Annotated in this window: 58 protein-coding genes (1 of these 58 cut by a window edge); 30 read left to right on the top strand and 28 right to left on the bottom strand. The window is 71.2% G+C overall.

What is annotated here, in order from left to right:
* Positions 1–84: 84 nt before the first annotated feature.
* Positions 85–906, bottom strand: coding sequence for a thioredoxin domain-containing protein (locus AC0IY1_RS21555; protein WP_471772282.1), 822 nt, complete (start codon positions 904–906; stop codon positions 85–87).
* A 424-nt stretch (positions 907–1,330) separates the two neighbouring features.
* Between AC0IY1_RS21555 and AC0IY1_RS21560 the strand changes: the two genes are divergently transcribed.
* From AC0IY1_RS21560 to AC0IY1_RS21605, 10 genes are all read left to right on the top strand, one after another.
* Complete coding sequence (locus AC0IY1_RS21560) at positions 1,331–1,990, top strand: cytochrome c3 family protein (protein ID WP_055951607.1); 660 nt, start codon at positions 1,331–1,333, stop codon at positions 1,988–1,990.
* Entirely contained in the window at positions 1,990–5,025 is a 3,036-nt protein-coding gene (locus tag AC0IY1_RS21565; RefSeq protein WP_471772284.1) for a TAT-variant-translocated molybdopterin oxidoreductase, read from the top strand. Before AC0IY1_RS21560 ends, AC0IY1_RS21565 begins: the two co-directional genes overlap by 1 nt.
* Before the next feature lie 6 nt (positions 5,026–5,031).
* Positions 5,032–7,038: a quinol:electron acceptor oxidoreductase subunit ActD gene (locus AC0IY1_RS21570; RefSeq protein ID WP_471772285.1), complete on the top strand. Its 2,007-nt coding sequence runs from the start codon at positions 5,032–5,034 to the stop codon at positions 7,036–7,038.
* Entirely contained in the window at positions 7,035–7,601 is a 567-nt protein-coding gene (locus AC0IY1_RS21575; protein WP_471772287.1) for a c-type cytochrome, read from the top strand. Before AC0IY1_RS21570 ends, AC0IY1_RS21575 begins: the two co-directional genes overlap by 4 nt.
* Positions 7,598–8,590 (top strand): hypothetical protein, encoded by a 993-nt coding sequence (locus tag AC0IY1_RS21580; RefSeq protein WP_471772289.1) that lies wholly within the window; start codon positions 7,598–7,600, stop codon positions 8,588–8,590. Before AC0IY1_RS21575 ends, AC0IY1_RS21580 begins: the two co-directional genes overlap by 4 nt.
* A complete protein-coding gene (locus tag AC0IY1_RS21585) occupies positions 8,587–9,129 on the top strand; it encodes a hypothetical protein (RefSeq protein ID WP_471772291.1) in 543 nt (180 codons plus the stop codon). The genes AC0IY1_RS21580 and AC0IY1_RS21585 overlap by 4 nt, the downstream gene beginning before the upstream one ends.
* Positions 9,126–10,154: a cytochrome c oxidase subunit II gene (gene coxB, locus AC0IY1_RS21590; RefSeq protein WP_471772293.1), complete on the top strand. Its 1,029-nt coding sequence runs from the start codon at positions 9,126–9,128 to the stop codon at positions 10,152–10,154. The genes AC0IY1_RS21585 and coxB overlap by 4 nt, the downstream gene beginning before the upstream one ends.
* Complete coding sequence (locus AC0IY1_RS21595) at positions 10,151–11,830, top strand: cytochrome c oxidase subunit I (protein ID WP_055951626.1); 1,680 nt, start codon at positions 10,151–10,153, stop codon at positions 11,828–11,830. The genes coxB and AC0IY1_RS21595 overlap by 4 nt, the downstream gene beginning before the upstream one ends.
* Positions 11,827–12,504 carry a cytochrome c oxidase subunit 3 gene (locus tag AC0IY1_RS21600; protein WP_245436483.1) on the top strand — a complete coding sequence of 226 codons (678 nt, stop codon included), beginning with the start codon at positions 11,827–11,829 and terminating at the stop codon, positions 12,502–12,504. Before AC0IY1_RS21595 ends, AC0IY1_RS21600 begins: the two co-directional genes overlap by 4 nt.
* Before the next feature lie 93 nt (positions 12,505–12,597).
* Positions 12,598–12,840: a cytochrome C oxidase subunit IV family protein gene (locus tag AC0IY1_RS21605; protein WP_245436481.1), complete on the top strand. Its 243-nt coding sequence runs from the start codon at positions 12,598–12,600 to the stop codon at positions 12,838–12,840.
* Positions 12,841–12,972: 132 nt separating this feature from the next.
* On the opposite strand, the gene AC0IY1_RS21610 is transcribed toward AC0IY1_RS21605, so the two are convergent.
* The 4 genes from AC0IY1_RS21610 to madL all read right to left on the bottom strand — a co-directional run bounded on the left by AC0IY1_RS21610 (position 12,973) and on the right by madL (position 15,408).
* The gene (locus AC0IY1_RS21610; protein ID WP_055951634.1) at positions 12,973–13,239 is read right to left on the bottom strand and encodes a hypothetical protein; all 267 of its coding nucleotides are present in this window, start codon (positions 13,237–13,239) and stop codon (positions 12,973–12,975) included.
* Positions 13,240–13,437: 198 nt separating this feature from the next.
* Entirely contained in the window at positions 13,438–14,121 is a 684-nt protein-coding gene (locus AC0IY1_RS21615) for a GntR family transcriptional regulator (RefSeq protein WP_055951752.1), read from the bottom strand.
* A gap of 53 nt (positions 14,122–14,174) precedes the next feature.
* Positions 14,175–14,939 (bottom strand): malonate transporter subunit MadM, encoded by a 765-nt coding sequence (gene madM, locus AC0IY1_RS21620; RefSeq protein ID WP_055951637.1) that lies wholly within the window; start codon positions 14,937–14,939, stop codon positions 14,175–14,177.
* A gap of 4 nt (positions 14,940–14,943) precedes the next feature.
* Positions 14,944–15,408, bottom strand: coding sequence for a malonate transporter subunit MadL (gene madL, locus AC0IY1_RS21625; RefSeq protein WP_471772296.1), 465 nt, complete (start codon positions 15,406–15,408; stop codon positions 14,944–14,946).
* Between the two features lie 222 nt (positions 15,409–15,630).
* On the opposite strand from madL, the gene mdcA reads away from it, so the two are divergent.
* From mdcA to AC0IY1_RS21665, 8 genes are read left to right on the top strand one after another with little or no spacing between them, the layout of a single operon-like run.
* Complete coding sequence (gene mdcA / locus AC0IY1_RS21630) at positions 15,631–17,277, top strand: malonate decarboxylase subunit alpha (protein WP_471772297.1); 1,647 nt, start codon at positions 15,631–15,633, stop codon at positions 17,275–17,277.
* A gap of 13 nt (positions 17,278–17,290) precedes the next feature.
* Entirely contained in the window at positions 17,291–17,602 is a 312-nt protein-coding gene (gene mdcC / locus AC0IY1_RS21635; RefSeq protein WP_055951647.1) for a malonate decarboxylase acyl carrier protein, read from the top strand.
* Positions 17,602–18,534: a biotin-independent malonate decarboxylase subunit beta gene (locus AC0IY1_RS21640; protein ID WP_103711840.1), complete on the top strand. Its 933-nt coding sequence runs from the start codon at positions 17,602–17,604 to the stop codon at positions 18,532–18,534. Before mdcC ends, AC0IY1_RS21640 begins: the two co-directional genes overlap by 1 nt.
* Position 18,535: 1 nt before the next feature.
* Positions 18,536–19,294: a biotin-independent malonate decarboxylase subunit gamma gene (gene mdcE, locus AC0IY1_RS21645; RefSeq protein WP_471772381.1), complete on the top strand. Its 759-nt coding sequence runs from the start codon at positions 18,536–18,538 to the stop codon at positions 19,292–19,294.
* On the top strand, positions 19,287–19,946 hold the full coding sequence (gene mdcG / locus AC0IY1_RS21650; protein ID WP_471772300.1) for a malonate decarboxylase holo-[acyl-carrier-protein] synthase: 660 nt from the start codon (positions 19,287–19,289) through the stop codon (positions 19,944–19,946). The genes mdcE and mdcG overlap by 8 nt, the downstream gene beginning before the upstream one ends.
* Before the next feature lie 9 nt (positions 19,947–19,955).
* A complete protein-coding gene (gene mdcB, locus AC0IY1_RS21655; RefSeq protein WP_471772302.1) occupies positions 19,956–20,828 on the top strand; it encodes a triphosphoribosyl-dephospho-CoA synthase MdcB in 873 nt (290 codons plus the stop codon).
* 13 nt (positions 20,829–20,841) lie between these two features.
* Positions 20,842–21,765 (top strand): acyltransferase domain-containing protein, encoded by a 924-nt coding sequence (locus tag AC0IY1_RS21660; RefSeq protein WP_471772304.1) that lies wholly within the window; start codon positions 20,842–20,844, stop codon positions 21,763–21,765.
* A gap of 25 nt (positions 21,766–21,790) precedes the next feature.
* Positions 21,791–22,795: an aldo/keto reductase gene (locus AC0IY1_RS21665; protein WP_471772306.1), complete on the top strand. Its 1,005-nt coding sequence runs from the start codon at positions 21,791–21,793 to the stop codon at positions 22,793–22,795.
* Positions 22,796–22,882: 87 nt separating this feature from the next.
* Here AC0IY1_RS21665 and denD read toward each other — a convergent pair whose 3' ends face one another.
* The 5 genes from denD to AC0IY1_RS21690 form a co-directional block, all read right to left on the bottom strand.
* Positions 22,883–23,842 (bottom strand): D-erythronate dehydrogenase, encoded by a 960-nt coding sequence (denD, locus tag AC0IY1_RS21670; protein WP_103711835.1) that lies wholly within the window; start codon positions 23,840–23,842, stop codon positions 22,883–22,885.
* A gap of 25 nt (positions 23,843–23,867) precedes the next feature.
* Complete coding sequence (otnK, locus tag AC0IY1_RS21675) at positions 23,868–25,157, bottom strand: 3-oxo-tetronate kinase (protein WP_471772308.1); 1,290 nt, start codon at positions 25,155–25,157, stop codon at positions 23,868–23,870.
* Positions 25,154–25,951 (bottom strand): 2-oxo-tetronate isomerase, encoded by a 798-nt coding sequence (gene otnI / locus AC0IY1_RS21680; protein WP_471772310.1) that lies wholly within the window; start codon positions 25,949–25,951, stop codon positions 25,154–25,156. The genes otnK and otnI overlap by 4 nt, the downstream gene beginning before the upstream one ends.
* A gap of 15 nt (positions 25,952–25,966) precedes the next feature.
* A complete protein-coding gene (gene ltnD, locus AC0IY1_RS21685) occupies positions 25,967–26,884 on the bottom strand; it encodes an L-threonate dehydrogenase (RefSeq protein ID WP_471772312.1) in 918 nt (305 codons plus the stop codon).
* Positions 26,885–26,948: 64 nt separating this feature from the next.
* Positions 26,949–28,265 carry an MFS transporter gene (locus tag AC0IY1_RS21690; protein ID WP_055951677.1) on the bottom strand — a complete coding sequence of 439 codons (1,317 nt, stop codon included), beginning with the start codon at positions 28,263–28,265 and terminating at the stop codon, positions 26,949–26,951.
* A gap of 205 nt (positions 28,266–28,470) precedes the next feature.
* On the opposite strand from AC0IY1_RS21690, the gene AC0IY1_RS21695 reads away from it, so the two are divergent.
* Positions 28,471–29,481: a LacI family DNA-binding transcriptional regulator gene (locus AC0IY1_RS21695; protein WP_055951757.1), complete on the top strand. Its 1,011-nt coding sequence runs from the start codon at positions 28,471–28,473 to the stop codon at positions 29,479–29,481.
* A gap of 35 nt (positions 29,482–29,516) precedes the next feature.
* Entirely contained in the window at positions 29,517–30,194 is a 678-nt protein-coding gene (gene otnC, locus AC0IY1_RS21700; RefSeq protein WP_055951680.1) for a 3-oxo-tetronate 4-phosphate decarboxylase, read from the top strand.
* A 101-nt stretch (positions 30,195–30,295) separates the two neighbouring features.
* Here otnC and AC0IY1_RS21705 read toward each other — a convergent pair whose 3' ends face one another.
* Positions 30,296–31,405 carry a UV damage endonuclease UvsE gene (locus AC0IY1_RS21705; RefSeq protein ID WP_055951683.1) on the bottom strand — a complete coding sequence of 370 codons (1,110 nt, stop codon included), beginning with the start codon at positions 31,403–31,405 and terminating at the stop codon, positions 30,296–30,298.
* A gap of 105 nt (positions 31,406–31,510) precedes the next feature.
* On the opposite strand from AC0IY1_RS21705, the gene AC0IY1_RS21710 reads away from it, so the two are divergent.
* From AC0IY1_RS21710 to AC0IY1_RS21725, 4 genes are all read left to right on the top strand, one after another.
* Positions 31,511–31,915 (top strand): hypothetical protein, encoded by a 405-nt coding sequence (locus AC0IY1_RS21710; protein ID WP_103711830.1) that lies wholly within the window; start codon positions 31,511–31,513, stop codon positions 31,913–31,915.
* A gap of 116 nt (positions 31,916–32,031) precedes the next feature.
* Positions 32,032–32,163, top strand: coding sequence for a hypothetical protein (locus AC0IY1_RS21715; protein ID WP_471772313.1), 132 nt, complete (start codon positions 32,032–32,034; stop codon positions 32,161–32,163).
* Positions 32,163–32,375, top strand: a complete 213-nt coding sequence (locus AC0IY1_RS21720) for a hypothetical protein (protein ID WP_471772316.1) — start codon at positions 32,163–32,165, stop codon at positions 32,373–32,375. Before AC0IY1_RS21715 ends, AC0IY1_RS21720 begins: the two co-directional genes overlap by 1 nt.
* Before the next feature lie 69 nt (positions 32,376–32,444).
* Positions 32,445–33,638, top strand: coding sequence for an MFS transporter (locus tag AC0IY1_RS21725; RefSeq protein ID WP_471772318.1), 1,194 nt, complete (start codon positions 32,445–32,447; stop codon positions 33,636–33,638).
* A gap of 7 nt (positions 33,639–33,645) precedes the next feature.
* Here the strand turns inward: AC0IY1_RS21725 and AC0IY1_RS21730 are convergent, their stop codons facing one another.
* Positions 33,646–34,299, bottom strand: coding sequence for a TetR/AcrR family transcriptional regulator (locus AC0IY1_RS21730; protein ID WP_471772319.1), 654 nt, complete (start codon positions 34,297–34,299; stop codon positions 33,646–33,648).
* Positions 34,300–34,401: 102 nt separating this feature from the next.
* Positions 34,402–35,631 carry an acyl-CoA dehydrogenase gene (locus tag AC0IY1_RS21735; RefSeq protein WP_055951698.1) on the bottom strand — a complete coding sequence of 410 codons (1,230 nt, stop codon included), beginning with the start codon at positions 35,629–35,631 and terminating at the stop codon, positions 34,402–34,404.
* 175 nt (positions 35,632–35,806) lie between these two features.
* Between AC0IY1_RS21735 and AC0IY1_RS21740 the strand changes: the two genes are divergently transcribed.
* The gene (locus tag AC0IY1_RS21740) at positions 35,807–37,102 is read left to right on the top strand and encodes a CaiB/BaiF CoA transferase family protein (RefSeq protein ID WP_471772321.1); all 1,296 of its coding nucleotides are present in this window, start codon (positions 35,807–35,809) and stop codon (positions 37,100–37,102) included.
* Here the strand turns inward: AC0IY1_RS21740 and AC0IY1_RS21745 are convergent.
* Positions 37,083–37,901 (bottom strand): fumarylacetoacetate hydrolase family protein, encoded by an 819-nt coding sequence (locus AC0IY1_RS21745; RefSeq protein WP_471772324.1) that lies wholly within the window; start codon positions 37,899–37,901, stop codon positions 37,083–37,085. The genes AC0IY1_RS21740 and AC0IY1_RS21745 overlap by 20 nt on opposite strands.
* A 499-nt stretch (positions 37,902–38,400) precedes the next feature.
* Between AC0IY1_RS21745 and AC0IY1_RS21750 the strand changes: the two genes are divergently transcribed.
* Positions 38,401–38,793 (top strand): exopolysaccharide production protein YjbE, encoded by a 393-nt coding sequence (locus AC0IY1_RS21750; RefSeq protein ID WP_471772383.1) that lies wholly within the window; start codon positions 38,401–38,403, stop codon positions 38,791–38,793.
* Positions 38,794–38,904: 111 nt separating this feature from the next.
* Here AC0IY1_RS21750 and AC0IY1_RS21755 read toward each other — a convergent pair whose 3' ends face one another.
* Positions 38,905–39,660, bottom strand: a complete 756-nt coding sequence (locus AC0IY1_RS21755; protein WP_471772326.1) for a helix-turn-helix domain-containing protein — start codon at positions 39,658–39,660, stop codon at positions 38,905–38,907.
* A gap of 150 nt (positions 39,661–39,810) precedes the next feature.
* Here AC0IY1_RS21755 and AC0IY1_RS21760 point away from each other — a divergent pair, with 150 nt between their 5' ends.
* Positions 39,811–41,007 (top strand): MFS transporter, encoded by a 1,197-nt coding sequence (locus tag AC0IY1_RS21760; RefSeq protein WP_471772328.1) that lies wholly within the window; start codon positions 39,811–39,813, stop codon positions 41,005–41,007.
* An 11-nt stretch (positions 41,008–41,018) separates the two neighbouring features.
* Here the strand turns inward: AC0IY1_RS21760 and AC0IY1_RS21765 are convergent, their stop codons facing one another.
* The 6 genes from AC0IY1_RS21765 to AC0IY1_RS21790 form a co-directional block, all read right to left on the bottom strand.
* Positions 41,019–42,737 (bottom strand): IlvD/Edd family dehydratase, encoded by a 1,719-nt coding sequence (locus AC0IY1_RS21765; RefSeq protein WP_471772330.1) that lies wholly within the window; start codon positions 42,735–42,737, stop codon positions 41,019–41,021.
* A gap of 22 nt (positions 42,738–42,759) precedes the next feature.
* Positions 42,760–43,695, bottom strand: coding sequence for a dihydrodipicolinate synthase family protein (locus AC0IY1_RS21770; RefSeq protein ID WP_471772332.1), 936 nt, complete (start codon positions 43,693–43,695; stop codon positions 42,760–42,762).
* A 59-nt stretch (positions 43,696–43,754) separates the two neighbouring features.
* Positions 43,755–44,540, bottom strand: a complete 786-nt coding sequence (locus AC0IY1_RS21775) for an SDR family oxidoreductase (protein ID WP_471772334.1) — start codon at positions 44,538–44,540, stop codon at positions 43,755–43,757.
* Positions 44,541–44,734: 194 nt separating this feature from the next.
* Positions 44,735–44,869, bottom strand: coding sequence for a hypothetical protein (locus AC0IY1_RS21780; protein WP_280137539.1), 135 nt, complete (start codon positions 44,867–44,869; stop codon positions 44,735–44,737).
* A 177-nt stretch (positions 44,870–45,046) separates the two neighbouring features.
* Positions 45,047–45,997, bottom strand: coding sequence for an NAD(P)-dependent oxidoreductase (locus AC0IY1_RS21785; protein WP_471772336.1), 951 nt, complete (start codon positions 45,995–45,997; stop codon positions 45,047–45,049).
* Between the two features lie 106 nt (positions 45,998–46,103).
* Entirely contained in the window at positions 46,104–47,027 is a 924-nt protein-coding gene (locus AC0IY1_RS21790) for a 3-hydroxyacyl-CoA dehydrogenase NAD-binding domain-containing protein (RefSeq protein ID WP_471772338.1), read from the bottom strand.
* Between the two features lie 129 nt (positions 47,028–47,156).
* On the opposite strand from AC0IY1_RS21790, the gene AC0IY1_RS21795 reads away from it, so the two are divergent.
* From AC0IY1_RS21795 to AC0IY1_RS21805, 3 genes are read left to right on the top strand one after another with little or no spacing between them, the layout of a single operon-like run.
* Positions 47,157–48,149 carry an ABC transporter substrate-binding protein gene (locus AC0IY1_RS21795; RefSeq protein ID WP_082513001.1) on the top strand — a complete coding sequence of 331 codons (993 nt, stop codon included), beginning with the start codon at positions 47,157–47,159 and terminating at the stop codon, positions 48,147–48,149.
* An 8-nt stretch (positions 48,150–48,157) separates the two neighbouring features.
* Positions 48,158–48,961, top strand: coding sequence for an ABC transporter permease (locus AC0IY1_RS21800; RefSeq protein ID WP_055951730.1), 804 nt, complete (start codon positions 48,158–48,160; stop codon positions 48,959–48,961).
* A 16-nt stretch (positions 48,962–48,977) separates the two neighbouring features.
* Positions 48,978–49,772 carry an ABC transporter ATP-binding protein gene (locus tag AC0IY1_RS21805; RefSeq protein WP_055951733.1) on the top strand — a complete coding sequence of 265 codons (795 nt, stop codon included), beginning with the start codon at positions 48,978–48,980 and terminating at the stop codon, positions 49,770–49,772.
* 212 nt (positions 49,773–49,984) lie between these two features.
* Here AC0IY1_RS21805 and AC0IY1_RS21810 read toward each other — a convergent pair whose 3' ends face one another.
* The 7 genes from AC0IY1_RS21810 to AC0IY1_RS21840 all read right to left on the bottom strand — a co-directional run.
* Entirely contained in the window at positions 49,985–50,269 is a 285-nt protein-coding gene (locus tag AC0IY1_RS21810) for a hypothetical protein (RefSeq protein WP_471772341.1), read from the bottom strand.
* A 78-nt stretch (positions 50,270–50,347) separates the two neighbouring features.
* Positions 50,348–50,581, bottom strand: a complete 234-nt coding sequence (locus AC0IY1_RS21815; protein ID WP_055951739.1) for a DUF2171 domain-containing protein — start codon at positions 50,579–50,581, stop codon at positions 50,348–50,350.
* Between the two features lie 55 nt (positions 50,582–50,636).
* Positions 50,637–50,921, bottom strand: coding sequence for a hypothetical protein (locus tag AC0IY1_RS21820; protein WP_471772344.1), 285 nt, complete (start codon positions 50,919–50,921; stop codon positions 50,637–50,639).
* Positions 50,922–51,002: 81 nt separating this feature from the next.
* The gene (locus tag AC0IY1_RS21825) at positions 51,003–51,140 is read right to left on the bottom strand and encodes a hypothetical protein (RefSeq protein ID WP_471772348.1); all 138 of its coding nucleotides are present in this window, start codon (positions 51,138–51,140) and stop codon (positions 51,003–51,005) included.
* A gap of 909 nt (positions 51,141–52,049) precedes the next feature.
* Positions 52,050–52,346, bottom strand: a complete 297-nt coding sequence (locus tag AC0IY1_RS21830; protein ID WP_471772349.1) for a hypothetical protein — start codon at positions 52,344–52,346, stop codon at positions 52,050–52,052.
* A 180-nt stretch (positions 52,347–52,526) separates the two neighbouring features.
* On the bottom strand, positions 52,527–53,174 hold the full coding sequence (locus AC0IY1_RS21835; RefSeq protein ID WP_471772351.1) for an exopolysaccharide biosynthesis polyprenyl glycosylphosphotransferase: 648 nt from the start codon (positions 53,172–53,174) through the stop codon (positions 52,527–52,529).
* 720 nt (positions 53,175–53,894) lie between these two features.
* Positions 53,895–54,166, bottom strand: the 3' end of a protein-coding gene (locus tag AC0IY1_RS21840) for a DUF3320 domain-containing protein (RefSeq protein ID WP_471772353.1). The gene runs 5,614 nt beyond the window's last position; only the last 272 of its 5,886 coding nucleotides appear in the window; the start codon falls outside the window, past its right edge — the gene reads right to left on this strand; it ends in the stop codon at positions 53,895–53,897.

Genomic DNA, 54,166 nt, shown 5'->3' on the forward strand with positions numbered 1-54,166 from the left:
CACAGGTTCAAATCCTGTCCCCGCAACCAAACCCAAACGCCGAGAGGCCCGTCGCGCAACACACGCGACGGGCCTCTTCGCGTTCTAGGATCCGGCCGCGCCCCGGCCGCGTCGATGCAGCAGGAACACGCCCAAGGCGATCGCCAGCACCGTTGTGGCTGCGGCGAGGCTGAGGATTCGTTCGATCAAGGGCGTGTAGATCCCCCGGACGGCGTCGTACCCGTAGCAGAGCAGGGTGAGCCGATCGGCCAGCGTGCTGCCCCGCCCCTCCCCCGCCTCGATCAGGGCGAGGCGCAGGTCGCGGCCGTTCAGCGCCAGGGGCGACAGGATGCGGGCGACGCGCCCCTCGGGCGTCAGCAGGATCGCGGCGGCCGGATGGGCGATGCTGTCGGTATCCCGGTCGACCACGAAGCGGTAGCCGAGCGCCGCCGTGAGGGCGGCGACGGCCGGTGCCGCGCCGACGAGCGCCCGGGCCGCCGAGACGCTGGCTTCCGAGACGCCCGCCTTTGAACGTCCGCCTCCGTCGTCGTGCAGCATCCGCCGGGCTGCCGCGACGTCGTCCCGTGGATCGAGACCCACCAGGACGAAACTGACGTCGCGGCCGGGGGCGAGGCCGGTCGCCGCGAGGGCCGCGCCGGTCATCGCCAGCATCGGGTCGCAGACATTGGCGCAGGTGTAGTCGACCGGCAGGAGCAGGGCCGCCCGTTCCCCCAGGGCCGTACCCAGGGTGGTCGGTCCGCTCTCCGCATCGGTGAAGGCAAGCCCGAGCGGCACCCGGGCGTCGGAGGCCGGCGTGACGCCGACGCGCGCGAGGTCGTTCTGCGCCAGACGCGCCAGCCCGGCTCCGGGCAGCGTTGCGAGTCCCGCGAGGCCGAGCAGGAGGGCCGCCGGCCAGCTTTGCCTCATCCGGATCGCGCGCCTGCGGCTGCCCTGTCGCATGGGTCCTCTCATGCCCGATTCCGGGCCGGGGCGCAGCCCGCAATGGCGCCGCACGGGACCGGAATCACGCGGCTCGCGAACATCCCGGCTCGCGAACTCTTGGATCGTGAACTGTTGGATCGCGAACTCTTGGATCGCGAACTCTTGGATCGCGAAGTTTTGGGTCGCGCCGATCCGTCTCCTGGGGCAACGCTGTCCGGCGCGGCGGGTGTTCCGTTCGGCCGGTGCGGCGCCGGCCCGGGCTGGATTCGCATCCCGCGGGATGAGAGGCCGGACTGAACCGTAGCCGTCAGATCGCGGTTATCGAGACGGACCGGGAGAAGCGAGTGCGGATGAGACGACCCCGTGACATCCCGAGCCTGATGCTGCGTACCGGCGGGCGCCGCGCCTGATGGCGCAACTCTTCGCGCCCGGCGCCGACGCGCTCCTGCGCCTGGCCCTCCTCTCCGGGGCCGCCCTGATCGCCGGCGGGGCCGTGCTGGTGGCCGGGATCGCGCGTTCGGACTACGTCACCGGCGTGGGGATCGCCCCGGCCCAGCCGGTCCCCTTCAGCCACAAGCACCATTCGGGCGAACTCGGCATCGATTGCCGCTACTGCCACACCACGGTGGAGACGCAGGCCACGGCCGGGCTGCCGCCGACCCAGACCTGCATGACCTGCCATTCGCAGATCTGGACCGGCTCCGACATGTTGAAGCCCGTGCGCGACAGCTACGCCAGCGGCGAGCCCCTGCGCTGGGTTCGCCTGAACAAGCTGCCGCAATACGTCTACTACAATCACTCCGTTCACGTGACGAAGGGGATCGGCTGCTCCACCTGCCACGGGGACGTCACCACCATGCAGATGACCTACCGGGCCAACGCCTTCGAGATGCAGTTCTGCCTCGACTGCCACCAGGCGCCCGAACGCTGGGTGCGCACGCCGGACCAGGTCTGGAACATGAACTGGAGCCCGCCGGCCAACCAAGCGACCCTCGGGCCGCAACTCGTGGCGAAGAACCACATCCACGGGGGCGACCGGCTCCTCGAATGCGGGATCTGTCACCGCTGATGGCTCAGGACCTCGATCTCCCGCAGCTGCGCCGGCGCCTCGCCTCCGGCGACGGCCCCGCCTTCTGGCGCAGCCTCGATGCGCTGGCCGGGACGGAGGCGTTCCAGGCCTATCTGCGAACCGAATTCCCCGGGGCCGTGCCCCTGGCGCAGGGGCCGGAGCGACGCGGCTTCCTCAAGCTGATGGCGGCCTCCTTCGCCCTTGCCGGGCTCTCGGCCTGCGATGCCTTCGACGGGCGAGGGCGCGAGGTGCCCTACGTGGTGCAGCCCGAGCGGATCGTCGCCGGTGCTCCCCTGGTCTACGCCACCTCGGCCCTGTTCGACGGCTTCGCGAACGGCATCCAGGTCACCACGCGCAACGGCCGTCCCCTGAAGGTCGAGGGCAACCCGGACCATCCCTGGAGCCGGGGCGGTACCGACGTGCTGGGCCAGGCCTCGGTGCTCGGGCTCTACGACCCCTTCCGCAGCCAGGCGGTGCAGCATCTCGGGCGGCCCGCCGCCTGGTCGGCCTTCCGCGGCGCCCTGCTGGCGCGCCTCGCGGCCCTGCGCGAGACGGGCGGTGCGGGCTTCCATCTCCTCACCGGGCCGGTCACGTCGCCCGCGCTGGCCGCCGAGATCGATCGGCTGCGGTCGGCCTATCCGGGCCTGCGCTGGCACGTCTCGCAGACGGTGCCGCGGGACGGGCTCTATGACGGCGCGCGGCAGGCCTATGGCCGGCCCCTGGAAACCCAGTTCCGGTTCGAGGCCGCCCGCACTCTGGTCAGCCTCGACGGCGACTTCCTCGACGTCGGGCCGGGCCAGGTCGGGCTGTCCCGCCGCTGGATCGACGCGCGCCGGGCCGCGCAGGCCGAGGGCCGCTTCCTCACCCTGCACGCGGCGGCGCCGACCCCGGGGCTGACCAGCGTCAAGGCCGACCACACCCTGGCGGCCGGCTCGGACGACCTGGCGCGCCTGGCCGCGGATCTCCTGCGGATCGCCGAGGGCGCACCCCCCCAGCCGGTGGCCGAGACCGCGGACGGGCCGAGGGCGGCGTGGCTCCGGCGGGCCGGCGCGGCGCTGCTGGCCGCGCGGGGCCGGGGTCTCGTCACCGCCGGCATCGGCCAGCCGGCTGCGGTGCACGCCCTGGTTCACCGCATCAACGGCGCCCTGGGCAACACCGGCACCACGGTGGTGCACACCGTGCCCGTTCCGGTGAGCGGGGCCGAGGACGTGTCCGCCCTGACCGAGGCGATGGTCGGAGGGCGCGTCGGCACCCTGCTGATGCTCGGGGTCAACCCGGTTTACGAGGGCTCGGGCGAGCTCGCCTTCGCCGAGCACCTGGCCCGGGTACCGTTCAAGATCCATGCGGGGACGTATTTCGACGAGACCGCCGCCCATGCCGACTGGCACCTGCCGCTCGCGCACCCGCTGGAGAGCTGGGGCGATGCCCGCTCCCTCGACGGCACCGTGGGGCTGATCCAGCCGACCGTCGCCCCGCTCTATGGCGGACGCTCGGCCCACGAGATCCTGACCCTGTTCGGCTCCGAAAGTCCCGAGCCGGAGACCCCCGCACAGGAAGGACCCGAGCGGGGGCTCGGATTGCTGAAGCGCCAGTGGCGCCGTCCCGGCGAGGACGCCGCCGCCTTCGAGGCCCGGTTCGCCGAAGCCCTGCACCTCGGCTTCCTGCCGGACACCGCCCTGCCCATGGAGAGCGTGGCGCTGACCGGGCGGGTCGCGGACCCCGTGCCGGCCTCCGCCGCGGAGGATCGGGCCGCCGCGGACCGCATCGAGGCGGTCTTCCGGCCCGACCCCTGCGTCTGGGACGGGGCCTCGGCCGATCTCGGCTGGCTGCAGGAACTGCCCAAGCCCCTGACCAAGGTGGTCTGGGAGAACGTCGTCGCGGTGAGCCCGCGCCTCGCCGAGCGCCTGCACCTCGTCACCGGCGACGTCGTGGCGGTGGAGGCGAACGGCCGGCGCCTCGAGGGCGCGGCCTGGATCCTGCCGGGCCAGGCCGCGCACACCGTGACCCTCACCCTCGGCTACGGCCGCCGGGTGCCGGACCACCTCGCGCAGGGGCTCGGCTACGACGCCCAGGCCCTGCGGCCCGCCGCCACGCCCTATCGCCTGCCCGACGTCACCCTGACGAAGACCGGCCGCCGCGCCAGGCCCGTGACCACGCAGGATCTCGGCACCATGCAGGGACACGACTTCGTGCGCGTCCAGGCCCTGGGGGCTCCGAGCGTCGGCGACCCGCCGGGCGCGGTGGTGCCGTCGTTCTATGCCGCGCCGCCCTCGGCGGGGCGGGGCGCGGCGTCCGCGGACGAGGGCGCACGCGCCGGCCGGGCCTGGGGCATGGTCATCGACCTCGATGCCTGCATCGGCTGCAATGCCTGCCTCACGGCCTGCCAGTCCGAGAACAACATCCCGGTGGTGGGGCGCGAGGAGGTCGCGCGCGGGCGCTGGATGAACTGGCTGCGGGTGGACCGCTACTATGCCGGCGACCTCGACGCGCCCGACACGCATTTCCAGCCGGTGCCCTGCATGCATTGCGAGGCGGCGCCCTGCGAGCTCGGATGCCCGGTGGAGGCGACGGTGCACGACAGCGAGGGCCTGAACCTGCAGGTCTACAACCGCTGCATCGGCACCCGCACCTGCCAGAGCTACTGCCCCTACAAGGTCCGGCGCTTCAACTACCTCGACTACACCGGCGGCATGGCGCCCGTGGCGCAGCAGCAGCGCAACCCCGACGTCACCGTGCGGGCGCGCGGCGTGATGGAGAAGTGTACCTACTGCCTCCAGCGCATCGCCGGGGCGCGCATCGACGCGGCCAAGGACGCCCACGCGCCGATCCCGGACGGGACGGTGGAGACCGCCTGCCAGGGAGCCTGCCCGACTCGCGCCATCGTGTTCGGCGACCTCTCGGATTCCAGCAGCAAGGTCGCGGCGGCGCGCCGGGACCCGCGCAACTACGCGCTGCTCGGCGAGCTCAACACCCGGCCGCGCACCACCTACCTCGCGAGCCTGGCGCCCGGCGCCGAGCCGGGCCGGGAGGGCTGAGGCGCCATGGCCGGAGCCGTGCTCACCCCCGACACCCCGACCCGCCCCGGCGGAATCGGACGCGCCGTCTCCGATGCGGCCCTGCACGACCCCCTCGGCCGGCGCTGGTGGATCGCCTTCGCGGCGGCCTCCGGGCTCTTGGCCCTGTTCTTCGGGGTGATCCTGTACCTGCTCTTCACCGGCGTCGGCATCTGGAACAACAACAACGCCGTCGTCTGGGCCCTCGACATCGCCTCCTACGACTGGTGGATCGGCATCGCCTGCGGCAGCCTCGCCCTGGCCGGTACCCTGCGCCTGACGGGGACGTCACGGGAGGCCGCGTTCGGGCGCGGGGCGATCAGCCGCCTGGCCGAGGCCAATGCCCTGCTGTGCACGATCGCGGCCGGGCTCTACCCGATCATCCATCTCGGGCGGCCGTGGTTCTTCTACTGGAACCTGCCCTACCCCAACACCCTCGGCCTGTGGCCGCAATTCCGCTCGCCCCTGGTCTGGGACGCCATCGACATCGTCAGCTTCCTCGTGGTCACGGTGAGCCTCTGGTACGTCGGGCTCCTGCCGGACCTCGCGACCCTGCGCGACCGGGCCTTCGCGGAGGCGCAGGCGACGTCCGAGCGCGCCGGGCGGCCGCGGCGCTGGCCGATGCTGCGGGCGCAGGCCTACGGGATCGCCGCCGCCGGCTGGCGCGGCTCCGCCTCCCACTGGCAGCTCTGGGCGCAGGCCTATCGCATCATCGCCCTGCTCGGCATCCTGCTCGTGGTCTCGCTCCAGACCGGAGCCTCGGTGATGCTGGCGGGCTCCGTTCTGCCGGGCTGGCACGACACCATCCTGCCCGTCACCTTCCTGGTGAACGCCGTCTTCTCCGGGGTCGCCGTCATCGCCGCCCTGGCGATGCTGGTCCGCTCGGTCTACCGCCTCGAGGCCGTCGTCACCCTGCGCCATGCCGAGATCCTGGCCCGGCTCCTGCTCGGCCTCGGGCTCGCCAGCCTCTACGGCTACGCGGCCGAGCTCCTCTCGGGCTTCCTGCACGGCGACGCCTACGCACGCGCCACCCTGGTGCGCCGGTTCACCGGCCCCCATGCCTGGGCGGCCTGGGCGGTGCTGACCTGTGCCCTGCTGCCGGTCCAGCTGTTCTGGTGGGCGCGGTTCCGGCGCTCGCCCCTGGCCCTGGCCCTCGTCGGCGGCCTCGTGGCGGTGGGTGCCTATGCCGACCACGTCATGGTGCTGGTGGTGACGCTGTCGCACGACTTCCTGCCCTCCTCCGCCCTCGACTACCGGGTCGGGCTCTGGGGCCTCGCCACCTTCGCCGGGTCCGTGGGGATGTTCCTCGTCCTGCTGCTCCTGTTCCTGCGCGCCCTGCCGGTGGCCTCGCTCAGCGACCTGCGCCGTCAGGCGGACCCGGGCGACGGCCCGGCTCAGGCACAGGCCAGGGCGGACGCCCCCGCGCCCGATGCCGGCACGCCGATCTGGGCGGTCAGCGCGGAATTCGCGACGCAGGACCAGCTCGCCGCCGCGATGCGGGCGCTCGCCCGGCGCCATCCCAGCCGCGGCGGGAACGTCCGCCTCGACGCCTTCGGCCCGGTGCCGATGGCCGATGCCCTGAAGACCCTCGGCCGCCACAACCGCTCGGTCCTGCCCTACGCCCTCGGCGCGGCCCTCGCCGGCGGGGCCGCCTTCTACGGGATGTGCGTCTACGCCACCGCGTACGGCTACGTCCTCGACGTGGGCGGACGTCCGCGCTTCTCCTGGCCCTCCTTCGTGGTGCCGAGCGTCTCCTTCGCGATAATGAGCGGGACGCTCGCCGTGCATGCGGTGCTCCTGTTCGTGAACCGCCTGCCGCGCCTCAACCATCCGGCCTTCAACATCCCGGGCTTCGGGCGGGTCACCCAGGACCGCTACTTCCTGGCCGCCGAAGCGCGCGGCCCGGATTTCGATGCCGACCGCATCGTGCGCCAGCTCGCCGCCCTGCCCGAGGGGGCCGGGCGGCCGCTCGCGATCGCGCGGGTGCCGCGATGAGGCGCCGGTTCCACCGCCTCCCCGTCCAGCTGCCCGGCCTGGGGCTGCTCCTGGCGCTCGTCGGCTGCGGCGAGGCGAACATGCACGACCAGGCCAAGGCCAAGAGCTGGGACGCCAACCGCTTCTTCCCCCAGGGCATGACCATGCGCGCGCCCGTGACCGGCACCGTACCCCGCACCGACCCAGCGCGCTTCGTGCCGCGCCCCGCCGTCATCGACGCGGCCCTGCTGGACCGGGGCCGGGAGCGCTACGGCATCGCCTGCACGCCCTGCCACGGCCGCAGCGGCGACGGCCGGGGCATGATCGTGGCGCGCGGCTTTCCGGCGGCGCCGTCCTTCGCGGACGAGCGCCTGAGGTCGGCGCGGTCCGACCGGCTCTACGCCGCGATCACGGAAGGCCACGGGGCGATGTTTCCCATGGGGGCGCAGGTGGCACCGGCCGACCGCTGGGCCATCGTCGCCTATCTCCGGGTCCTGCAGCTGAGCCAGGGCGCCGACGTGGCGAGCCTGCCGGCGGAGGACCAGGCCAGGCTGCGGGACGGCGCGATGCGGGCGGCCCGATGACCGCCGCCCGCCCCCTGCTCCGCCTCGCTGCCGGTCTGGCCGCCCTCGCCTTCGCGGTCCTCCTCGGCGACTGGCAGGCCGGCTACCTGGCGGCCTGGCTCACGCTCCTGGCCCTGCCCCTCGGCGCCCTCCCCCTGGTCGCCGGGCTCGACGCCCTGGCGCCGGAGCGGTTCGCGATCCTGCGCCCCGCCCTGGTCGGCGGCCTGCGCCTGATGCCCGTGGCGGCCCTGCTGGCCCTGCCCCTGATCGCGGTGGTGCCGGTCCTCTATCCCTTCGCGACGGGAACCCCCGCCGCGACCCCGTTGGCGGCGATCTGGACGACGCCGCCGTTCCTCGCCGCCCGCCTCGTGGCGGCCCTCGCCCTCTGGCTCTGGCTCGGCCGCCGGGCCGCGGCGGGACGGGGGCCGGCCGCCCTCGTGCTCGGACTCCACGCCGTGCTGGCGACGCTGGTGAGCTTCGACCTGATCACCGCCCTCGACCCGCGCCTCGGCTCCAGCCTGATCGGGCTCCTGATGCTGGTGGCCTGGAGCGGCGCGGCCCTGGCCGCCGCCCTCCTGGTCACGCGCCGGCCCGAGGCCGGGCTGCTGCCCCTGGCCCTGCTGACGGCGACATGGGCCTTCCTGCACTTCGTGCAGTTCCTCGTGGTCTGGTCGGCCAACCTGCCCGCCGAAGTGTCGTGGTACCTCGCCCGCGGCGGCCTGCTCGGGCGGGGCTTGAGCCTCGCGGGCGGGACCGCCGCCCTGCTCGCCGCCGCCCTCACCCTGCGTCCCGGCCCGTGGACGACGCGGGCGGTGGCGGCTTTGACCCTGGCGGTCCACGCCGGCGAGATGGCCTGGCTCGTCACGCCGGCCGCGCGGGGCGCCTTCGTGGTCACGGGGCCGGACGTCCTGGCCGGGCTCGGCGTCGCCGCCGTCGCCGCCGGCCTCGCCCCGATGCTGGCGCCGCTCCTGGCGCGCCGCGCCCCGATGGACGCAAAGGTCGCCGCATGAGCCCGCCCGAGGCCCCGCGCCGCTCCAGTCTCGCCCTCGTCCCGGCGATCCTCGCCGGCCTGATCCTGCGCCGAACGGGCGCGGTGCCGCCGTCCGCCGCGGCCACGCCGCAGGATCCGCACGGGGACGACTGGGACTACGAGCGCAGCGACGCCGAGGCCGGCAAGACCGCCTGGGTGATGCTCGGGCTCGCCGGCGCGGTGATCGTCACCATCGGGGCGGTGCTCGCCCTCAACCACCTGGTGCTCGGCCGCCAGCGTGCCGCCCTGCCGCCCCTCACGGCCCAGCAGACCGCCGCGATCCGGCCGCCGCCGCCGAACCTGCAGGCGGACCCTTACGGGGATATCGACGCCAAGGAGGCCGACGAGGCCGGCCGCCTCGCCGGCTACGCCTATCTCGATGCGGACCGCACCCGGGCCCGCATTCCGGTCGACCGGGCCATGGCGCTCATGGCCGGCCGGCCGTTCGACCCGGAGCCCGCCGCACCGGCCCGGGACTCGGCGGAGTCTCCTCAACCCCGGACGGGAACGGCACCATGAAGGCCCAGTCCGCCCTCGCGCTCTGGCCGCCGGCAGCCTCCGCCACGGCGGTGGAGACCGACCACATCATCCTCGGCTTCACGGTGCTGACCCTGCTCCTCACGGTGCCGGTCTTCCTCGCGATCACCTACTTCGCCCTGCGCTACCGCCAGGGCGAGCAGGCCGACCGCAGCACCGACGAGCGCCGCAGCTTCCTCATCGAGATCAGCTGGATGCTGATCCCCTACGTGCTGACGCTGTTCTTCTTCGGCTGGGGGGCGAAGCTCTTCATCGCCTCCCGGCATCCGCCGCCGGACGCCATGGTGGTGGAGGCCGTGGGCCGGCAGTGGATGTGGAAGTTCCAGCACCCCACCGGCCAGTCCGAGATCAACGACCTGCACCTGCCCGTCGACCAGCCGGTCCGGATCCGCATCACCAGCCAGGACGTGATCCACGCGCTCTACCTGCCGGCCCTGCGCCTGCAGATCGCCGCCCTCCCCGACCGGACGACGGAGATCTGGTTCAAGGCCGACCGCACCGGAACCTACCGGCTCTACTGCTCGGAATATTGCGGCACCGACCACTCGGTCATGGACGGCAACCTCACGCTGATGACCCAGGCCGAGTACCAGGAGTGGCTGACCCATGGGGGGGCGCAGCAATCGAACCTGGCGGCGGGCCGGGTGATCTACGAAGCCTACGGCTGCGCCGGCTGCCACGACGGCGCCGTCGCGGGCGTGAAGGCGCCCAGCCTCGTCGGCCTCTACGGCCGCCCGGTCCACCTCGCCGACGGCCGCACGCTCACGGCGGACGCGGACTACATCCGCGCCAAGATCCTCAACCCCAACGAGAACCGGCTCGCCGGCGACGGTGAAGGCGAGGGTGGCGGCCAGGGTGGCGGCAAGGGCAGCGGCAAGGGCAGCGGCAAGGCCGGCTACAAGCAGGTGATGCCGAGCTTTCGCGGGGTGATCCCGGCCGACGATCTCGACCGCCTCGTCGGATACCTGAAAGCCTACGACCGCGTCGCGGAAGGAGCCCCCCGATGAGCAGCGCCGGCACCCTGCACGGCGACGCCGCCGCGCGCGATCCCCACACGCCGTTGCCGACCCTCGACCGGCCGGACGACTACCTCCATGCCCAGTCCACCCTGCGCTCGTGGTTCCTCACCACCGACCACAAGCGCATCGCGCTCCTGTACCTCGCCAGCATCACCGCCTTCTTCGTCATCGGCGCGGTGGCGGCCGGCTTCGTGCGCCTCGCCCTGGTCGTCCCCGACGGCGCGATCATGACCAACGACACCTACAACAAGGCCTTCACCATCCACGGGGTGGTGATGGTGTGGTTCTTCCTCATCCCGTCGATCCCGGCGACCTTCGGCAACTTCCTGATCCCGCTGATGATCGGGGCCAAGGATCTCGCCTTCCCGAAGCTCAACCTGACGAGCTGGTACATCTTCATGACGGGGGCGCTGTTCACCCTGGTGGCGGTGGTGCTGGGCGGCGTCGATACCGGCTGGACCTTCTACGCGCCGCTCTCCACGGCCTTCTCGAACACCTGGGTGCTGCCGGCCCTGATCGGCGTCACCATCGTGGGCTTCTCCTCGATCCTGACGGGGCTCAACTTCGTCGTCACCATCCACACGATGCGGGCGCCCGGCATGACCTGGTTCCGGCTGCCGATCTTCGTCTGGACGCACTACGCCACGAGCCTGATCTTCCTGCTCGCGACCCCCGTCATCACCCTGGCGCTGATCCTGCTCATCGCCGAGCGCGCCTTCCACGTGGGCGTGTTCGACCCGGCCTATGGCGGCGACCCGGTGCTGTTCCAGCACCTGTTCTGGTTCTACTCGCACCCGGCCGTCTACATCATGGTGCTGCCGGGCATGGGCGTGATCTCCGAGATCGTGCCGGCCTTCGCCCAGAAGAAGCTCTTCGGCTACCGCTTCGTCGCCTACGCGGCCATCGGCCTGGCCTCCGTGACGTTCTTCGTCTGGGGCCACCACATGTTCGTCAACGGGCAGAGCGACCTGGCCTCCCTCGCCTTCTCGGCCCTCTCCTTCGCGGTGGCGGTGCCCTCAGCGGTGAAGGTCTACAACTGGACCGCCACGATCCATAAGGGCAGCCTACGCCTCGACACCCCGATGCTGTACGCCATGGGGTATATCGGCCTGTTCGTGCTCGGCGGGCTGACGGGGCTCTATCTCGCGACGCTGGCCATCAACCAGCACATCCACGCCACCTACTTCGTGGTGGCGCATTTCCACTACATCATGGTCGGCGGCACGGTGCTGGCCTTCCTCGGCGGGCTGCACTTCTGGTGGCCGAAGATCACCGGGCGGATGTACAGCGAGCCCTGGGGCCGGATCTCCGCGCTGTTCATCTTCATCGGGTTCAACGTCACCTTCTTCCCGCAATTCATCCTCGGCTACCTCGGGATGCCGCGGCGCTACGCGACCTACCCGCCGGAATTCCAGCTCCTCAACGTGCTGTCCTCCGCGGGCTCGACGATCCTGGCGGCCGGCTACCTCTTCCCGATGGTCTATCTCGTCTATTCCCTCTGGTTCGGACGCCGGGCGAGCGCGAACCCCTGGGACGCCAAGGGGCTGGAATGGGAGACCGCCTCCCCGCCCCCGCCCCACAACTTCGCGGGCGTGCCGCAGGTGCCGAAGGTCCCGTACGACTACCCGATCCAGGCCCCCGAGACCGGGAGCCACCACACGTGAGCGCCGATGCCACCGGTGCGAACCCCGCCGCCGACCCCGTCGGCGTCACCCGCGCCGAGCACTTCGCCACGGTCGGTCAGCAGCGCCACGCCGCGACGCTGGGCATGTGGGCGTGGCTGCTGACGGAACTGCTGCTCTTCGCCGGGCTGTTCCTCACCGCGCTGATCCTGCGTCTGCTCCACCCGGAGGCGGTGCAGGCGGCGGCCGGCCATCTCAAGTTCTGGATCGGGGCCACCAACACCGTGGTGCTGCTCTGCTCCAGCCTGACCATGTCGGCGGCCATCGAGCTCTCGCGACTGGGCTGGCAGCGGATGATGGTCGGCTGCCTGCTCGCCACGGCGAGCCTCGGGGCGCTGTTCCTGATGCTGAAGGGCTACGAGTACTACGCCGACTACGAGGAGCACATGATGCCCTTCCTGGCCCGCCGGCCCTACGCCCTGGCCGAGCAGCCGGCGACGCGGCTCTTCGTCAACCTCTACTACGTGGCGACCGCACTCCACGCCCTGCACCTGTTCACCGGCATCGCCATCCTGCTCGGCATCACCTGGAAGGCGTCGCGTCCGGGCTTCCTGCAGCGGCACCAGAACTGGATCGAGGTCTACGGCCTGTACTGGCACTTCATCGACCTGATCTGGATCATCGCCTTTCCGGTCCTCTACGTGGTCAACCGGTAGGAGGCGGCGCTGCGCAATCCCCTGCATGCCCTCTCCCTCCATGGCCTCGGCCCCGCCGACCGCGCGCTCCTTCGGCGTCGCCTGCGCACGCCGGTGCGCACCTTCCTGGCGCTGCTGGCGCTGCTCGCCGTGAACGTGGCGCTCGGGGCGACGCGACCGTTCGAGCAGGTCTGGCTCGTCGAGCTCGCGGTGGTCGCCGTCATGGCGGCGATCATCATCCTGGTCTCGATGGAGGTCCGCCACGAGCCGCCCCTGGTGCGCCTGTTCGCGGGGGTCGGGTTCTTCTGGGTCGCGATCCTGTTCGGGATGACGCTGACCGATTACCTCGCGCGCTGAGCCGCGGGCGCCGGACCTCGCGACGCAGGACAACGGCGGGGCTCGCGCCCCGCCGTTGTCCGCTCGGGTGGGTCTCGGCCCCGGACCGGTGCGCCGTGCGCGCCGGCCCTCGGCCGTGGCCCCAGGGCCGCCTCAGTAGGCCGGGCCGCCCGAGGTGGTGCCGTAATTGGCGGTGGGCTTGTTGTTCTGCTCGGCGTTGCCGGCCTTGGCCGAATCGTCCGCGCGGCGGGTGATCGAACCGGTGGTCACGTCATCGAAGGCACCGACGACGCGGCTGCCGGGCGCGGCGGTGACGGGGATGCCGGCCGGGGCGTTGTAGCTCTGCGCGAGGGCGGACGAGACGGGAGCGCTGAGGGTCAGGACCAGGGCAGCGGCGGCGGAAGCAAGACGAGTCTTCATGGTCGTGGTATCCAGATGTACAGGTCCGGTCTCCGTCAAACATTCGAGGATCACGTCCAGGATGTCCGGGGGCCGTTCTTCTTGGTACGATCTCGATATACGACGCACGCGTTCGGGACGGTGTGCGCTGCAACACGCGATGCATGCGCTCGGCGCATTTCTTCCGGGAAATACCCTCTCCCCTATGCGTGTGCTGCATCACACATCGGAGTGGGCGTCGATGTAATGGCGCAGGGCGCTGGCCGCATTCAGCATGTGGGCGCGCATGCGCCGGGCGGCGGCCTCGCCGTCGCCCTCGGCGATCGCCGCCAGGATGGCCCCGTGCTCCGCGCGCGAGCCCTGGATGCGGTCCCCGTGGCGCAGCTGCGTCCGGCGGAAGCCCGAGAGGCGGGTGCGCAGGGCCAGCGCCTGCTCCTTGAGGAAGCCGTTATGCGTGGCGCCGTAGAGGGCCTCGTGGAAGCTGCGGTTCAGGGTGTCGTAGGCGTCGACGTCCCCGGCCGCGACCATGTCGCCGGAGCGCGCATGCAGGTCCATCAGGTGGCTGCGCTCCAGGGGCGTCATCCGGTAGGTGGCGAGCCGGACGCACATCGCCTCGAACTCGGCGGTGGTCTCGAACATGTCCATGATCCGCTCGGGCGTCATGCGTGTGACCACGACCCCCCGGCGCGGGCGCAGCTCCACCAATCCGTTGAAGGCGAGCTGGCGCAGGGCCTCGCGGACGGGCGTGCGGGAGGCGCCGAAGCGGTCGGCGAGGTCCTGCTCGTCGAGGGCGGTGCCGGCGGCGAGGCGGCCGGCCGCGATCTCGTCGGTGAGCGCGTTGCGGATCTGGTCCGACAGGAGCCCGCGCTCCGCCACCGGTTCGTCCATCGCACCCTCGTCCATCATCCGCTCTCCCCCGGCTCGCTCCCTGCCCAGGACGTGCGAGACCCCATCCGTCATCCCACGATGGCCCGAACCGTGAGGTAGAACAGCGAGGGACCGACGAGACAGCCGATTCCGGTGTGGAAGGTCGCCGTCAGGGCGCCGTAGGGCACGAGCTTCGGGTCGGTTGCGGCCAGGCCCCCGGCGACGCCGCTCACCGTGCCCATCAGGCCGCCGAACGCCATGGCCGAGCGCGGATTGTCGAGGCCGATGAGCTTGGCCACCAGGGGCGTGCCGACCATGACCATCACGGCCTTGGTGACGCCGGTGGCGATGGAGAGCGCCATCACGGCCGAGTCCGCGCCGAGCGCCGCCCCCGTCACCGGCCCGACGATGTAGGTCACGGCCCCCGCGCCGATCGTCGTGATGCTGACGGCGTCGGTGTAGCCGAAGGCCACCGCCGTCAGGGCGCCGACGATGAAGGGGATCACGGTGCCGAGGGCCAGGGCCAGGACGCCGAGGAGCCCGGCGCGGCGGGCTTCCACCACGTCGACCTCGAAGGCGGTGGCCACGATGGCGAAGTCCCGCAGCATCGCCCCGCCCATCAGGCCGATCCCGGCGAAGACCGGCAGGTCGGCGACGCCCTTCTTGCCGCCGGTGTAGAGGCCGGCGACGTAGGCGAGCCCCAGCCCGAGGACGATGGCGATGGCCGAGCCGTGAACCCGGCCGGCGGTGAGGCGGCGGCTGGCGAAATTCGAGACCAGCATCAGGGCACCGACCACCGCGAAGGCGGCCACCAGGCTCTGCTCGACGAAGACGTGTTCGATCATGTGCAGCATGGGATCACGCCTTCCCGACGGAGTGGGGCGGCGCGACGGGCGCCGCGTCGTCGTCGTCGAGGTCGCCGCCGATCACCGCGCCGCCGTGGCGGATCTGGGCGTCCTCCGCCGGCTCCGGCCGACCGAAGCGGCCGAGCAGGGCGACGCAGGCGAAGCAGAGCAGCAGCGAGACCGTGGCGGCGATGAGCACGATGGGGCCGCCGCGCACGGCCGCCACCACGTTCTGCTGCGCGGCCATCGCCACCACGATGGGGATGTACATGGTCGACCAGAACGCGACCCCGAGCTTCACCCCGTGTCCGAGCTGGCCGCGCGCGAGGAGCCAGGACCGCGCGGCGATGAGCAGAATCATGGCGAGGCCGACCCCGCCGACATTGGCCTTCACCCCGAGGGCGACGCCCAGCAGGTCCCCGAGGAAGACCCCGATCAGGGTGCAGAGCGCGAGCAGTGCGACGCCGAAGATGGTCATCGGGCAGCCTCGCGCGTTGTCGGACATGAGCTTCGGGCGGCCTGGCGCATGGGACGTCACTCCTGTGTATTCCGTGATTCGTTTTTGATTGTCGTCAGTATACAAGCGATTGACATGAACGCAATTTGGAATACTGATTACCCATGAAAACGGTAATTGGCATTCCATTGGGTGCCGATCGGGCTGGGCGGTATACACGGCCGTGACGAGGGAGCGGATCGGATGATGGATTGGCATCAGGAACGCACCGCCCGCGACGCGCGCCTCGCACGAGCGCGGCTGCACGCCGACGGAAAGGTCGTGCCGGCGGCCCGGGTCGTCCATCTCCTGGAGGCGATCCTCCAGCCCGGCGACCGCGTCTGCCTCGAAGGCGACAACCAGAAGCAGGCTGACTGCCTCGCCCGGGGCCTCAGCGGCTGCGACCCGGCCCGGGTCCACGACCTGCACATGGTGCAGTCGGGGATCGTCTTGCCTGAGCACCTCGACATCTTCGAGCAGGGCATCGCCCGGCGGCTCGACTACTCGTATTCGGGTCCCCAGGGCGGCCGCATCGCCAAGATGCTCTATGGTGGCCAGATCGAGCTCGGGGCGGTGCACACCTACCTCGAGCTCTTCGCCCGCTACTTCATCGACCTGACGCCGAACGTGGCCCTGATCGCCGGCGTCTCGGCCGACCGGGACGGTAACCTCTATACGGGGCCCAACACCGAGGACACGCCCACCGTGGTGGAGGCGACCGCCTTCAAGAACGGCGTGGTGGTGGCGCAGGTGAACGAGATCGTCGACCGGGTGCCCCGCGTCGACATTCCCGGCGACCGGGTCGACTTCGTGGTCGAGGCCGACACCCCGTTCTACGTCGAGCCGCTCTTCACCCGCGACCCCGGCGCCGTGACCGAGACGCAGATCCTGATGGCCATGATGGCGATCAAGGGCATCTACGCCGAATACGGCATCCGCCGCCTCAACCACGGCATCGGCTTCGGCACGGCGGCGATCGAACTGCTGCTCCCGACCTATGCCGAGCGCCTCGGCCTGAAGGGCCAGATTGCGACCCATTGGGCGCTCAACCCGCATCCAAGCCTGATCCCGGCCATCGAATCCGGGTGGGTGAAGCAGATCCACTGCTTCGGCTCCGAGGTGGGCATGGACAAGTACATCCGCGCCCGGCCGGACGTGTTCTTCACGGGTTCCGACGGGTCCCTGCGCTCGAACCGCGCCTTCTGCCAGACGGCGGGCCTCTATGCCTGCGACCTGTTCATCGGCTCGACCCTGCAGATCGACCTGCAGGGGCATTCCTCCACCGTGACGACGAACCGCGTCGCAGGCTTCGGCGGCGCGCCGAACATGGGCTCGGACCCGCACGGGCGGCGCCACCCCTCCGATACCTGGATGAAGGCGGGGCAGGAGGCCGGCGGCACGGGCGACCCGGCCCTGCGGCGCGGGCGCAAGCTCGTGGTGCAACTCGTCGAGACCTTCGGCGACAAGCTGGTGCCGGCCTTCGTGGAGCGGCTCGACGCCCTCGAACTCGCGCGCAAGCTCAACCTCGAACTCGCCCCCGTGATGGTCTACGCCGACGACGTCACCCACATCGTCACCGAGGAGGGCATCGCCAACCTGCTGCTGTGCCGGACCTTGGACGAGCGGGAGCAGGCGATCCGCGGGGTGGCCGGCTACACCGATGTGGGCCGGGGGCGCGACCACGCCGAGGTGGAGCGCCTACGTGCCCGCGGCATTATCCGAAGGCCGGAGGATCTCGGCATCGAGCCCCTCGACGCCGACCGGTCGCTGCTGGCCGCGCGTTCGATCAAGGACCTCGTGCACTGGTCGGGCGGCCTCTACGAGCCGCCGGCCAAGTTCCGGAACTGGTGAGGGATTTCGCGTCATGGAGAAGCTGAGCTTCCGCCACACCACCCGGACGGCGCTCCCCGGCACGCGGGCCAGCGCGATCACCGGGGTCGTCGCCTCCGGCAACCTCGAAGTGCTGCTGGAGCGCAACCTGGCGCCCGACGCCTGCCACGTGGAGATCGACACCGCCATCAAGGGCTACGCCGAGGTCTGGGCCGCGGTGGTGGCGGACTTCGTGGCCCGGCGGCAGCCCGGCGGGCTGACCATCACCATCAACGACGGGGGCGCCCGCCCCGACACCGTGTCCCTGCGCCTCGCCCAGGGCGCCCGCCTGATGGAGCTGCCGTGATGGACTGGAAGCCGGTCGCCCTCTCCGCCGAGCCCCGCGACCAGAGCTGGTACGAGGCGAGCGCCCGCGCCCGCCTCGCCGGCCTCCTCGACGTGGACACCTTCCAGGAATTCATCGGCCCCGAGCAGCGGCAGATGAGCCCGCACCTGCCGCTCTTCGCCCTGCCCCGCGCCTTCGACGACGGCATGATCGTCGGACGCGGGCGCCTCGACGGCCGGGACGTGCTGGCCGCCGCCCAGGAAGGCCGCTTCATGGGCGGGGCCTTCGGTGAGATCCACGGCGCCAAGCTCGTCGGCCTGCTGCGGGCCGCCCTCGCCGTGAAGCCCGCCGCCGTGCTGATCCTGTTCGACACCGGAGGCGTGCGCCTGCAGGAGGCCAATGCGGGCGAGACCGCCATCGCGGAGATCATGCGGGCGATCACCCAAGTCCGCGCCGCCGGCATCCCGGTCATCGGTCTCATCGGGGGCCGGGCCGGCTGCTACGGCGGCGGCGGCCTCATCGCCGGCACCTGCGCGCACCTCGTCATCTCCGAGGGGGGACGCCTCAGCGTCTCCGGTCCCGAGGTGATCGAGACCAACAAGGGCGCCGAGGAGTTCGATTCCCGTGACCGGGCCCTCGTCTGGCGCACCATGGGCGGCAAGCACCGGCGCCTCCTCGGCGCGGCGGATGCCTTCGTGGCCGACACGATCGGGGCCTTCCGCGAGGCCGCCCTGGCGGCGATCCCGGAAGCCCCATCCTTCGACCTCGCCACCCTGGAGGCCGAGCAGGCCCGCTTGGAGGCTCGCCTCGAACGCTTCGGCGACACCCGGGACGCCACCGAGATCTGGGGCCGCCTCGGCGTCAACGACCCCGCCGCCGTCCCGAGCCTGACCACCGAGGGTTTCGACGCCCTGCTCGACAGCCTGCCGGAGGGCTCGCACCATGCGCGATAAGATGCCCCTCGACACCCTTCTCGCCTCGCTCTTCCCGGCGGGGCACGCCGTCACGGTGGCGGACGGCCTGATTTCCGGCGAGGGCCCGCTGACCGACGGCCGCCTCGCGGTGATCGGCATCGATGGCGACACCGCGCTCGGACTCGAGGGCGCCTGCTTCCTGGCAGGGTGCGTCCTCGACGTGGTGCGGGCGGGCGGTGGTAGGCCCATCCTCGTCCTCATCGATTCCGACAGTCAGCGCATGAGCCGGCGCGACGAACTCCTCGGCCTCAACGAGTACCTCGCGCATCTCGCCAAGGCGCTGCTGCTGGCCGACGCGCAGGGCCACCCGACCATCGGCCTGCTCTACGGTCACAGCGCGGCCGGTGCCTTCATCGCCACGGCCCTGGCCACCCGCGTACTCGCGGCCCTGCCCGGCGCCCATCCGAGCGTGATGGACCTCCCCTCCGTGGCCCGCGTCACCAAGCTGCCCCTGGAAACGCTGCAGGACATGGCCCGCTCGACCTCGGTCTTCGCGCCCGGACTGGACAACATGGTCCAGACGGGCGCCGTGCAGGCGACCCTCGACCCCGGCGAGCCCCTCGGTCCCCAGATTGCCGCGCTGATCGCGGACAGCCCGGCGGTCGATACCCGCGATGCGCTGGGTCGTGAACGGGGCGGGCGCCCGCTCGCCCACGACATCGCCGCCCAGGTGGTGCGCGAGGCTCAGGTGGTGCGCGGGGCGCAGGACAGGGTGGTGCGCGAGGCGCCGGGTGCATGATCTGGCGCGCCACGACCTCCTCACGGTGGTGCCCGCCGCCTGGGGCCCGCTGCTGGCGCAGCGGCCGGACCTCGACGGGATTCCCCATCTGGCCGATTGGGCCGCGCGCGGCTGGCCGGTGATCGTGCGTCGCCGCGTGCCCGGCGAGGATGGCGCCCTGGTTCCGGCCGGGCTGCCGCTGCCGCCCTCCCTCGGCAAGCGACGCATCGGCTTCGCGCTCCCACCCGCGGCGGTGCGCCCGCGCTCCGGCCTGACCCTGGCCGAGGCACGCGCGGCCGCGCCCGCCACCTGGCAACCCACCCTCGACGCGCTCCTGGCGCACGGGGCCGTCCACGGTCGCGTGCCCCGGGTGTTCGGCAGCCTGCTTTGGCAGGCCCTGACGGGTTTGCCCTACCTCTCCGCCTCCTCCGACCTCGACCTGCTCTGGCCCGGGCCCGTCGGCCCGGCCTTCCTCGCCGGCCTCGCCGACCTCGCGGCGCAGGCGCCGATGGGCCTCGACGGCGAGATCGGCCTTGCCGACGGCTTCGCGGTGAACTGGCGCGAGCTGCAGGCGGCCGGCCCCGGCGACACCATCCTCGCCAAGGGCCTGGGGCGGCTGGAGCTCCGGCCCGTTTCGGCCCTTCGCGGCGCCGCCCTGACGCCGGCGGCCTGAGCCATGCCGATGCGTGCCCTCTCGTTGAGGCCGGCGGCTCTGTCGGAGCTGCGGTTCTTCGCTTCGAGCGTCGGCCGCCCGGACGGTATTGCCCGCCTCGCCACCCAATGCCTGCGTCTGGAACTCGCCACCTATCCCAAGCCTGGCCTCGTCAGCCACGTGGACAGCGGCAGCCATGCCGACATGGATGCGGGCACCTTCCGGGCGAGCGCCTCCGCCCTGGAGCCCTACTTCGTGGAACTCGCCGCGGCCGGCGCTGCGGGCGCAGCGATGGCGCATCTTCGCCGCATCGGGCTGGCGGCGGAGGCGGCGATGCGAGCCGCCACGGGCGGCGTGAACACTCATCGGGGTGCCATCTTCGGCCTCGGCCTCCTCAGCGCCGCGGCCGGCGCCGTGGGGCCTCGCGCCCCGGCCGGCAGTCTCGGCGCCCATGTCCGCGCACGCTACGCCGACGCCATCCTGGACGGGCCCGAGTTGCTGCACGCGCCGGGCGCGCGGGCGCGGCGGCGGCACGGGGTCGGGGGCGCGCCGGCCGAGGCCGCAGCCGGTTTCCCGACCCTCTACGGCACTGGTCTGCCAGCCCTGCGCCGGGCCCGAACCCGGCGCCCCGAATCGCCCGAGGCGGCGCGGGTGGAGGCCTGCCTCGCCTTGATCGCGACCCTCGAGGACACCAACCTCCTGCATCGCGGCGGCCCGGAGGGGTTCGGCTTCGCACGGGCGGAAGCCGCCCGCTTCCTCGCCGCGGGGGGCATCGCGCGGGATGACTGGTTCTCGCACGCGCAAACCCTGCACCGAGCGTTCGTCGCCCGCCGCCTCAGCCCCGGCGGGGCGGCCGACCTGCTGGCCATGACGCTGTTCGTCGACGCCTGGGAGCGACCATGATCGTCGACCGCTCATGACGCTCGCGGTCCTGCTTTCCGGCCAGGGCGGCCAGCATCCCGGGATGTTCGACCTCACCGCCGACCTTCCGGAGGCGCAGGGCCTCTTTGCGGCCGCCACTTCCCTCCTCGGACAGGACCCGCGCGATTTCGTGCGCTCCGGGGAGGACCTGCATACCAACCGCACCGGGCAGATCCTGTGCTGCGTCGCGGGCCTGACCGCCTGGACCCTGGTGCGGAGGGCGCAACCCGCGCGCTCCGTGGTGGTGGGCTACAGCATCGGCGATCTTGCGGCCTTCGGCTGTGCCGGCCTGTTCGCGCCCGAGACGGTGCTGCAGCTCGCCGCCGCCCGTGCCGAGGCGATGGATGCGGCGGCAGGTCCCGGCTACGGCCTCGCCGGCTTGCGCGGCCTGCCCGCCGCGCGGGCCTTCGCCATGGCCGAGGCGCATGGGTGCCATCCGGCGATCCGCAACGCCGCCGACAGCGTGGTGGTGGGCGGTGCCGTCGCGGCCCTGGACGCCCTCTGCACCGAGGCGCTTGCGGCGGGCGCGGCCCGGGCCGTTCGCCTGCCCGTTCACATCCCCTCGCACACGCCGCTGCTCGCGCCAGCCGCCGAGGCCTTCCGCGAACGCCTTCAAGCCGCCCCCCTGGCGACCCCGTCGCGTCCGGCCCCGCGCCTCCTCAGCGGCCTCGATGGAGCGGCGGTGTTCCGGCCGGAGGCGGGCCTGCCCAAGCTCGCCGCACAGGTGGCACGGACCCTGGACTGGGCCGCCTGCCTGGAGGGCGTCGGCGAGTTCGGTGCGACCCGGGTGCTCGAGCTCGGCCCCGGCCACGCTCTCGCCACCATGGCCCGCACGGCCCTGCCCGAGGCGCAGGTTCATGCGTTGGAGGATTTTCGTCGGTCCGACGGTGTGGTCCAATGGATCAGGGACGGGGCTTGAGCCCTAACGGAGTGAAACGCACACGATGCAGTACCGCAATCTCGGCCGCTCGGGCCTCAAGGTCTCGCCGCTCTGCCTCGGCACCATGATGTTCGGCGGCCCTACCGACGAGGCCACCGCCGGCCGCATCATCGACAGCGCCCGGGGCGCCGGCATCAACTTCCTCGACACTGCCGACGTCTATAACGAGGGCCGGTCCGAGGAGGTGGTGGGCCGGGCGATCGCCCGGGACCGCGAGGCCTGGGTGCTCGCCACCAAGGTCGCCAACCCGATGGGGCCGGGCGTCAACGACCGGGGCCTGTCCCGCGCGCATGTGCTGCGCGCCGCCGAGGCCAGCCTCCGGCGGCTCGGCACCGACGTGATCGACATCTACTACCTCCACAAGGAGGACCACTCCACGCCGCTGGCCGAGACCATCGGCGCCATCGCGCTGCTCGTGCGCCAGGGCAAGATCCGCTACTTCGGTGTCTCGAACTACCGCGCCTGGCGGGTCGCCGAGATCTGCCGCCTGTGCGACGACCTCGGCATCGACCGGCCCGTGGTCAGCCAGCCCTACTACAACGCCCTGAACCGGATGCCCGAGACCGAGCATCTCCCGGCCTGCGCCCATTACGGCCTCGGCGTCGTGCCGTACTCGCCCCTCGCGCGCGGCGTGCTCACGGCCAAGTACGACCCCGACGCCCCGCCCCCCGAGGGCACCCGCGCAGGCCGCCAGGACACTCGCATGATGCAGACGGAGTGGCGCCCGGAATCCCTGGTGATCGCCCGGACCTTCCAGGCCCATGCGACCGCACGGGGCCTGACGGCGGGGCAGTTCGCGGTGAACTGGGTGCTGGCCAACCGTACCGTCACCTCGGTCATCGCCGGACCGCGCACCGAGGCGCAGTGGGACGAGTATCTGGGTGCGCTGGGCTACGCCTTCACGGACGAGGACGAGGCCCTCGTCGACGCCCACGTCGTCACCGGCCACCCCTCGACGCCGGGCTACAACGACCCGGCCTACCCGATCGAGGGCCGCCCGCGGGGGTGAGGGCTTCCCGCAGGGACCCGCCCTGAGGCGGCGCGTCTCTCTTCCACACGGGAGAGAGGCGCGCCGTCGCCGACGAGCGTCGGCTTCTCAGCCCTGCGTCTCGGCCAGATGCAGTTCCACCAGCGCGTCGAAGCTCGCGTCGCCCGTGAAGCCCAGTGCGAGGGCGCGGCGCGTGTCGAAGGCCTCCGGCCAGGTCTCGACGATGGCCTGGATCGCCGGGTTCGGCTCGCGCCGGATCAGCGCCACCGCCGCGTCGCCGCCGACCCGGCGCAGGGCCTCGATCTCGTCGGCCACCGTCGCCGAGAGGCCCGGCATGGTGAGGCTGCGGCGCAGGCCCAGGGGGGCAAGGTCGATGCGGGCGGCGTGCAGCAGGTACTCGGTGGCCGAGCGCGGGCTGGCGAACCAGTGGCGCACGGTGTCGGGCACCGGCAGGATCGCCTCCTGGCCGGCCAGCGGCTCGCGGATGATGCCGGAGAAGAACCCGGACGCCGCTTTGTTCGGCTTGCCCGGGCGCACGCAGATCGTGGGCAGGCGCAGGCCGATGCCGTCGAGGAAACCGCGCCGGCTGTAGTCGGCCAGCAGCAGTTCGCCCATGGCCTTCTGGGTGCCGTAGGAGGTGGCCGGCGTCAGGATCATGTCGTCCGGGATGACGCCCGGAAGCGGCGGCCCGAACACCGCCAGCGACGAGGTGAAGACCACGCGCGGGCGATAGCCCTCGGCGACGTGGGCGTGCCGGATCGCGTCGAGAAGCAGGCGCGTCGCGTCGAGGTTGACCCGATAGCCCTTTTCCAGGTCGGCCTCGGCCTCGCCCGAGACGATCGCCGCGAGGTGGAAGATCACGTCCGGCCGGCCGATCAGCGCAGCCTCCGCCGCTCCTGGAGTCGAGAGGTCGGCGGCGGCCGTGACGACGGAGCCGGTGAAGCCAGCGGGCGCCGTCGGCTCCACCACGTCCACCAGGGTGAGAGCCCGGGCATCGCCCTGCGTGGCGAGGGCGTCGGTGAGGCGCCGGCCGATCATGCCGGCGGCGCCGAGGATCAGTGCGTGCATGGGTCGTCTGTCTCCGGATGGGGGGTCAGCGCATCAGGTCGAGGGCGCGGGGGAAGAAGTCGCGCCCACCGAAATTGCCCGATTTGAGAGCGAGCAGCATGGGATTGCCAGGGCCCGATGCCCCTTGCCCGAGAGTGCGCAGCACCGGCACCCCGGCGGCGATCTCGGGACCGAGCCGGAAGGCCTTTAGGCCGAGCCGGTCCACGACCGCCCCCGAGGTCTCGCCGCCCGCCACGACGAGGCGGCGCACGCCGCGGGCCACCAGGCCTTCCGCGATGCGGGCCAGCGCGTCCTCTAGGGCGTGGCCGACCCGGTCGCCGCCGTGACGGGCCTGGAGCGCCCGCACGGTCTCGGGCTCGGCACTGCTGGCGATGAGGACGGGGCCGCCCCCGATGTGCGCGCCGGCCCAGGCCAGGGCGGCCTCGATCTCGGCCTCGCCCGCGAGCACCCGCTCGGGATCGAGGCGGCGCACCGGCATCAGAGCCTCGGCCGCCGCGATCTGGCCGAGGGTCGCCTGCGAGCAGCTGCCGGCGAGGCAGGCGGAGAGCCCGCCCACCGGCGCGCCGAGATCCGCCGCGCTGTCCGGCGCCGAGGCACGCCCGGCCGCGACCAGGGCGCGGGCAAGGCCGAGGCCGAGGCCTGAGGCGCCCACCGAGACCCGATGGCCGAGCGCCGCCGTGCCCAGGGTCTCGAGGTCGGCCTCCCGCACGGCGTCGGCGATCGCCGCGCCAGCGCCCTCGGCGGCGAGCGCCTCGAGGCGCGCGGCCACGGCCTCGGCGCCCCGCGCCACGGTGGCGAAATCCACCAGACCCACGGGCGATGCGCTCTGGCGGCCCAGCACCCGCACGAGATTGGCGTCCCGCATCGGATTGAGGGGATGATCCTTCAGCGGGCTTTCGTTCAGGGGCACCGCGCCGACGAAGAGGTTGCCCTGGTAGACCGTACGCCCCGTTTCCGGGAAGGCGGGGGTGACCAGGGCGATGGTTTCGCCGGCATCGCCGCGCAGGGCGTCCAGGACGGGGCCGATATTCCCCGCATCAGTGGAATCGAAGGTCGAGCAGATCTTGAACAAGACGTGGGCGGCGCCCTGTCCGCGCAACCAGGCCTCGGCCGCACGGGAGCGCACCACGGCCTCCGCGGCCGGGATGGAGCGGCTCTTCAGGGCCACCACCACGGCGTCGACGCCGGCCAGATCCAGGTCGTCGGTGGGGATGCCGATGGTCTGCACCGTGCGCAGCCCCCCCTTGGTGAGCGTGTTGGCGAGGTCCGAGGCGCCGGTATAATCGTCGGCCACCGATCCGAGGGCGAGGCTCATCGGCCGGCCTCCCGGACCTGCGAGGCGCGATAGGGCTCGAACCAGCGCAGGCCCGCCTCCGTGCCGGCGGCCGGGTTGTACTCGCAGCCGACGAAGCCCGCGTAGCCGAGCCGGTCGAGCTCGGCGAAGAGGAAGGCGTCGTTCATCTCGCCGGTGCCGGGCTCGTGCCGGGCCGGGACGCTGGCGGTCTGAACGTGCCCGACCATCGGCATCAGGTCGCGCAGGCGGGTGGTCACGTCCCCGTGCAGGATCTGGCAGTGGTAGAGGTCGAACTGAAGCTTCAGGTTCGGCAGGGCGAGGTCCGTGATCAGGCGGGCGGCGTTGCCGAAGTCGTTGAGGAAATAGCCCGGCATGTTGCGGGCATTGATCGGCTCCAGCACAAGGTCGAGCCCTTCGCGCGCCACGCGCTCGGCCGTCCAGGCCACGGCCCGGCGATAGGCTGCTTGCGGCTGGGGATCGGCGGCATCGGCCATGCCGGCCATGAGGTGAACCCGGGCGACGCCCGTGGCCTGCGCGTAGGTCAGCCCGGTCTCGACGCCCGCCTGCAGCTCGGCGAACCGATCCGGCAGGGCGGCGAGGCCACGCTCGCCCGCCGCCCAGTCGCCCGGCGGCAGGTTGAACAAGGCCTGGGTCAGCCCGAACCGCGCCAGACGCTCGGCGATGGCCTCGGGCGGATGGTCGTAGGGGAACAGGAACTCCACGGCGGTGAAGCCCGCCTGCGCCGCCGCCGCGAAGCGGTCGAGAAAGGCGTGTTCGGTGAACATCAGGGTGAGATTGGCGGCAAAGCGCGGCATGGTCTCGGTTTCCCTTCAGGCCTTGGACGACGGCAGGGTGACCCCGGCCACCTGCGCGTAGAGGCGGGCCACCGAGGCGTCGTCGTCCCGGCCCATGCCGGAGCCGGACGCCATCAGGAACATCTGCAGCGCGGCGGCTGCGACCGGTACAGGATATTTTTCCGCCCGCGCCATGTCCTGCACGATGCCGAGATCCTTGACGAAGATGTCGACCGCGCTTTTCGGGCTGTAATCACCGTCGAGGACATGCGGCATGCGGTTCTCGAACATCCAGGAATTGCCGGCCGAGGCCGTGATCACCTCGTAGACCTTGCGGAGATCCAGGCCCTGCTTCGCGGCAAAGCTCATGGCCTCGCTGGCGGCGGCGATGTGCACGCCCGCGAGCAACTGGTTGATCATCTTGAAGGCGGCGCCCTGCCCGGCCGCGTCGCCGAGCTCGTAGAGCTTGCCGGCCATGGCCTCGAGGGCCAGGCGCGCCGCGTCGAAGGCCGCCTTGGTGCCGGACGCCAGGAAGGTGAGTTCGCCTTCGGCTGCGCGCACGGCGCCCCCGCTCATCGGTGCGTCGAGGTAGTGGCGGCCGGTCTCCTCCAGACGCGCCGCGAGGCGCCGGGCGACGGCCGGGTCCATGGTGGCGGAGGAGACGAACACAGCGCCCGCCCGCATGGTTTCGGCGGCGCCGCCGGGCCCGAACAGCACGGCCTCGGTCTGGGCGGCGTTGACCACGACGCAGACCACCACGTCGGCGCCCTCGGCCGCCGCCGCGGGGTTCGCCGCCGCCCGCCCACCGGTCGCGGCAAAGCGCGCGACGGCGTCCGCGTTCACGTCGCAGGCCAAAACCTCGAAGCCGGCCCTCAGGAGCGCGCCGGCCATGCCGGCGCCCATGGAGCCGAGGCCGATGACGGCGGCGCGCAGGGTCTGGGTGTTGCTGCTCATGGGGACCTGTCGGGTATCCTGTCGGGAAAGAAGCCGGCGGGGCTGAGCCGCCGGCGTCGGCGGTTCAGCGATTGACCACGTGCTTCGGAGTAACGAACACGCAGACCGCGCCGATCACCAGCATGCCGGCGAGGGCATACATGCCGGCGGCGGTGCTGCCGGTGGAATCCCGCAGGGCGCCGATGACGTAGGGGCTGGCAAAGCCCGCGAGGTTGCCCACCGAGTTGATCAGCGCGATGCCGGCGGCCGCCCCGGCGCCGCTGAGGAAAGCGGTGGGCAGGGACCAGAACAGAGGCGCGCAGGTGAGCACGCCGCCGGCGGCCACGGCGAGCGCCGCGATGGCCACGACGGTGCTGCCCGCACTCGCGGCGACCACGAAGCCCACCGCGCCGCAGAGGGCGGGGACGATGAGGTGCCAGCGCCGCTCGCGCATCCGGTCGGAACTGCGGCCGAGCAGGATCATCACGAAGACCGCGAACAGGAACGGGATCGCGCTGACGAGGCCGATGTTCAGGTTGCCCTGGATGCCCGAGGCCTTGACGATGGTCGGCATCCAGAAGGTCAGGCCGTACTGGCCGGTGACGAAGGCGAAGTAGATCAGGCTCATGAACCAGATCCGGCCGTTGCGGAACACAGTGGCGATGGAATGCGGGCTCTGCTCCTTGCCGGCGCCGTCGGCGGCGATATCGCGCTCGATGACCTGCTGCTCCGCCGGATTGAGCCATTTGGCCTCGGAGGGACGGTTGTCGAGGTAGAAGAACACCGCGAGGCCCACCAGCACCGCCGGCACCGCCTCGACCACGAACATCCACTGCCAGCCGGACAGGCCGTAGGCGCCGTTGAAGGCGTCCATGATCCAGCCGGAGAGCGGGTTGCCGAAGATGCCGGAAACGGGAATCGCCGACATGAACACCGCGATCACGCGGGCGCGACGATGGGCCGGGAACCAGGTCGTGGTGTAGAGGATCACGCCCGGGTAGAAGCCGGCCTCGGCCAAGCCGAGCAGGAAGCGCATGATGTAGAACGAGGTGGCCGAGTTCACGAACATGAACCCGGCGGAGATGATGCCCCAGGTGATCATGATGCGGGCGATCCAGACCCGGGCACCGACCCGGTGCAGGATCACGTTCGAGGGGACCTCGAACAGGAAGTAGCCGATGAAGAACAAGCCGGCGCCGAGGCCGTAGACGGTCTCGCTGAAGCCGAGCTCCTGGGACATCTGCAGCTTGGCAAAGCCCACGTTGACGCGGTCGAGATAGGCGACCACGTAGCAGAGCATCAGGAACGGCACGAGCCGCCAGAACACTTTGCGATAGGTCTGTTCGACGAAATCCGCTGCGGGCGCATCGACGCCCCGCGCGGTTGCGGCCTGCACGCTCATGTTTCCTCCTGCCGGCGCGCTTTGCGCGTCGCCGTTCTGGCGTTGCACCATCTTATCGCGGCACTACTCGTCTTGGCAGCGCTTGCATCTTGCGTAACAGATGTTGGCAGCGCTGCCAATCTGATTGTTGTGCTCGACTAAGCTTGCTATGGGCTGTGCAGCCCGGGACCAGAGATGAAGGTCGACGATGAACGTCCAGAGGTCCCTGCAGGAGCCCGAGCGCCGACTCGTGACCCTGTCCGACGTGGCCCGCGAAGCCGGTGTCGGCGAGAGCACGGTCTCGCGCGTCCTGCGCAACCAGGGCTCGTTCTCGAAGGCTACGCAGGATCGGGTTGCGGAGGCGGTGGCTCGCCTGGGCTACGTCCCGAACCGCCTCGCCGGCATGCTGGCAGGCTCCGGCTCCACGGCGGGGGCCAAGCTCGTGGGCATCGTGATCCCGTCGCTCACCAACATCGTGTTTCCGGACCTCCTGCGGGGCGCCACGGCGGTCCTCGACCGCGGCGGCTTCCAGAGCGTGATCGGGGTCTCCGATTACGACCCCGAGCGCGAGGAGGCGTTGATCGGCGCCCTCCTCTCCTGGCGTCCTGCCGGCCTCATCGTCACCGGTCTGGAGCACACGCCCGGCGCGCTCGCCCGCCTGCGGGCGAGCGGCATCCGCATCGTCGAGATGATCGACACGGACGGGGCCGGACTCGACATCGTGGTGGGATTCTCGAACCGGGCGGTGGGCTGCGACAGCGCCCGGCACCTTTTGGAGCGGGGCTACCGACGCATCGGCTATGTTGGCCACGACATCACGCAGGATCTCCGCGCCGCCAAGCGGCTCGCGGGGTTCTGCGAAACCCTTCAGGAGGCGGGCTGTCCCCTGGCGGAGCGCGAGATCGCGTCCGGACCATCTTCGGCCGCGGCCGGGCGGGAAGCCCTGGCGCGGCTGGTCGCCCGCCGGCCCGACCTCGACGCGGTCTACTTCTCCAACGACGACATGGCGCTGGGCGGCTACTTCCACTGCCTGACGGACGGGATCGCGGTGCCGGGACGCCTCGCCCTGTTCGGCTTCAACGCCCTCGACATCGCCGCCGCCCTGCCGCAGCCACTGACCACCATCCGCACGCCGCGCCTGGAGATCGGCGCCGCCGCCGCCGAGCGCCTCGCCGCCGACGGCCCGGCCGAGACCGTCGATCTCGGCTACGAACTGATCGCGGGCGCCACCGCCTGAGATCGCCCCGCCCTCCGGTGACCTGAAGGTATCCCATGAGCGAATCGAAGCTTCGCGAGCAGATCTGCCGGTTCGGCCGCTCGTTGTTCGAGCGCGGCCTGACGCCGGGTTCGTCGGGCAACATCTCCCTGCGTCTCGACGACGGCGGCTGGCTGGTGACGCCGACCAACGCCTCGCTGGGCTTCCTCGACCCGGCGACGATCACGCGCCTCGACGCCGCCGGCACCCTGGTCTCGGGCCATGCACCGACGAAGGAGATCCCACTGCACGCGGCGCTCTACGACAGCCGAACGGAGGCCCGCGCCATCGTCCACCTGCACTCGACCCACGCGGTGGCGGTGTCGATGCTGCCCGAGATCGACCCGAAGGCGGTGCTGCCGCCGCTGACGCCCTATTACCTGATGCGGGCCGGGGCCACGGCCCTGGTGCCGTACTATCGCCCCGGCGATCCGGCGGTGGCGGATGCGATCCGGGGTCTGGCCGGTCGCTACGCCTCGGTTCTGCTGGCCAATCACGGCCCGGTGGTAGCCGGCACCACCCTGGAAAATGCCGTCTTCGCCACCGAGGAGCTGGAAGAGACGGCCAAGCTCTACCTCCTCCTGCGCAACCTCAACCCGCGCCATCTCAGCCCGGGGCAGGTGCAGGATCTCGTCAGCCATTTCGGCTTGAGCTTGCCGGAGCCTGACGGCCACGATCACGACCACGGGCATTGAACGGCGCGCGGAAAACTCCTGCGCGGCTGAGACCCTTTTCGCGCTGCCACCGCGATCGGCGCCGTGGGCAGGGTTGCGGTGATCGCGCAAGGGCCTTCTTGTCAGGCCGCCACCTCGATCTGCGCCGTTGGCAGGGTTGCGGCGATCTCGGCGGCGATGCCGGCCGAGGCGATGTTCTTGGATTTGGCCTCGATCTCGAAATCCGCCCAGGTCATGTGACGGGCCACCAGGGCATTCACGGCCCGGTTCCACATCATGTCCGAATGGGCCGCGAGATCGCGCCAGTTGTGACCCGCCTCGGTCAGGGCGGCAAAGTCCGGCAGGGCGTCGGCGGCGTGCCCTTCCAGCAGGCCCTCGCGTGAGACGCTGATATGGGCCACGGGGCGCACGCCCCGCCAGGACTCGCGCACCCGCGCGACGCGGGGATCGTCGGGCTCGATATACGCGCCCCGGCTCTCGACCCAGTGGTGATGCAGGTCGAGCACCACCGGCACGACGTCGGCGAGGCCGAGCACCGTGTCGAGGCCGAAGAAGTTCTCATCGTTCTCCACGGTCAAGAGATCGCGGGCGGTCTGGGAGAGCTTCGGCAGGCTCGCGCGAAACCCTTCGATGCCGGGGTCACGGGCACCGACATGGATGTTGATGTGAGCCCCGTGCGGGTGCCAACCCTGGCCATAGCCGAGCATCGCCATGAGCTCGGCGTGGTGCTCCAGCTCCTCGATGCCGTTGCGCTGGGCTGCCGGGTTCTGCGAGGCGATGACGCAGAACGGGCCGGGATGGAAGCTCAGGCGCACCGCCCCGGCCCGGGCGATCCCGCCGATCCGGGCGAGGCCGTCCTCGACGAGGCGGCGCATCTCGGGCTCGGCATAGATGTCCTGCGCCACCGCATGGGTGTAGCCGGGCAGGACGTTGCTGGCGATCCGCAGCAGGCGCTCGATCACGGGGCGGGCGGCGACCCAGGTCACCTGGCGCTCCAGGGCGCCGAGGTTGTGGCGCACGAGGCCTTCGAGCTTGTCCCGACGCGCGGCGGGCGCGAGGCTCTTCAGGTGCGCCATGGTGGCGTGGGTGAGGTTCATCTGCAGGGTCGCCTCGCGGGCGGCCTTCAGGGTCTTGAAGGGCTCGGAGGGCGGTTCGAGGATGAACTTGCAGCAGAAGCCGAGGCGCGGTGCGGAATCGGTCGGGGCTGGATCGGTCGAAGTGGGATGCGTCATGGGGCGATAACGCGGTGGAGCGGCATTGGTGCACGGCCGGAACCAGGGACCGGATGCGGTGCGTTGCCCCCGCGCCGACGGCCCCCGTCAGCGCCGGAGTGTTCCATGGACGCCAAGCTCGCAGAGGCCAAGCTAGCAGAGGCCAAGCTCGCGGATCAGGTCCGGCGCGCGGCCGACGTCGCCCGTCGCCTGACCCTAGCCTATCCCCGGGGATCGCGCCGCGACGACTTCCCCTTCGCCGTGGTGGCGGCCTTCGACACGGAGATCCGGGGCCGCGTCGAGCGCGACCGCCGGATCGAGGACGAGCGCGACCGGGTGCTGATCGCCGCCGTCAACTTCGCCGAGACGCCGGCCGACGACGAGCCCGAGGCCGTGGAGCCGGCGCGACGCGCCCTCATCGCGGCCATCGACTATCTCCAGGAGGCGACCCTGCGCTTCGGAATCGTCAACCGCGAGGGGGCGCGCCTCGGCTACGGCGAGGCCGGCCAGCGGGTGACGACCCTGGCCTGACGGGCGCTTCGCCGAATTTGTGAGGCCCGCCCTGCGACCGCGGACCCGGCCCGCGCGTTACCCGCACCCGCCGGCGCGATTTCGGCGGTTCGTCCTATCAGCGTGGTTTCCTCCCGATGTGTCGCCTGTTCCCCGTCTTCATCGCCGCCGTCGCTCTCCTGGCGGGGGTGATCCTGTTCACCTTCGTCAAGCACGGCGACACCGCCCACACCCAGCCTGTGCCGGAAGCCGGCGCGAGCGCCCGCTGATGCCGCGCTGGTTGCCCCTGGCGAGTGCCGCCCTCCTGGCCATCCTGGTGGTGATCGGCCTCGGGTTCTGGAAGTACGACCGCCTGCAGGAGGCGCGCATCGAGAATGGCGGACGTCCGGCCATTCCCGCCTGCGCGCCCGACCGCGTCGGCGAGACCGGGCTGGCCGCCAACTGCCCCGGCACCGCCTTCCCGCCTTCCAAGGCCCCCTGAGGGTCGAGCCACCCTGAGGAACCGGACGCGGAGTCCGAGGCCCAGAGCGCACGAACGGAGGCTGGACGGATGCGCGGTCCCCCTGCCTGGTCCGGGCGCGGCTCCTTTACGGCCTTCGTCTCCCTGCAGGGCTGCCTCTACGCCGCCTACGGGATGGTCTCGCCCTTCCTCCCGAGCTTCCTCGACGCGCGCGGGCTCGACGCCTCCGAGATCGGGATCGTTCTCGCCGCCGGAACGCTGATGCGGCTCGTGGCCGGACCGGTGGCGGGGCGGATCGCGGATCGCCTCGACGCCACCCGGGCTGTCCTGGCCGCCGGAGCCGCCGCTGCCGGGCTCCTCGCCTTCGCCACCCTCCTGGGGCACGGTTTTCCCGCGCTCCTCGTCCTGGGCCTGGCGCAGGCCGTCGCCCTCGCAGCCCTCGCGCCCCTGGCCGACGCCCTCACCCTCGCGGCGATGGAGCGGGAGAAGACCTTCGCGTATGGCTGGGTCCGGGGCGCTGGTTCGGCCGCCTTCATCCTGGCGACCCTGGTATCCGGTCAGGCGGTCGCCTGGGCCGGATTGCCCAGCATCCTGGTGTCGAGCGGCCTGCTGTTCCTGCTCACCGCCCTCGCCGTCCGCCGGGTGCCCGCGACCCCACGGATCGGGCACCCGAGTTCGCCGCTTCCGGAGGCGCCCACCCGCAACGCCCTGCGTGACCTGCTCGCGGTTCCACTCTTCCGGCGGGTGCTCCTAGTGGCGGCCCTCGTCATCGGCAGCCACGCCCTGCACGAGGCCTTCGCGGTGATCCGCTGGCGCGCGGCGGGCCTCGGCCCCGGCACCGTCAGCCTGCTCTGGTCCCTGGCCGTGCTCTCGGAGGTCGTGGTGTTCGTCCTGTGCGGCTCCTGGCTGCTGGAGCGCCTGGGCACCGCCGGGGCTGCGATGCTGGCGGCCGGTGCCGGGATCCTACGCTGGGCGATCATGGCGACGACGGTGGCGGTGCCGATGCTGGCGATCGGCCAGGCGCTGCACGGCTTCACCTTCGCGCTGCTGCATCTGGCGAATATGCGCCTCCTGGCCGACCTCGTGCCCGCCCGCGGCGGCGCCACTGCGCAGACCCTCTACGCGACTCTCGGCCTCGGGCTCGCCAACACCGTCCTGACCGGCCTGTCCGGGTGGCTCTACGGGCGGTTCGGGGCGGATGCGTTCTGGAGCATGGCGGCGCTCTGTGCCGGGGCGCTGCCCCTGGCGGCCGGCCTCCGGCGCCCTGCCCCGCCGGCCGCCTGACCGCGGATCAGGGCCGGCACGCCCGCAGGAAGAAATCGAGCGAGCGCTTCAGCGTCGTGCGCTTGACGTGGGTCATACCAGGCCGCTCCAGGCCCAGCTCCGTCCGGTCGACGAATCCCCGGATGGTCAGGCCCAGGAAGGCATCGGCCGCGTGCCGGACATCGTCCACCGCGATCGCACCGGAGCGCACGCCGTCCTCCAGGCAGCGCTCCACCAGGGGCACCACCCGCGCCAGTCCGAAATCGTGGAGGGCCCGGGCGAATTCCGGGAAGCGTCCGGCCTCGGCCACCATCACCCGCCGGAACGCGATGCAGTCCGGCGTGACCACGGTCTCGAGGATCGCCAGGGCGATGCGGTGGAGGCGCTCCTCCACTGATCCGGCTTCCGCCGCCACCTTCTCGATGGAGGGCACGTTCTCCTCGATGAAGCGCACGCACACGGCTTCGAAGAGATCGACCTTCGAGGCGAAGCGCGCGTAGATCGTCTTCTTCGAGAGGCCGGCCGAGCCCGCGATGGCGTCGATGCTCGCCGCCTCGAAGCCCTCGGTGAGGAATACGACCCGGGCGGCGTCGAGGACGCGCAGCAGCACGTCGCCCTCGGTCCCGCGCGGCGGGCGACCCAGGCGCCGGGATGGCGACGGCATCACGTCCCTCTGAGCCACGGCGCGGTATCCTCTCCCCGAGAAACGATGCCAGTCCTTTCCGAGGAAGACCAGGGACGCGGCGTGATGCGGATGTGGACCCGCCGCGTCCCGACGGCTCCGTCAGAAGAAGGCCTGCAGGCCCGTCTGCGCCCGGCCGAGGATCAGCGCGTGCACGTCGTGCGTGCCTTCGTAGGTGTTCACCGTCTCAAGGTTCTGGGCATGACGCATCACGTGGTACTCGCCCATGATGCCGTTGCCGCCGTGCATGTCGCGGGCGACCCGGGCGATGTCGAGCGCCTTGCCGCAATTGTTGCGCTTGATCAGCGAGATCATCTCGGGCGCCATCCGGCCTTCGTCGAACAGGCGCCCGACTCGCAGGGCGGCCTGGAACCCGAGGGCGATCTCGGTCTGCATGTCGGCGAGCTTTTTCTGCACGAGCTGGGTCTGAGCCAGCGGCCGGCCGAACTGCTTGCGCTCCAGGGTGTAGGACCGGGCCCGGTGCCAGCAGTCCTCCGCCGCCCCCATGGCGCCCCAGGCGATGCCGTAGCGGGCTCGGTTCAGGCAGCCGAACGGTCCCTTCAGGCCCGAGACGTTGGGCAGGAGCGCGTCCTCGCCAACCTCGACATCCTCCATCACGATCTCGCCCGTGGTGGAGGCGCGCAGGGAGAGCTTGCCCTTCAGGGTCGGCGCGGAGAGGCCCTTCATGCCCTTCTCCAGGATGAAGCCCCGGATCGCGTCGTCGTGGGCGTCGGACTTCGCCCAGACCACGAAGACGTCGGCGAAGGGCGCGTTCGAGATCCACATCTTGGCTCCCGACAGGCGGTAGCCGCCGTCGACCTTCACCGCCCGCGTCTTCATGCCGGCGGGATCCGAGCCGGCATCGGGCTCGGTCAGGCCGAAGCAGCCGATCCACGCCCCCGCGGCGAGCTTGGGCAGGAATTTCTGGCGCTGCGCCTCCGAGCCGTAGGCGTGGATCGGATACATCACCAGGGAGGATTGCACGCTCATCATCGAGCGGTAGCCGGAATCCACCGCCTCGACGGCGCGGGCCACGAGGCCGTAGGCGACGTAGGAGGCGCCGGCGCCGCCGTAGGCCTCCGGCAGGGTGACGCCGAGGAGCCCGCGTTCGCCCATCTTCCGGAACAGCTCCGGGTTGCTGGTCTCGTGCGCGTAGGCCTCGACGATGCCGGGCAGCAGCTCCTCCTGCGCGAAGGCCCGGGCGGCCTCGTGGATCGCGCGCTCGTCCTCGGTGAGCTGGTCGTCGAGGAGGAAGGGGTCGTCCCAGGCGAAGCTCGCCGAGGCGGGGGCGGTGGGCGCAGCGGAGCCGGGCGGGCGCGTCGGGGCGTTCATGGGCGGTTCCTCGGGTTTCTGTGTTTCGGCAATCCTATCAGGCCCCGTCCGAGAGGCCACCTGTCCGGCCCGGAATCGGTTCCGGGGTCGGGACCGAACCTGATAGACAGGCGCGGCTTGAAGCGGCGCCCCGGATGCCGGAACGGATGCCGCCCGCACGAGAGAGGAACGGACCATGGTCGAGACGACGGCGCGCGATGACGGCCCCCGCTCTCCTGCGCGGCCTCTGCCGCTCGACGGCATCCGCGTCCTCGACCTCTCGCGCGTGCTCGCCGGGCCCTGGAGCGCCATGTGCCTCGGCGACCTCGGCGCCGAGGTGATCAAGGTCGAGCATCCGGAACGCGGCGACGACACCCGCGACTGGGGCCTGCGCACGGGGCCCAGCAACACCTCGTACTTCGACGCCGCCAACCGCAACAAGCGCTCGATCACCCTCGACCTTGCCACCCCGGAGGGCCTCGCCGTGGCGCGCGACCTCGCCCGCACCTGCGACGTGGTGGTGCAGAACTTCAAGACCGGGGGCGCCGACCGCCTCGGCCTCGGTTACGCGACCTTGAGCGCCGAGAATCCGCGCCTGATCTACTGCTCGATCTCCGGCTACGCCTCGGACGGGCCGGAGGCGACCCGCCCGGGCTACGACATCGTGGTCCAGGGCGAGGCCGGCCTGATGGCGCTCAACGGCGAGGCCGAGCGGCCGCCCCTCAAGTTCGGCCTCGCGGCGGTCGACCTCTTCACGGGGCAATACGCGGCCCAAGGGGTGCTCGCCGCCCTGTTCGAGCGCGAGCGCACCGGGCGCGGGCGCCACATCGAGCTCGCCCTGTTCGATTGCGGATTGGCGCTCACCGCCTATTGCGGGCTGGAGGCGATGGTGCGCGGGCACGATCCTGTCCGCGCCGGCAACGCCCATCCGTCCATCGCCCCCTACGGCGTGTTCCAGGCCGGCGACGGGCCCATCGTGCTGGCGGTAGGCAACAACGGGCAGTACCGCCGCCTTTGCGAGGCGGTCCTGGAGCGACCGGACCTCGCCGCGGACCCGCGCTTCGCCACGAACCTGGAGCGCTCACGCAACCGCGCGCAGTTCCTGCCGGCGATCGAGGCCGAACTGGCCCGCTGGACCCGAGCCGACCTCATCGCCCGGCTGGACGCAGCCGGTATCCCCTGCGGCGAGGTCCTGGGCCTGCACGAGGCCCTGACCTCCGACCGCGCCCGCGCCGGCAATCTCGTGCTGCCGCAGGGCGGCGACGCCGATCCCGCCGCCCATGTCCCTGCCGCCTATGCCCCTGCCGCCCATGTCCCTGCTGCCTACGTCCTCGCCCCACCCTTTCGCCTCGACGGGGAGCGCCTGCCCGTCCGCCACATGCCGCCGGCCCTGGGGGCATCGAGCGCCGAGATCCGGGCGGACTGCGCGGCACGGCGGGCGGCGGAGGCCGAGTGCTCCGCGAGCGATCCGGTCAAACCGGCAGGAGCGTGAACCCGAGGCTTTGGCCGAGGAACCGGGCCGTGATCCGACCCGGGCCGGTCAGGTCGAAGGGCACCGAGAGCGTACCCGTGGAGACGAGGCTGCCGGCCGGGATCGTCATGCCGCGCTCGCGCGCCACGGCCATCAGGTCGGTGAGTGCGGACAGGGGATCCGTCTCGTCCTCCCCCGTGACGGCCCGGACCCGCTCCACGCCGTCGACTTCGACCACGAGGCTGCGTGCCACTTCGGCGAGGTCTCCCGTGGCCAGCACGGGGCCGAGCACCAGGGCCTGGAAAGCCGAATTGTCGGCCGCGAAGCTCGGCCAGCCAACAGCACGGCGGTCGACGTAGCGAGACAGCACGAGCTCGAACGCCGCCCGGGTCTCGCCGACGACCTCGGCCGCCGGAACCACGGGAGCGTCGGGGGCGATGTCACGGGCGATTCCGTAGGCGATCTCGAACTCGATCGTCACCGCCCCGGCATGCGGCATCTGCAGTCGGGCCCCGTTCCCATGGAGCCGGTCCCGCAGCACCCGCCCGGCGATGGAGCGGCCGACTCCCGACCCGCGCTTGCCCTTGTGGCTGCCGATGGCGAGCTTCCAGCCAGCAGACTCCGCACCGAGCGCAGCCACGAGTCGGTCCTGGACGTCGTAGCCCTCGGACATCGTGCGCGGACGTACGGCCTCGGGCAGTTCAACGAGCTGCCGCCCCGCGCGATAGGCGGCCAGCAGCAGGTCCGCGGCAGGCTGGGGATCGAAGGCTTCGGGTACGGCTTCGGGCAGGATATCTGAGGGCAGGATATCTGAGGGCATGATATCTGACATGGCGAACCTCTTCGCGGCGTCGGGCCGGATACCCAGCCTCTAGCGGATATTTGCGTCGGCCGGTGGGCGATTCCGGCCGAGTGGGCTCGCTCGGCTTTCCGCCTCAGCGCGGGGCGCCACTGCTAGGGAGATCGGGCGGACGAAGCTGCGCCGTCGGCACCGATCCGGACCCGAAAACAGCGTCGAGAGGGCGTGACAGAACAAAGAGCCGGCCCCGTGGGTCTTCATCAACCGGCGCATTGGCCGAGCCCAGGGCTGAACGATCTTGCCGGCAACCGAATAATGCCGGCTGCGAAAAAGAGACTGTCGCCGCGCCATGATATTGGGCGACAGGCGTCGGCGTGCAGGCGATCGCGCACGCGCGGCAGAGATATGCAGAGACATGTTGGCAATTTCTATTGCCGGACGATCCATCCTGGCGGGGAACCGATCCGCGGGCGCGGAATTATACTTCCCGACATCACCCTCGGAGGAACGCCACGTGAAAATCTCGACGATTGCCGGAGCCGCTGCCATTTTCGCGATCACGGCCGGGACCGCGCTCGCCGCGCCCTGCAACACCGGTTCGACGAAGGGCACCAGCCCGGGCCAGCAGACGATGAACGACAAGAGCTCGACGGCCGATCAGGGCAGCAAGAACCTCGCGGGCGGCCAGCAGCCCGCCTCCCCCGGAACGGTCGGCGCGATGAACAACGTCGGCGCCAACCAGATGGTCGGTGATAAGCCTGGTTCGGAGGCCAAGAACGACCAGGGCGGCGGCGTCGGCACATCCAGCAAGAACCTCGCGGGCGGCCAGCAGCCGGCCTCGCCCGGGACGGTGGGTGCCATGAACAATGCCGGCGCGAACCAGGAGATCGGCAAGAAGGGCGACGATTGCTGATCGCCTGACGCCGACAGCACTATCAGGACGCCCGCCCGGTCTTGCCCGGGCGGGCTTTTTCATGCGCTTCGCCAGCGGCACCGGACGCCGCCGCCGGGACGGGAGATCCCGTCAGGCATCCCACGCACCGCCGACCAGGGCCTGTGTCCGGCTCCGCAAGGCCTGGAGGCTGCGGTAGCCGACCGAGGCCGCCACCTGGCGCGGCGCCTGTCCATCGACCGCGAGGGCGAGGGCCCGAACGACCCGGGCCCTCGCCCGCCATTGCCCGAAGGTCAGACCCGTCTCCCGGCGGAATCCTCGCGTCAGCGTCCGGCGGCTCAGGCCCGCCCACTCGGCCCAGGCATCGAGATCGCGTGCTCCCGCCGGGTCGTCGATCAACCCGAGGCAGACCCGGCGGAGCCGGGCATCGCGTGGCAGGGGCAGGGTCAGGCGCGTCTCGGGGGCGCGTCCGATCTCGTCGAGAATGATGGCTTCCAGGTGCCCGCCCCGGCCGGTCTCGTCGTAGAGCACAGGCTCGTTCGTGAGGGCGACCAGCGCCGCAGCGAGGAGGGCCGAGACTTCGATCACCCGGGCCCGACCGGGAAAGCCGGCAATCGCATCCCGTGCAAGATAGGCCGAGCACATCGCCACATCTCCGTGCATGACGACGGCGTGCGGCAGGCCCGGCGGAATCCACAGGGCATGGCCTTCCGGCACGACCCAGGTCCCAGCCTCCGCCGTGGCCATCATCAGACCGGCGGTGGCGTAGAGGAACTGGGCCCGCGGATGGTGGTGCCAGTCCGTGCTGCTGCCGGCCGCGAAGGTTTTGGGCATCACCGCGACCGCACGCGGGACAACCTGGTAATCTTCCGCCCGGATCGAGCGCATCGGCGTCTCCCTGGCCCGATCGCGTACACATTCGGCCCGACGCCATTCAACGGGTCAGATAAACGGGAGGCAAGTCCCTGCGGAAGGCGGCCGGTGCGTCAGCACCAGCCGCAGCCCGGGAGGATTCCTGCCGGAGGAGAGGCCCGACCGATGGACGCCGAAACCCTGTCCCGTCGGACTCTGCGCTTCGTCAACGTGGCGCATGCCCTCGACCACTTCGTCCTGCTGATCTACCCCACCGCGGTGATCGCGATCGCGACGCAGACGGGCCTGAGCTACGGCGAACTGATCCAGCTCGCCACCGGCGCCTTCGTGGCCTTCGGGCTCTGCGCCCTGCCGATGGGCTGGCTCGCCGACCGATTCGGGCGCCGCACCCTGCTGGCGATCTTCTTCTTCGGCTACGGCCTCTCCTGCTTCGGCGTGGCGAGCGCCGGCAACCCGACGGCGTTCATGGTGTGGCTCTGCGTGCTCGGGCTCGCCTCGGCCATCTATCACCCCGTCGGCTCCACCATGCTGGTGAGCCATGCCCGTCGCCTGGGGCGCGACCTCGGCGTGAACGGCGTCTGGGGTAATCTCGGGGCCGCCACAGCCTCCGGTGTGACGGCGCTCCTCGCCACGGCATTCGGTTGGCAGGCGGCCTTCGTCGTGCCGGGCCTGTTCTGCCTCGCCTGTGGGGCGGCGTTCCTGGCCCTCGTGCCCGGCGACGGCACCGGATCGCAGGGCCAAGCCGGGGCAAAGCCCGTCATCCCGGTCGCGCGCCCGATCCCGCTTCTGCTGGTGTTCGCCTTCGCGATCGTGGCGGGCGGGATGACCTTCAACATCACCACGATCGCCCTGCCAAAGGTGGTCGACGAGCGCGTCGGCGATGGGCTGCCCCTGCTGCTGATCGGATCGGTGGCCACGCTCGTCTTCGTTTTCGGTGCCCTGACCCAACTGCTGATGGGCCGCCTGATCGACCGCTACAGCCTGCCGGTCCTCTTCCTCGGCCTGTCCGTCCTGCAGCCCCTCGGCCTCGGCCTCGCGGCGGCGAGCACGGGCGTCCCGCTCCTGGCCGGCCTCGTGCTGACGATGGCGGCCCTCTACGGGCAGGTCGTGATCAACGACGCGATGGTGGCCCGCTACGTGCCCCCGCTCTACCGCGCCAGGGCCTACAGCGTGCGCTACTTCCTCGGCTTCACCATCAGCGGGTTCGTGGTGCCGATGATCGCCCTGCTGCACGACCGGGGCGGATTCGGCCTCGTGCTGGGGATCGCGGCGGCATTCGGTGCCGTCATCTTCGCCGCCGCCCTCGGCGTCTTCGTCCTCACGCGGCAGCCGGCATCCCGCGCGGTCGCCCCCGCGGCGTGACGAGGGCGGCCCTAGCCCTCGCTGTCGGGCATCGGCTCGGCGCGCAGGAAGTCGAAGTCGCAGCCCTCGTCCGCCTGCAGAACCGACCCGTAGAACAGGTGCGCGTAGCCGCGCCGTGCCCAGTCCGGTCGTTGCACCGGGCCGAGGGCGGCGCGGCGGGCCTCCAGTTCCGCGTCGTCCACGAGGACGTCGATGCGTCGGCCGGCGGTGTCGAGGCGGATGCGGTCTCCGGTCCGGACGAGCCCGAGGGGACCGCCGACGGCCGATTCCGGCGTGATGTGGAGCACGATGGTGCCGAAGGCCGTGCCGCTCATCCGGGCGTCGGAGATGCGCACCATGTCCTTGATCCCGCGCGCCAGGAGCTTCTTCGGGATCGGCAGGTAGCCCGCCTCCGGCATGCCCGGCGCGCCCTTGGGGCCGCCGTTCTGGAGCACGAGGACGTCGTCCGGCCGGACATCGAGGTCGGGGTCGTCGATCCGGGTGGTCATGTCGGCGATGGAGTTGAACACCACCGCCCGGCCGGTATGCTGGAGCAGGGCCGGGCTCGCGGCGCTGTGCTTGATCAGGGCGCCGCGCGGAGCGAGGTTGCCGCGCAGCACCGCCATGGCGCCCACGGGCTTGATCGGATCGTCGGCGGAGCGGATCACGGTCTGCCCCGGCACCGCCTCGGCCGCCGCCACCACGTCGCGCAGGGTCCCGCCCGCGACCGTGGCGGCCTCCAGGTCGATCAGCGATCCGAGGTTCCGGAGCAGGGCCGGCACGCCGCCGGCATGGTGGAAGTGCTCCATGTAGTGCTGACCGGAGGGCTTCAGGTCAACGAGCACCGGCACCGCGCGCCCGAGGGTGTCGAAGGCGTCGAGGTCGATGCCGTGCGGCGTCCGGTTGGCGATGGCGGTCAGGTGGATCAGGCCGTTGGTCGAGCCACCGATCGCCTGCAGCACAACCTCGGCGTTGCGGAAGGCGGCTGGGGTGAGGAGCGCGCTCGGGCGCGGGCCGCCAGACAGGGCCATCTCGGTGGCGCGGCGCCCGCTCGACTCGGCGATGCGGATCCGCTCGGCATGGGGCGCCGGCACCGTGGCGCTCATCGGCAGGGACAGGCCGAGCGCCTCCGTCACGCAGGCCATGGTGCTGGCGGTGCCCATCACCATGCAGGTGCCCACCGAGGGGGCGAGGCGGCCGTTGACGCGCTCGATCTCGTCTTCGTCGATCTCGCCGGCGCGGTGCGCGCTCCAGAGCCGGCGGCAATCGGTGCAGGCGCCCAGCACCTCGCCCTTGTGATGGCCGACCACCATGGGACCCACGGGGATGACCACGGTGGGCAGGTCGACGCTGGCCGCCGCCATGATCTGCGCCGGCAGGGTCTTGTCGCAGCCGCCGATGACGATGACGGCGTCCATCGGCTGGGCCCGCAGCATCTCCTCGGTGTCCATCGCCATGAGGTTGCGCAGGAACATCGAGGTCGGGTGCGCGAAGCTCTCGTGGATCGAGATCGTCGGGAATACCATGGGCAGGCCGCCGGCCAGCATCACCCCGCGCTTGGCCGCCTCGATCAGGGCCGGGGCATTGCCGTGGCACGGATTGTAGTCGCTCGCCGTGTTGGTGATGCCGACGATAGGCCGGTCGAGGGCGTCGTCCGAGTAGCCCGCCGCCTTGATGAAGGCTTTGCGCAGGAACAGGGAGAAGCCCGCGTCGCCGTAGCTGGTGAGGCCCTTGCGCAGACCCTTGCTCATGATGCTCGTCCGGTTCCGGGGGTCAGGGGGCCACGCGGGCCCGCGGGTCGACGCGGGCGATGCGCGACAGGAGGTAGTCGACCTCCGCCCGGCCCTGCGCCGACAGGCTCGCGGCCGGTTTGCGCTGGGCGTCCGAAGCGAAGATCCCGCGCTTCTGGAAGACGTACTTGCGCACCGCCAGGCCCAGGGGGCCCTGCTGCTGTTCGTATCGCAAATACGGCAGGTGCGCGTCGAAGAGGTCGTGGGCCGCATCGCGCTCGCCGGCCCGCGACAGGCGCACGACGTCGACGAGCATCTCCGGGAAGGCGTAGCCGGTATTGGCCCCGTCCGCGCCGCGCTCCATCTCGAAGTCGAGGAACAGGCCACCGTTGCCGGTGAGGATCGCGATGTGGCGCATCGAGCCATCCTGCTCGAAGCCGCGCAGGGCGGTGATCTTGTCGAGGCCCGGCCAGTCCTCGTGCTTGAGCATGACGCAGGACGGGGTCTCGGTGACGATCCGGCGGATGACGGCGGGCGTCATCACCACCGAGAAGGTGAGCGGGTAATCCTGGATCACGAAGGGCACGTCGGGGCCGATCGCCTCGGCGGCGTTGCGGTAATAGGCCACCACCTGGTCGTCGGTGCGCAGGGTGTTGGGCGGCCCGATCATGACGCCGGCCGCACCCAGCTCCATCACCTCCCGGGCGAGCGAGCGCATGGCCGCGAAGCCCGGGGCCGAGACGCCCACGAGGACCGGCACGTCCATGCGCCCGATGACCCGCCGGGCGATGGCCACCGCCTCGGCATGGTCGAGCTTCGGCGCCTCGCCGAGCTGGCCCAGGATGGTGAGGCCGTCGATGCCCGCGCCGAGGAAGAAATCCGACATCCGGTCGAGGGAGGTCTCGTCGACCCGGCCGTCGGGATGGAAGGGCGTCGGGGCGATCGGGATCACGCCCTTGATCGCGCTGGTGAGAGCCATGGTGTCCTCCGGAGTAGCAGAATCGCCCGCGCGGCCGTGCCGCCCGGAACCTCGGGGCGTCAGACGCTGGGGATCAGCCCGCCATCGACCCGGGTCACCGACCCGGTGACGTAGGCGGCCCGGGCGCTCGCCAGGAAGGCGACGACGTCGCCGTACTCGCGCGGATCGCCGTAGCGCCCGAGGGGGATCGCGGCCGTGCTCTCGGCCGTCACGGCCTCCACGGCGCGGCCCTCGCGCGCGGCCTTGGCGTTGTCGAGGAACAGGATGCGCTGCGTCGCGATGCGGCCGGGGAGCACGACGTTGACGGTGACGCCGTCGGCCCCGACCTCCCGCGCCAGGGTCTTGGACCAGCCGACCAGGGAGAGCCGCAGCGCGTTCGAGATCGCGAGGTTCGGGATCGGCGCGACGACGCCGGAGGAGGTGCTGGTGATGACCCGGCCCCATTTCCGGGCACGCATGCCCGGCAGGACCCGGTCGGTGATCGCGATGACCGAGACCACCATGGCCTGGAAGTGCTGGGCCCAGAGCTCGGGCGCCTGGCCCGAGGCCGGCGTCGGCGGCGGGCCGCCGGTGTTGTTGACGAGGATGTCCACGGGGCCGAGCCGCGCCTCGATGGCGGCGACGTGCCCCTCGATCTGCGACAGGTCGGCGAGGTCCCAGGTCAGGGCCATCCCCTCCGACCCGGTCGACGCGATGGCCGCGAGGGTGGGCGCGAGGGCACCGGCATCGATGTCGGCCGCCGCGACCCGCGCGCCCTCGGCCGCCAGCGCCGTGGCGATGGCGCGCCCGAGGCCTCCGCCGGCTCCGAGGACGAGGGCCGTCCTGCCGCGCAATCCGAGATCCATCGGCCGCTCCTCCGCGCTGAACACTCTCGACGGGCGGTCGAGGCGTGTCCCGGGGGCGGTGTGCTCCACCCTCCGGCGAGGGCTGTTCTACAGGCTTGCGGCGGCGGCGATAAGCGGGGGCCGACGACGTTCCGCCGGTCCGGGAGGGAAAACTCGCCGGGCCGGGGCCGGGATCCGGTGACTAGGCCGGCCGCTCAGACCGGATGGGCGCCGGCGTCGATCAGCCGTTGGTAGTGGCCGAGCCAGGCCTGGATCATGCGGACGAACAGGCCGTCGGCGGCCGGGCTGCGCGGCAGGACGGACGGGGAGACGGTGGGGGAAGCGGACATGGCGATCTCGCGCAGTCGGGACGGGGGCGAGCAGCACGCTCGCGGTAAGAGTGATCTGGGCCCGATGTTGCGCTGCAGCAATCGCTCTGACGACGGGACGATGATGCGCTCCATGCATGGCGAGGCAGGAATTCCTTAACCGTCCTGTGCGTGGCGCAGCCGAGCCGCCGGCCGCGCTCAGTCCGCCGTTTGCAGAGCCTCCGGGTTGACGAGGTTCGGAGGCGCGACGCCGCGCAGGATGCACAGCATCGCCTCGGCGGCGCCGAGGCCCATCACCCGCAGGCTCGCGGCACTGGTGCCGGCGACGTGCGGGGTCAGGAGTAGGTTCGGGCAGGCGAAGTAGGGATGGTCCGCGGGTAGCGGCTGGGTTCCGAACACGTCGAGGGCCGCACCCCCGATCGCCCCCGCCCGCAGGGCCGCCGCGAGGGCGTCGTCCCGCACGATGGGACCGCGCGCCACGTTGATCAGCACGGCGTCGGGCCGCATCCGGCCGATCAGCCCCGCATCGACGAGGCCGCGGGTCTCGGGCGTCAGCGGGCAGGCGACCACCACGGCGTCGCTTTCCGTGAACAGGGTCTCCCGGTCCACCGGCTCGATCAGTCCGCCGGCGGTGTTCGGGCTTCGGGAATGGCCGAGCACCCGCAGGCCGAAGCCGTGGCGGGCGATGGCGGCGACCCGGCGGCCGATCTCCCCGGTGCCGAGGACGCCGAGGGTCGTCCCGCCGATCTCGCCGAGGTCGCTCGCCCGGGATTTCGCCGGGAGCCAGCCGGCTTCGCGCAGGGTGCGGTCCAGGGGCGCCAGCTGGCGGCGCAGGTGGAGCAGGGCCGCGAAAACGTACTCGGCCACCGCCTGGGTGTTGCTGCCGGGCAGGTTGGCCACCGGGATGCCGCGGGCCGTCGCCGCCTCCAGGGGCACGAAGTCGAGCCCGACCCCGTGGCGCACGATGCCGCGCAGGAGCGGCGCGTGGTCGAGGATGTCGTCGGGCAATTGCGCCCGCACGATCAGGCCTGCCGCCTCGGCCGCTAGGGCCCGCAGGGTCTCGGGCCGGGTGTCCGCGGCGGTGAGCACCCGGGCCTCGCCCGAGAGCCGGGCGACGGCCTCCGGATGGATGGGATTGGTCAGGACCACCAGGGGGCGGAGGTCTGGCGGTCTTTCGTGCCGGGATTCGCTCACGCTGGGTCTGCCTTCGGGAATGCGGGCGGGGCCGATCCGGGATCGAGCGGCGTGCGGTGGCTCAGGGGTCCTGCCCCGCCACCTCGGTGCGGGCCTTGAGGATCTCGATGAGCGCGCGGTCGCGGCGCTCCGCCAGGACCGCGAGCGAGCGGCCGGCAGCCTCCGCCTCGATCCCGGCGACGATCCGGTCCTTGACGTCCTCGGTCAGCTCCGGGGTCCCGAGGCTGGCCCAGCGCCGGACCTGGCTCGGACCGAGGTGGTCGAGATAGTGCCGGATGCCGCCCTCCCCGCCCCCGAGATGATAGGTCATGTGCGGCCCCATCGCGGCCCAGCGCAGGCCCGGGCCGTTGCACAGGGCGGCGTCGATGTCGGCGACGCTCGCCACCCCTTCGGCCACGAGGTTGACGGCTTCTCGGTAGAGGGCCGAGGCGAGGCGGTTGGCGATATGGCCCGGCATCTCGCGGGCGAGCACCACCGGCCGGCGCCCGAGCCGGGCGTAGAAGGCGGCGGCCCGGGCCGCCGTGGCAGGGTCGCCGGCCACGATCTCCACCAGGGGCACGAGGTGGGGCGGGTGGAACGGGTGCGCCACCACGATCCGCTCGGGCCGGGCGCAGTCGGCCACGAGGGCGCTGCGCAGCATCGCCGAGGTGCTCGAGGCGACGAGGATCGACGGGGGCAGCCGGCGATCGACCTCCGCCAGCAGGGCGCGCTTGACCGCCTCGTTCTCCGGCGCGTTCTCCTGCACGAAGCCCGTGCCCGCGAGCGCGTCCTCCAGACGGTCGTGGAAGCGCAGCGTGCCCTGCCCGGTCAGGCCGAGCTCGGCCAGCTGCGTCCGCGCCGCCTCGACCGCGCGGACGGCCGCCGCCGCGAAGCCGGGCGCCGGGTCGTAGGCCGCCACGTCGAGGCCGTGGGCGAGGAACAGGGCCGCCCAGCTGGCGCCCAGGGTTCCGCAGCCCAACACGGTGACCCGTTCGATTTCATCCATTTCCATGGCTGTCAAAACTCTCTCCCGGGCGGGTTTACTTTCGAATCCAGAATACGCTTATTCAACCCTGTACCGACCGTTTTCGCGGCGGACGAAGTGGGCGACACGACCCGCGACCGGAGGAAGCCGATGTTCAAGCGCCACGCGACCGCGCGCGCAGCCCTGCTCGTTCTCGCGACCTTGGGGGGCCTCGGCAGCGCCCGGGCCGAGGATGTGGTGCGCCTCGGCAACCTGAAATTCGCCCATTACGGCGCCATCTCCTACATGAAGGAGATCGCTCCGAAATTCGGCCTGAAGATCGACGAGAAGGTCTTCGCCAAGGGGGCCGACATCTACCCCGCCATGGCGGTGGACCAGATCGACATCTCGGCCTCGGGCGCCGACGGCGCCGTGGCCGCGCGCGGCAACGGCGTGAAGCTCTACGTGGTGGCGGGCTTCGCCAATGGCGGCGTGCGCATCCTGCGCCGGCCCGACCTCGACACCGTCAAGACCCTCAAGGACGTGAAGGGCCTGAAGGTCGCCACCGTCCGCGGCGGCACCCAGGACCTGATGCTCCTGGCTGAACTCGACAAGCACGGGATGACCTGGTCCGAGCGGGCCGGCAAGGACGTGCAACTGATCTACTTCAACAACTACGCCGACCTGAACCAGGCCCTGGCGCAGAAATACGTCGACGTGATCTGCCAGAGCGAGCCGCAATCGACCCAGGCCATCAGCGCCGGCTACGCCACCGAGGTGGTCAAGCCCTACGACACGCCCATCGGCGTGCCGGTGCGTCCGCTGGTGATGACCGAGAAGATGTACAACGAGCGTCCCGAGGTCGCCGCCAAGGTGCTCAAGCTGTTCGTCGCCGCCACGAAGGCCTTCATCGACGACCCGGCGCTGGCCGAGAAATACGTCCGCGAGACCGTGTTCAAGGGCCAGCTCTCGAGCCAGGATTTCCGCGACGGCATGGCCAACGCCAAGTACACCTACGACGTGCCGGCCGGGCACATGCAGACCACGACCGACTACATGGTCAAGTACGGCCTCGGTAAGATGGTGAACCCGCCGAAATCCGATGCCGAGTGGGTGAAGACCGACCTCCTCGACAAGGCCAAAGCCGAACTCAAGACGAACTGAGCGGACCCATGCATCGGCTCCGCGGCGCGATCGTCCCCCTCGTTCTCCTGATCCTGTGGGAGGTGCTGAGCCGGGCCGGCGTGTTCTCCCCCATCGTGTTGCCGCCGCCGAGCGCGGTGGCGGTGAAGTGGTACCAGGGCATTCTGCCCGGGCTGCCCTACGACCCGGCGACCGAAGGCTACTGGCACTGGGTGTTCTCCGGCGAGATGCCCCACGACGCCATCGCCAGTCTCGCCCGGGTCCTCACCGGGTTCTGCCTCGGCGCCGGCCTCGCGGTGCCGGTCGGGCTCCTCCTCGGGACCAGCGACCGGCTCTACGGGCTGTTCAGCCCGCTCCTCGAGATCCTGCGGCCGATCCCGCCGATCGCGTACATTCCCCTCGCCATCGTCTGGTTCGGCCTCGGCAATCCGCCGGCGCTGTTCCTGATCGCGCTGGGCACCTTCTTCCCCGTGCTGGTCAACACCATCGCGGGGGTGCGCCAAGTGGATTCGATCTACATCCGCGCCGCCCGCAACCTCGGGGCCGGTTCCTGGACGATGTTTCGCCGGGTGATCCTGCCGGCGGCGAGTCCCTTCGTACTCGCAGGCATGCGCATCGGCATCGGCACCGCCTTCATCGTGGTCATCGTCGCCGAGATGATCGCGGTCTCGGACGGGCTCGGCTACCGCATCCTGGAGGCCCGCGAGTACATGTGGTCCGACAAAATCATCGGCGGCATGCTGACCATCGGCGTCCTCGGGCTCATCATCGACGGGGCGATGTCGCGCCTCAACGACCACCTCCTGCGCTGGCATCGCGGCCTTGAACGCTGAACCGGGACGCCTGATCATGTCGGCGCAAATCGAGATCGCCCACGCCAGCAAGGTGTTCGGGACGGGCGACGGCGCCGTGCCGGCCCTGGACGACATCACCGCCACGGTGCCGGAGGGGCAGTTCCTCTGCCTGCTCGGGCCGTCCGGCTGCGGCAAGTCCACCCTGCTCAACGCCATCGCGGGCTTCACCCCGCTCAGCGCCGGGCAGATCATCATGGGCGGCCGCCCCGTCACCGAGCCCGGACCCGACCGCGGCATGGTCTTCCAGGAATACGCGCTGTTTCCTTGGATGAACGTGGAGGACAACGTGCGCTTCGGTCTCGACATCCGGGGCGTGCCGCGGACCGACGCCACGGTGACGGTGGACCGCATCGTCGCCACCCTCGGCCTGTCGGATTTTCGCAAGCGCTACCCGAAGGACCTCTCGGGCGGCATGCGCCAACGCGTGGCCATCGCCCGCATCCTGGCCCTCGACCCGCCGGTGATGCTGATGGACGAGCCCTTCGGGGCCCTCGACGCCCTGACCCGGCGGACCCTGCAGGACGAGTTGCTGCGGATCTGGGCCGAGTACCGCAAGACGGTGATCTTCGTCACCCATTCCATCGAGGAGGCGATCTACCTCGCGGACCGCATCCTGGTGATGACCTACCGGCCGGGGCGCATCAAGCGCGACATGACGGTGGAAATTCCGCGCCCGCGCGACACCGCCTCGGGCGAGTTCAACGCCCTCAAGCGCGAACTCGCCGGCCTCGTGATGGCCGAGCAGCAGCGCTTTACCAGCGCGGAGCTGCACGGGGCGGCCGTGGATTGAGCGCAGTCCTGGCGCACCGACATCTGGCGACCCGACAGAAGAACGCCCGCAGGCCGGTGGGCCGCGGGCGCTGAAGGTTGTTGCCAATCACCCGAGGACCAGCACGGGCAGCCCGGGAAGGAAAGCGGTTCGGACGCCGGCTGGCAAGATGAAAAGCGTCAATTGATCGGTGCACCGGTTCGGAACGGCCGCTTTTTCAGAAAGGCCGCTTCTCAGAATGGCCCTGTGCCCAGGCTCTCCGCTAATTGGAGTGCCTCGAGGACGGCCTTGCCGATGCGGTCCGCCTCGTCCTCACCGGCGGCATTGGCCAGGACGACGGCCACGGGCCGGGGAACCGACAGCGCCTGTGCTCCGACGGTGACCTGAAGCTCGTCGCCGTGGGGCGCTTCGATGCGGCGAAGGCCGACCCGCAGGCCGGCCGCTTCCCCGAAGACGCGCTCCAGGCCTGCCAGGGCCTCCCGGCTCGTGCCGAAATCGCCCGTGATGACATCAGCCATGGGTTCTCTTCCTTCGGGTCGGCGAGGCGGATGCGCGGACCCGGTCGCCGACGGACCCGGCGAAGGGGCGCGGGGCGATCAGGAGGTCGACCATTCCCGCTTGACCTCCTCGGCCGGCCGGTCGAGGCGCACGGTGTTGCCCTCGACGGACTGGACGAAGTCGACCGGGATGAAATGGTGAAGGCCACCCGCCGCCGCGTCCTTCTTCGTCAGCTTGATCTCGCCCTTGTCGACGTGATCGACGGTGCCGACATGGGCGCCGTCCGAGCCGACCACGTCGGCATGTTCCTTGATCTGCGAGACGTCGACCATCGGTTTCACTCCCTGTTCCCACGTCAACGGGAGCCGCGAGGCGGTGTTCCGGTCGTCAGGAGGAGGGGCAGGATGGGGTGCCGGCGCGGTCGCGCCGCGCGGCGCGCGCCATGTTGATGAGTTCGCGGGCGGTGAGGCCGCCTGCCGAACTTTGGGGTGTGTCCGGCCGCGCGGTGGCGGCTTTGGAGGTCAGGACCGGTCGGCCGAGGGCGAGGCCGCTGGATTGCAGCGTGGTGTCGTGGCTGCGCCAGAGCCGCCGGAGCCGCAGGGCCCGGGCCTTGTCGGCCCGGGTTTCCTCCGTTCGGGCGCCGCGCACCCGCGTGTCGATCTCTGCCGTCATACGTCCCCGTCCCGTTCCTGTGGACAGGCGAATAGCAAAGCTTGCCTGTACGCGACATTCTTGAAGTGGCGCTTCCCTGCGCTAGGGCGTCCCGGCGCAGGGTCTATCTGCCCGGCTGTGCGAGCAGGCGTCCGGGGTCACGCCGAGGGCCCAGGCCAGGTGGCCGAGGGTGGCGAGATCAATCGCGTCGCCCTCCCCCCGCTCCACGGCCTGGATCACCAAAACATCGACCTCGGCCAGGAAGGCCCGGTCCTCCAGGGGAAGGCCAGGTCCTCCACGGGAAAGCCAGGTTCTCCACGGGAAGGCCGAGGCGCAACCGGGCGGCGCGCAGGTTTCGGGCGAGGTTCATCAGGAAGGCGCGCGTTTCGGCGGACCGGTTTGGCATGCCCCCATATGGGGCGCGGCGCCGAGCGCGGGTCAAGCTCTGCGGCGTTTGGCGCCGCGTCGGCGGCAGGGCTCCGGGTTCCCGATCCTGTTCGCCGCAGGCCCGGCCCTTCATCAATCCTTAACCATGATGCGTCAGGGTGTGCTCAAGCCGGTGGCGCCTTCGGGGTGCCAGACCGGCGACGGCCATGCCGCCGGATCGGGTGACGCCGGATGTACGCGCACCGGATCCTGGCGGGCATGCCCGTCGGATTCGCGGAATCGCGAAACCCTCTGCCCGGATGCGGCGTTGATGCTGATCCCTCGGGCAGGGTCTCGCCTCGGGCCCCCCGCGTGCTCGGACAGCCTGCCTCAACCCGACGCCTCCGGACGGTGACGCATGGCCCTCCTCTTCGCCCTCCTCCTCATCGGCATCCCCATGGCGCTGGCCGCGATGGAGCTCGCCCGCATGCGCGCTTCGCGCCCTCTTTGAGGGGACGAGCCCAGACCCGCGGCGAAGGAGGATCTCCTGCGCAGAGATGCTCCGGCGAGCCTCTCCGAAGGGGTGGCCCCGCCCGCGGTCGATTGGGGGGAACGCGAAGCAGGGCCACACTGGCCATCGGGGGGACGCGGCCAGCCCTTCGACTGTGACAGGCACGTCGGGCGGCGGCATTCACCCACGTTACGTCCCGAGCAAGAAGGGTTCTGTGCCGGGCGGAGCTTCGTCCGAACGGGCCGCAGGGGGACGACCCCTCCGGAATCGGCTCAGCGCAACAAGCGCTCCTGCAGGAAGCGGTCCTTGCGACGCTTCGAGACGTAGGACCGGGCAGCGTAGCCGAGGGCGAATCCGAGTGCGATCATGACCAGGACGGCCAGGAACTGGAGCAGGAACGAGATCAGGACGCCGAGCGCGATGCCGAGGGCGAAGAGCGCGTAGCCGGTGCCGCGGGTGCGCGGCTTGCTGATTTCCACGGTGGCGGCCAGGCGGGCCACGTGGATGTTCCGCTGGATCGAACCCCGGAGGGATTCGAGCCTTGCGCCGAAAGTGTTGGAGGCGGGCATCGGGCGTCGCTCTGCGTGAAGGCGGGTGGTGAATCGACCACGCACCAGCCTATCGCAAGCGCATCGGCTGGGTGAAGGGCAGCCCCGAGCGGGCGCTTCGGCTGTCCCGTCCCATCGGCGCTCGTTCGGCGCGGTCGCGACCGCGTCAGGTCATTCCCGAGGCAGGGCGTACGGCTGTGCTCAGAAGGCGTTGGTGCGGCGGGTGATTTCGGCCAGGACGGTGCGCAGGAGGATCTGGAGGTCGAGGCGCAGGCTCTGGTTCTCGATGTACCAGAGGTCGAGGGCGGCGCGGCGCTGCATGTCGGCCAGGGTGGGGGTGGGTCCGCGCGAGCCGTTGATCTGGGCCCATCCGGTGATGCCGGGCCTGACGGCGAAGCGGTGGCGGTAGGTCGGGATCTCGGCGCCGTAGTAGAGGTCGTGCGCCAGGGCGTGGGGACGCGGGCCGACCAGGGCCATGTCGCCCTGCAGCACGTTGAGGAGTTGGGGCAGCTCGTCGATGCTGGTCCGGCGCAGGAGGGCGCCGACGCGGGTCACCCGGGCATCGCCGCGGGTGGCCTGGTGGACGACCGCCCCGTCATCCAGCACGCGCATGGTGCGGAACTTGTAGATCTGGAACGGGTGTCCGTCCTTGCCGGTGCGGGTCTGGCGGAACAGGACCGGGCCCTTGCTGTCCAGGCGCACCAGGAGGGCGACCAGGACCAGGAGGGGGGCGACTAGGAACAGGGCCAGGGCGGCCAGGGTCTGGTCCAGGGCGGGGCGCAGGGCCGCCAGGGCGGCACGGGCTCGGCTGGAACGGACTTCGGTCAGCGCAGTCGAGGTGGCGCTCACGGGAAGGCCCTTCCGAGCAGAAGTGGTGTCCATCGTGACAGTGCCCTCAGGATAAGCAGACATTGATTCCCATAAGCCCGTGGCCTTGGAGCGGATCGGGACAGGTTCGTCCCATTTCGCTCCGGTGCACGTCTATCTCTCCTAATGAAGCAGAAACCAAGCCAATTATTCGCGAGTTGGAAAATCGACGTTTTCTCCGCGACGGCCGGCGTTGCTCGCCCTTTCGCGCTGCGGTTTGTGCGACAATTAACGGTTGTCTCGCGGCCATAAAAGTAAGTTGTCTAACTATAGGATCGCGCGTCAGGCTCAGTTCGATGGTTGCTTGATAGAACAAAGGAACATGCTCTCGGATCACAGCAGGGTCTTTTTGTTGCGATGCGATATAAACCCCGTGGCATAGGCGGGCAAGGGCAGGATCCGCGCCCACAATCTGTCGCCGGGACAGGTGGACCAAGGTCGAACATTGGTGGAGCCGCGTTTCGAGCGTGGGCGGACGCGACGTCCCGATGCTGGCAAAGGGTCCGAGGTGTTTGACTGGCTGTCGGGCCCGGCCGCGGCCGACGAGCGCGCTCCGCCGCGTCCGCGCCTACCGATTCGGCAGAATGCGCATGCCTGAGGCCAGACGGCCGGCGCGCGAATTCGCGCCGTGCCACGCACGTGGCGTTCTCCGCGAACTGCACCGGACAGATGAGGCGGGTGGCGTTCGGGGCGATAGCCCGTTCAGGCTTCGGGTGGCCCGCCATGGGGCAGGCCCGCCTCTCCGGCGCGTTCGCGCGCGCGCGCGAACCGGACCCGGGTCGCCGCCTCGACCCGCGACAGCCCGATCGCCTGGCCCATCAGCCGCGTGCCCTCGGGCTCGGACGTCCCCGGGGCCACCGACCCGGCGAGATCGACGAGCTCCGGCATCGGCGTGTCGGCGTGGCTGCGCAGCCCGGCGGGTGCCACCCGGTAGGGATGACGCGCCCGCGGTTCGGCGTGGGGTGGCCAGAGGA

The sequence above is a fragment of the Methylobacterium sp. AC690 genome, from assembly GCF_979256535.1.

What these genes read in the sequence shown, in the direction of transcription:
- mdcE (WP_471772381.1), top strand. Translation starts at nt 18,536, where the DNA reads ATGCCCCTCGACACCCTTCTCGCCTCGCTCTTCCCGGCGGGGCACGCC.
- AC0IY1_RS21795 (WP_082513001.1), top strand. Translation starts at nt 47,157, where the DNA reads ATGTTCAAGCGCCACGCGACCGCGCGCGCAGCCCTGCTCGTTCTCGCG.
- AC0IY1_RS21640 (WP_103711840.1), top strand. Translation starts at nt 17,602, where the DNA reads ATGGACTGGAAGCCGGTCGCCCTCTCCGCCGAGCCCCGCGACCAGAGC.
- AC0IY1_RS21710 (WP_103711830.1), top strand. Translation starts at nt 31,511, where the DNA reads ATGGACGCCAAGCTCGCAGAGGCCAAGCTAGCAGAGGCCAAGCTCGCG.
- AC0IY1_RS21810 (WP_471772341.1), bottom strand. Translation starts at nt 50,269, where the DNA reads ATGGCTGATGTCATCACGGGCGATTTCGGCACGAGCCGGGAGGCCCTG.
- AC0IY1_RS21830 (WP_471772349.1), bottom strand. Translation starts at nt 52,346, where the DNA reads ATGCCCGCCTCCAACACTTTCGGCGCAAGGCTCGAATCCCTCCGGGGT.
- AC0IY1_RS21725 (WP_471772318.1), top strand. Translation starts at nt 32,445, where the DNA reads ATGCGCGGTCCCCCTGCCTGGTCCGGGCGCGGCTCCTTTACGGCCTTC.
- AC0IY1_RS21720 (WP_471772316.1), top strand. Translation starts at nt 32,163, where the DNA reads ATGCCGCGCTGGTTGCCCCTGGCGAGTGCCGCCCTCCTGGCCATCCTG.
- AC0IY1_RS21660 (WP_471772304.1), top strand. Translation starts at nt 20,842, where the DNA reads ATGACGCTCGCGGTCCTGCTTTCCGGCCAGGGCGGCCAGCATCCCGGG.
- AC0IY1_RS21705 (WP_055951683.1), bottom strand. Translation starts at nt 31,405, where the DNA reads ATGACGCATCCCACTTCGACCGATCCAGCCCCGACCGATTCCGCACCG.
- AC0IY1_RS21765 (WP_471772330.1), bottom strand. Translation starts at nt 42,737, where the DNA reads ATGAGCAAGGGTCTGCGCAAGGGCCTCACCAGCTACGGCGACGCGGGC.
- AC0IY1_RS21665 (WP_471772306.1), top strand. Translation starts at nt 21,791, where the DNA reads ATGCAGTACCGCAATCTCGGCCGCTCGGGCCTCAAGGTCTCGCCGCTC.
- AC0IY1_RS21790 (WP_471772338.1), bottom strand. Translation starts at nt 47,027, where the DNA reads ATGGATGAAATCGAACGGGTCACCGTGTTGGGCTGCGGAACCCTGGGC.
- AC0IY1_RS21565 (WP_471772284.1), top strand. Translation starts at nt 1,990, where the DNA reads ATGGCTCAGGACCTCGATCTCCCGCAGCTGCGCCGGCGCCTCGCCTCC.
- ltnD (WP_471772312.1), bottom strand. Translation starts at nt 26,884, where the DNA reads ATGAGCAGCAACACCCAGACCCTGCGCGCCGCCGTCATCGGCCTCGGC.
- otnK (WP_471772308.1), bottom strand. Translation starts at nt 25,157, where the DNA reads ATGAGCCTCGCCCTCGGATCGGTGGCCGACGATTATACCGGCGCCTCG.
- AC0IY1_RS21570 (WP_471772285.1), top strand. Translation starts at nt 5,032, where the DNA reads ATGGCCGGAGCCGTGCTCACCCCCGACACCCCGACCCGCCCCGGCGGA.
- AC0IY1_RS21755 (WP_471772326.1), bottom strand. Translation starts at nt 39,660, where the DNA reads ATGCGCTCGATCCGGGCGGAAGATTACCAGGTTGTCCCGCGTGCGGTC.
- AC0IY1_RS21580 (WP_471772289.1), top strand. Translation starts at nt 7,598, where the DNA reads ATGACCGCCGCCCGCCCCCTGCTCCGCCTCGCTGCCGGTCTGGCCGCC.
- AC0IY1_RS21740 (WP_471772321.1), top strand. Translation starts at nt 35,807, where the DNA reads ATGGTCGAGACGACGGCGCGCGATGACGGCCCCCGCTCTCCTGCGCGG.
- AC0IY1_RS21595 (WP_055951626.1), top strand. Translation starts at nt 10,151, where the DNA reads ATGAGCAGCGCCGGCACCCTGCACGGCGACGCCGCCGCGCGCGATCCC.
- AC0IY1_RS21690 (WP_055951677.1), bottom strand. Translation starts at nt 28,265, where the DNA reads ATGAGCGTGCAGGCCGCAACCGCGCGGGGCGTCGATGCGCCCGCAGCG.
- madM (WP_055951637.1), bottom strand. Translation starts at nt 14,939, where the DNA reads ATGCTGCACATGATCGAACACGTCTTCGTCGAGCAGAGCCTGGTGGCC.
- mdcB (WP_471772302.1), top strand. Translation starts at nt 19,956, where the DNA reads ATGCGTGCCCTCTCGTTGAGGCCGGCGGCTCTGTCGGAGCTGCGGTTC.
- coxB (WP_471772293.1), top strand. Translation starts at nt 9,126, where the DNA reads ATGAAGGCCCAGTCCGCCCTCGCGCTCTGGCCGCCGGCAGCCTCCGCC.
- madL (WP_471772296.1), bottom strand. Translation starts at nt 15,408, where the DNA reads ATGACCATCTTCGGCGTCGCACTGCTCGCGCTCTGCACCCTGATCGGG.
- AC0IY1_RS21805 (WP_055951733.1), top strand. Translation starts at nt 48,978, where the DNA reads ATGTCGGCGCAAATCGAGATCGCCCACGCCAGCAAGGTGTTCGGGACG.
- AC0IY1_RS21815 (WP_055951739.1), bottom strand. Translation starts at nt 50,581, where the DNA reads ATGGTCGACGTCTCGCAGATCAAGGAACATGCCGACGTGGTCGGCTCG.
- AC0IY1_RS21555 (WP_471772282.1), bottom strand. Translation starts at nt 906, where the DNA reads ATGAGGCAAAGCTGGCCGGCGGCCCTCCTGCTCGGCCTCGCGGGACTC.
- AC0IY1_RS21585 (WP_471772291.1), top strand. Translation starts at nt 8,587, where the DNA reads ATGAGCCCGCCCGAGGCCCCGCGCCGCTCCAGTCTCGCCCTCGTCCCG.
- AC0IY1_RS21775 (WP_471772334.1), bottom strand. Translation starts at nt 44,540, where the DNA reads ATGGATCTCGGATTGCGCGGCAGGACGGCCCTCGTCCTCGGAGCCGGC.
- AC0IY1_RS21770 (WP_471772332.1), bottom strand. Translation starts at nt 43,695, where the DNA reads ATGGCTCTCACCAGCGCGATCAAGGGCGTGATCCCGATCGCCCCGACG.
- otnC (WP_055951680.1), top strand. Translation starts at nt 29,517, where the DNA reads ATGAGCGAATCGAAGCTTCGCGAGCAGATCTGCCGGTTCGGCCGCTCG.
- AC0IY1_RS21745 (WP_471772324.1), bottom strand. Translation starts at nt 37,901, where the DNA reads ATGCCCTCAGATATCCTGCCCTCAGATATCCTGCCCGAAGCCGTACCC.
- AC0IY1_RS21735 (WP_055951698.1), bottom strand. Translation starts at nt 35,631, where the DNA reads ATGAACGCCCCGACGCGCCCGCCCGGCTCCGCTGCGCCCACCGCCCCC.
- AC0IY1_RS21575 (WP_471772287.1), top strand. Translation starts at nt 7,035, where the DNA reads ATGAGGCGCCGGTTCCACCGCCTCCCCGTCCAGCTGCCCGGCCTGGGG.
- AC0IY1_RS21800 (WP_055951730.1), top strand. Translation starts at nt 48,158, where the DNA reads ATGCATCGGCTCCGCGGCGCGATCGTCCCCCTCGTTCTCCTGATCCTG.
- mdcC (WP_055951647.1), top strand. Translation starts at nt 17,291, where the DNA reads ATGGAGAAGCTGAGCTTCCGCCACACCACCCGGACGGCGCTCCCCGGC.
- AC0IY1_RS21560 (WP_055951607.1), top strand. Translation starts at nt 1,331, where the DNA reads ATGGCGCAACTCTTCGCGCCCGGCGCCGACGCGCTCCTGCGCCTGGCC.
- mdcA (WP_471772297.1), top strand. Translation starts at nt 15,631, where the DNA reads ATGATGGATTGGCATCAGGAACGCACCGCCCGCGACGCGCGCCTCGCA.
- AC0IY1_RS21715 (WP_471772313.1), top strand. Translation starts at nt 32,032, where the DNA reads ATGTGTCGCCTGTTCCCCGTCTTCATCGCCGCCGTCGCTCTCCTGGCG.
- AC0IY1_RS21820 (WP_471772344.1), bottom strand. Translation starts at nt 50,921, where the DNA reads ATGACGGCAGAGATCGACACGCGGGTGCGCGGCGCCCGAACGGAGGAA.
- AC0IY1_RS21780 (WP_280137539.1), bottom strand. Translation starts at nt 44,869, where the DNA reads ATGTCCGCTTCCCCCACCGTCTCCCCGTCCGTCCTGCCGCGCAGCCCG.
- otnI (WP_471772310.1), bottom strand. Translation starts at nt 25,951, where the DNA reads ATGCCGCGCTTTGCCGCCAATCTCACCCTGATGTTCACCGAACACGCC.
- AC0IY1_RS21760 (WP_471772328.1), top strand. Translation starts at nt 39,811, where the DNA reads ATGGACGCCGAAACCCTGTCCCGTCGGACTCTGCGCTTCGTCAACGTG.
- AC0IY1_RS21610 (WP_055951634.1), bottom strand. Translation starts at nt 13,239, where the DNA reads ATGAAGACTCGTCTTGCTTCCGCCGCCGCTGCCCTGGTCCTGACCCTC.
- denD (WP_103711835.1), bottom strand. Translation starts at nt 23,842, where the DNA reads ATGCACGCACTGATCCTCGGCGCCGCCGGCATGATCGGCCGGCGCCTC.
- AC0IY1_RS21615 (WP_055951752.1), bottom strand. Translation starts at nt 14,121, where the DNA reads ATGGACGAGGGTGCGATGGACGAACCGGTGGCGGAGCGCGGGCTCCTG.